At 60.3% G+C, this 57,671-nt stretch carries 48 protein-coding genes and 1 pseudogene (1 of these 49 running past the window's edge); 27 read left to right on the top strand and 22 right to left on the bottom strand.

Going from position 1 to position 57,671, the window contains the following annotated elements:
• Positions 1-408, top strand: the 3' portion of a protein-coding gene (locus I5L79_RS06205) for a response regulator transcription factor (RefSeq protein ID WP_196954165.1). 240 nt of this gene lie to the left of the window's left edge; only the last 408 of its 648 coding nucleotides appear in the window; the start codon falls outside the window, past its left edge; its stop codon occupies positions 406-408.
• A gap of 16 nt (positions 409-424) precedes the next feature.
• On the opposite strand, the gene I5L79_RS06200 is transcribed toward I5L79_RS06205, so the two are convergent.
• Positions 425-1,429, bottom strand: coding sequence for a chemotaxis protein CheB (locus I5L79_RS06200; RefSeq protein WP_196954164.1), 1,005 nt, complete (start codon positions 1,427-1,429; stop codon positions 425-427).
• 206 nt (positions 1,430-1,635) lie between these two features.
• Between I5L79_RS06200 and I5L79_RS06195 the strand changes: the two genes are divergently transcribed.
• The 5 genes from I5L79_RS06195 (at position 1,636) to I5L79_RS06175 (ending at position 9,324) form a co-directional block, all read left to right on the top strand.
• A complete protein-coding gene (locus tag I5L79_RS06195; protein WP_196954163.1) occupies positions 1,636-4,665 on the top strand; it encodes a CheR family methyltransferase in 3,030 nt (1,009 codons plus the stop codon).
• Between the two features lie 84 nt (positions 4,666-4,749).
• Positions 4,750-7,461 (top strand): PAS domain S-box protein, encoded by a 2,712-nt coding sequence (locus I5L79_RS06190; protein WP_196954162.1) that lies wholly within the window; start codon positions 4,750-4,752, stop codon positions 7,459-7,461.
• A gap of 268 nt (positions 7,462-7,729) precedes the next feature.
• On the top strand, positions 7,730-8,233 hold the full coding sequence (locus I5L79_RS06185) for a hypothetical protein (protein ID WP_196954161.1): 504 nt from the start codon (positions 7,730-7,732) through the stop codon (positions 8,231-8,233).
• A 446-nt stretch (positions 8,234-8,679) separates the two neighbouring features.
• Positions 8,680-8,976: a hypothetical protein gene (locus I5L79_RS06180; protein WP_196954160.1), complete on the top strand. Its 297-nt coding sequence runs from the start codon at positions 8,680-8,682 to the stop codon at positions 8,974-8,976.
• 30 nt (positions 8,977-9,006) lie between these two features.
• Positions 9,007-9,324 (top strand): hypothetical protein, encoded by a 318-nt coding sequence (locus tag I5L79_RS06175; RefSeq protein ID WP_196954159.1) that lies wholly within the window; start codon positions 9,007-9,009, stop codon positions 9,322-9,324.
• 83 nt (positions 9,325-9,407) lie between these two features.
• Here I5L79_RS06175 and I5L79_RS06170 read toward each other — a convergent pair whose 3' ends face one another.
• Positions 9,408-10,979 (bottom strand): DHA2 family efflux MFS transporter permease subunit, encoded by a 1,572-nt coding sequence (locus tag I5L79_RS06170; protein WP_196954158.1) that lies wholly within the window; start codon positions 10,977-10,979, stop codon positions 9,408-9,410.
• Positions 10,980-11,055: 76 nt separating this feature from the next.
• Here I5L79_RS06170 and I5L79_RS06165 point away from each other — a divergent pair, with 76 nt between their 5' ends.
• Complete coding sequence (locus tag I5L79_RS06165) at positions 11,056-11,430, top strand: four helix bundle protein (protein WP_196954157.1); 375 nt, start codon at positions 11,056-11,058, stop codon at positions 11,428-11,430.
• 87 nt (positions 11,431-11,517) lie between these two features.
• Here the strand turns inward: I5L79_RS06165 and I5L79_RS06160 are convergent, their stop codons facing one another.
• From I5L79_RS06160 to I5L79_RS06150, 3 genes are all read right to left on the bottom strand, one after another.
• On the bottom strand, positions 11,518-12,633 hold the full coding sequence (locus I5L79_RS06160; protein ID WP_196954156.1) for an HlyD family secretion protein: 1,116 nt from the start codon (positions 12,631-12,633) through the stop codon (positions 11,518-11,520).
• A gap of 126 nt (positions 12,634-12,759) precedes the next feature.
• Positions 12,760-13,200, bottom strand: coding sequence for a universal stress protein (locus I5L79_RS06155; protein WP_196954155.1), 441 nt, complete (start codon positions 13,198-13,200; stop codon positions 12,760-12,762).
• A gap of 89 nt (positions 13,201-13,289) precedes the next feature.
• Positions 13,290-14,615, bottom strand: coding sequence for a TolC family protein (locus tag I5L79_RS06150; protein ID WP_196954154.1), 1,326 nt, complete (start codon positions 14,613-14,615; stop codon positions 13,290-13,292).
• Between the two features lie 211 nt (positions 14,616-14,826).
• Between I5L79_RS06150 and I5L79_RS06145 the strand changes: the two genes are divergently transcribed.
• Positions 14,827-16,926, top strand: coding sequence for a sigma-54-dependent Fis family transcriptional regulator (locus tag I5L79_RS06145; RefSeq protein ID WP_196954153.1), 2,100 nt, complete (start codon positions 14,827-14,829; stop codon positions 16,924-16,926).
• Between the two features lie 107 nt (positions 16,927-17,033).
• Positions 17,034-17,177: a hypothetical protein gene (locus tag I5L79_RS06140; protein WP_196954152.1), complete on the top strand. Its 144-nt coding sequence runs from the start codon at positions 17,034-17,036 to the stop codon at positions 17,175-17,177.
• A 75-nt stretch (positions 17,178-17,252) separates the two neighbouring features.
• Here I5L79_RS06140 and I5L79_RS06135 read toward each other — a convergent pair whose 3' ends face one another.
• Entirely contained in the window at positions 17,253-19,739 is a 2,487-nt protein-coding gene (locus I5L79_RS06135) for a M1 family aminopeptidase (protein WP_196954151.1), read from the bottom strand.
• A gap of 303 nt (positions 19,740-20,042) precedes the next feature.
• On the opposite strand from I5L79_RS06135, the gene I5L79_RS06130 reads away from it, so the two are divergent.
• Both I5L79_RS06130 and I5L79_RS06125 read left to right on the top strand, forming a co-directional pair.
• Complete coding sequence (locus I5L79_RS06130) at positions 20,043-21,323, top strand: AAA family ATPase (protein WP_196954150.1); 1,281 nt, start codon at positions 20,043-20,045, stop codon at positions 21,321-21,323.
• A gap of 88 nt (positions 21,324-21,411) precedes the next feature.
• On the top strand, positions 21,412-22,443 hold the full coding sequence (locus tag I5L79_RS06125; protein WP_196954149.1) for a 5-methylcytosine restriction system specificity protein McrC: 1,032 nt from the start codon (positions 21,412-21,414) through the stop codon (positions 22,441-22,443).
• Here the strand turns inward: I5L79_RS06125 and I5L79_RS06120 are convergent.
• Positions 22,409-24,997, bottom strand: coding sequence for an erythromycin esterase family protein (locus tag I5L79_RS06120; protein WP_196954148.1), 2,589 nt, complete (start codon positions 24,995-24,997; stop codon positions 22,409-22,411). The genes I5L79_RS06125 and I5L79_RS06120 overlap by 35 nt on opposite strands.
• A 146-nt stretch (positions 24,998-25,143) precedes the next feature.
• Between I5L79_RS06120 and I5L79_RS06115 the strand changes: the two genes are divergently transcribed.
• Together I5L79_RS06115 and I5L79_RS06110 are read left to right on the top strand one after the other, a co-directional pair.
• Positions 25,144-26,790, top strand: a complete 1,647-nt coding sequence (locus tag I5L79_RS06115; RefSeq protein ID WP_196954147.1) for a TldD/PmbA family protein — start codon at positions 25,144-25,146, stop codon at positions 26,788-26,790.
• Between the two features lie 118 nt (positions 26,791-26,908).
• Positions 26,909-28,243, top strand: a complete 1,335-nt coding sequence (locus I5L79_RS06110; RefSeq protein WP_196954146.1) for a TldD/PmbA family protein — start codon at positions 26,909-26,911, stop codon at positions 28,241-28,243.
• 80 nt (positions 28,244-28,323) lie between these two features.
• On the opposite strand, the gene I5L79_RS06105 is transcribed toward I5L79_RS06110, so the two are convergent.
• A complete protein-coding gene (locus I5L79_RS06105) occupies positions 28,324-28,629 on the bottom strand; it encodes a GIY-YIG nuclease family protein (RefSeq protein WP_196954145.1) in 306 nt (101 codons plus the stop codon).
• Positions 28,630-28,777: 148 nt separating this feature from the next.
• Here I5L79_RS06105 and I5L79_RS06100 point away from each other — a divergent pair, with 148 nt between their 5' ends.
• The 3 genes from I5L79_RS06100 (at position 28,778) to I5L79_RS06090 (ending at position 32,740) form a co-directional block, all read left to right on the top strand.
• The gene (locus I5L79_RS06100) at positions 28,778-30,424 is read left to right on the top strand and encodes a TldD/PmbA family protein (protein WP_196954144.1); all 1,647 of its coding nucleotides are present in this window, start codon (positions 28,778-28,780) and stop codon (positions 30,422-30,424) included.
• A gap of 73 nt (positions 30,425-30,497) precedes the next feature.
• On the top strand, positions 30,498-31,823 hold the full coding sequence (locus I5L79_RS06095; protein WP_196954143.1) for a TldD/PmbA family protein: 1,326 nt from the start codon (positions 30,498-30,500) through the stop codon (positions 31,821-31,823).
• Positions 31,824-32,068: 245 nt separating this feature from the next.
• On the top strand, positions 32,069-32,740 hold the full coding sequence (locus tag I5L79_RS06090) for a hypothetical protein (RefSeq protein WP_196954142.1): 672 nt from the start codon (positions 32,069-32,071) through the stop codon (positions 32,738-32,740).
• A gap of 173 nt (positions 32,741-32,913) precedes the next feature.
• Here the strand turns inward: I5L79_RS06090 and I5L79_RS06085 are convergent, their stop codons facing one another.
• Together I5L79_RS06085 and I5L79_RS06080 are read right to left on the bottom strand one after the other, a co-directional pair.
• Positions 32,914-33,477, bottom strand: a complete 564-nt coding sequence (locus I5L79_RS06085) for a porin family protein (protein ID WP_394368789.1) — start codon at positions 33,475-33,477, stop codon at positions 32,914-32,916.
• Positions 33,478-33,588: 111 nt separating this feature from the next.
• Positions 33,589-34,227, bottom strand: coding sequence for a porin family protein (locus tag I5L79_RS06080; protein WP_196954140.1), 639 nt, complete (start codon positions 34,225-34,227; stop codon positions 33,589-33,591).
• 202 nt (positions 34,228-34,429) lie between these two features.
• Between I5L79_RS06080 and I5L79_RS06075 the strand changes: the two genes are divergently transcribed.
• Positions 34,430-35,056, top strand: coding sequence for a DUF4159 domain-containing protein (locus tag I5L79_RS06075; RefSeq protein WP_196954139.1), 627 nt, complete (start codon positions 34,430-34,432; stop codon positions 35,054-35,056).
• A 6-nt stretch (positions 35,057-35,062) separates the two neighbouring features.
• Here the strand turns inward: I5L79_RS06075 and I5L79_RS06070 are convergent, their stop codons facing one another.
• Entirely contained in the window at positions 35,063-35,599 is a 537-nt protein-coding gene (locus tag I5L79_RS06070; protein ID WP_196954138.1) for a hypothetical protein, read from the bottom strand.
• Between the two features lie 307 nt (positions 35,600-35,906).
• Here I5L79_RS06070 and I5L79_RS06065 point away from each other — a divergent pair, with 307 nt between their 5' ends.
• The 5 genes from I5L79_RS06065 to I5L79_RS06045 all read left to right on the top strand — a co-directional run bounded on the left by I5L79_RS06065 (position 35,907) and on the right by I5L79_RS06045 (position 43,467).
• A complete protein-coding gene (locus tag I5L79_RS06065) occupies positions 35,907-36,884 on the top strand; it encodes an AAA family ATPase (protein ID WP_196954137.1) in 978 nt (325 codons plus the stop codon).
• Between the two features lie 86 nt (positions 36,885-36,970).
• Positions 36,971-37,846 (top strand): DUF58 domain-containing protein, encoded by an 876-nt coding sequence (locus I5L79_RS06060; protein ID WP_196954136.1) that lies wholly within the window; start codon positions 36,971-36,973, stop codon positions 37,844-37,846.
• Between the two features lie 52 nt (positions 37,847-37,898).
• On the top strand, positions 37,899-39,437 hold the full coding sequence (locus I5L79_RS06055) for a BatA domain-containing protein (RefSeq protein ID WP_196954135.1): 1,539 nt from the start codon (positions 37,899-37,901) through the stop codon (positions 39,435-39,437).
• The gene (locus I5L79_RS06050; RefSeq protein WP_196954134.1) at positions 39,434-41,662 is read left to right on the top strand and encodes a DUF4175 family protein; all 2,229 of its coding nucleotides are present in this window, start codon (positions 39,434-39,436) and stop codon (positions 41,660-41,662) included. The genes I5L79_RS06055 and I5L79_RS06050 overlap by 4 nt, the downstream gene beginning before the upstream one ends.
• A gap of 11 nt (positions 41,663-41,673) precedes the next feature.
• A complete protein-coding gene (locus I5L79_RS06045) occupies positions 41,674-43,467 on the top strand; it encodes a hypothetical protein (RefSeq protein ID WP_196954133.1) in 1,794 nt (597 codons plus the stop codon).
• A gap of 129 nt (positions 43,468-43,596) precedes the next feature.
• Here I5L79_RS06045 and I5L79_RS06040 read toward each other — a convergent pair whose 3' ends face one another.
• Entirely contained in the window at positions 43,597-43,830 is a 234-nt protein-coding gene (locus I5L79_RS06040; protein ID WP_196954132.1) for a hypothetical protein, read from the bottom strand.
• A gap of 136 nt (positions 43,831-43,966) precedes the next feature.
• Between I5L79_RS06040 and I5L79_RS06035 the strand changes: the two genes are divergently transcribed.
• From I5L79_RS06035 to I5L79_RS06020, 4 genes are all read left to right on the top strand, one after another.
• On the top strand, positions 43,967-44,554 hold the full coding sequence (locus tag I5L79_RS06035; protein ID WP_196954131.1) for an RNA polymerase sigma factor: 588 nt from the start codon (positions 43,967-43,969) through the stop codon (positions 44,552-44,554).
• Positions 44,555-44,604: 50 nt separating this feature from the next.
• Positions 44,605-45,756, top strand: coding sequence for a S1 family peptidase (locus tag I5L79_RS06030; RefSeq protein ID WP_196954130.1), 1,152 nt, complete (start codon positions 44,605-44,607; stop codon positions 45,754-45,756).
• A gap of 151 nt (positions 45,757-45,907) precedes the next feature.
• Positions 45,908-46,186, top strand: a complete 279-nt coding sequence (locus tag I5L79_RS06025) for a hypothetical protein (RefSeq protein ID WP_196954129.1) — start codon at positions 45,908-45,910, stop codon at positions 46,184-46,186.
• Between the two features lie 344 nt (positions 46,187-46,530).
• Complete coding sequence (locus I5L79_RS06020; RefSeq protein WP_196954128.1) at positions 46,531-46,755, top strand: hypothetical protein; 225 nt, start codon at positions 46,531-46,533, stop codon at positions 46,753-46,755.
• A 222-nt stretch (positions 46,756-46,977) separates the two neighbouring features.
• On the opposite strand, the gene I5L79_RS06015 is transcribed toward I5L79_RS06020, so the two are convergent.
• Both I5L79_RS06015 and I5L79_RS06010 read right to left on the bottom strand, forming a co-directional pair.
• A complete protein-coding gene (locus I5L79_RS06015; protein ID WP_196954127.1) occupies positions 46,978-48,408 on the bottom strand; it encodes a CehA/McbA family metallohydrolase in 1,431 nt (476 codons plus the stop codon).
• Positions 48,409-48,659: 251 nt separating this feature from the next.
• A complete protein-coding gene (locus I5L79_RS06010; protein ID WP_196954126.1) occupies positions 48,660-49,076 on the bottom strand; it encodes a carboxypeptidase regulatory-like domain-containing protein in 417 nt (138 codons plus the stop codon).
• Between the two features lie 423 nt (positions 49,077-49,499).
• Here I5L79_RS06010 and I5L79_RS23865 point away from each other — a divergent pair, with 423 nt between their 5' ends.
• Entirely contained in the window at positions 49,500-49,799 is a 300-nt protein-coding gene (locus tag I5L79_RS23865) for a hypothetical protein (RefSeq protein ID WP_196954125.1), read from the top strand.
• 510 nt (positions 49,800-50,309) lie between these two features.
• On the opposite strand, the gene I5L79_RS06000 is transcribed toward I5L79_RS23865, so the two are convergent.
• From I5L79_RS06000 to I5L79_RS23730, 8 genes and pseudogenes are all read right to left on the bottom strand, one after another.
• Complete coding sequence (locus tag I5L79_RS06000) at positions 50,310-50,447, bottom strand: hypothetical protein (protein WP_196954124.1); 138 nt, start codon at positions 50,445-50,447, stop codon at positions 50,310-50,312.
• A 433-nt stretch (positions 50,448-50,880) separates the two neighbouring features.
• Positions 50,881-51,627 carry an OmpH family outer membrane protein gene (locus I5L79_RS05995; protein ID WP_196954123.1) on the bottom strand — a complete coding sequence of 249 codons (747 nt, stop codon included), beginning with the start codon at positions 51,625-51,627 and terminating at the stop codon, positions 50,881-50,883.
• An 11-nt stretch (positions 51,628-51,638) separates the two neighbouring features.
• On the bottom strand, positions 51,639-52,583 hold the full coding sequence (locus I5L79_RS05990; protein ID WP_231402871.1) for a hypothetical protein: 945 nt from the start codon (positions 52,581-52,583) through the stop codon (positions 51,639-51,641).
• A gap of 164 nt (positions 52,584-52,747) precedes the next feature.
• Positions 52,748-54,301, bottom strand: coding sequence for a helix-hairpin-helix domain-containing protein (locus I5L79_RS05985; RefSeq protein WP_196954121.1), 1,554 nt, complete (start codon positions 54,299-54,301; stop codon positions 52,748-52,750).
• A 69-nt stretch (positions 54,302-54,370) separates the two neighbouring features.
• Positions 54,371-55,756, bottom strand: coding sequence for a PP2C family serine/threonine-protein phosphatase (locus I5L79_RS05980; protein WP_196954120.1), 1,386 nt, complete (start codon positions 55,754-55,756; stop codon positions 54,371-54,373).
• A gap of 217 nt (positions 55,757-55,973) precedes the next feature.
• Entirely contained in the window at positions 55,974-56,612 is a 639-nt protein-coding gene (locus I5L79_RS05975; protein ID WP_196954119.1) for a vWA domain-containing protein, read from the bottom strand.
• A gap of 342 nt (positions 56,613-56,954) precedes the next feature.
• Positions 56,955-57,296 (bottom strand): integrase core domain-containing protein, encoded by a 342-nt coding sequence (locus I5L79_RS23735; protein ID WP_394368788.1) that lies wholly within the window; start codon positions 57,294-57,296, stop codon positions 56,955-56,957.
• 61 nt (positions 57,297-57,357) lie between these two features.
• Positions 57,358-57,552, bottom strand: a pseudogene (locus I5L79_RS23730) (transposase); the annotation flags it as partial.
• Positions 57,553-57,671: the final 119 nt, after the last annotated feature.

The following is a 57,671-nucleotide window of genomic DNA, read 5'->3' as shown; positions in this document are numbered from 1 at the left end:
CTTTCTATGCTGGACCACCCCGAGTACGTGCACAACATGATGGCGGCCGGTGCCACGGGCTACGTGCTCAAGAATGCGGGCAAGGATGAAATTACGTTTGCCATCCGCTCGGTGGCGGCGGGGCGGCAGTTCCTGTGCTCGGAGCTGGGGTTTATTATGCTGCACAAGGTGCTGGCCTTTGTGTCGGAGCCCGAGGCCAGCCCCGCGGCCAAGCCCGGCGGGTTTTCGCGCCGGGAAATAGAAGTGCTTAAGCTGCTGGCCGAGGGCCTGACTACGAACGAAATTGCCGACAAGCTTTTCACCAGCCGCCGCACCATCGAAACGCACCGCCAGAACATCATCGAAAAGGCCCAGGTGAAGAATACCGCTTCGCTGATCCGGTACGCCGCGCTGCAGGGGCTGCTCTAGCCGCCGGCCCCTTCTGTCAGGAGGCGGGAGCCGGGCCGCCATCCTGCCCGTTGAGCAGGAACTCGCGCAGGCGGTTGATGTGCACCTTGATTTCCTCAAGCCGCTCTTCCTGCTGCACGCTCCAGAGCCCCTCGCCGCGGCTGGCCATGCTGCTGAGCAGGTTTTTGCGCTCCTCCATCATGCGCAGGGCCACCCACAGGGTTTCCTCCAAGGAGTGCCGGGAGCTTTCCATCAAAGACTCCGCCGTAAAGGCATGGCCTGTATGGCAGCGGTAGCGTAGCACCGAGCCCTCATTGAGTTCCCACAGGTTGCCGCCGCAGTCGGGGCAGGTGAGGGGCGCCAAGTGGCCCAGCTGGTTTACTTCTTCGGTAGTTCCCACAACGCGTTCGGCAATAGAGGCTTCCAGTAGCAAATCAGGAGGAATAGCGCCCGGCCCCGCAGCGGGGCGGGGCTTGCCGGCCAAGTCCTGCAGCACCGCACTCAACTCAGTCAGCGGCAGTACGTAGTCGACCACGCCGGCGCGCAGGGCGCTTTCCGGCATACTAGGGAATTCGGCCTCGGCCGGGTCCTGCACCAGGGTGGTGCCGCCGCAGCGCTTGATGAACTCCAGGCCGGCGGTACCATCGTGGAGCATGCCCGTGAGCACCACGCCCAGCACGTTGGGCCCGTAGGCTACGGCAGCCGAGCGAAACAGGGCATCGGCGGCGGGACGATAGTTGTTTTCGCGGGGGCCTTTGGTTACCAGCAGGTGGCCATCCTTCACCAGCAGGTGCCGGTCGGGCGGGGCCAGGTACAGCGCACCGGCTTCAATATGCGTCTGGTTCACAGCCAGCTGGCAGTGCAGCCCCGTGTGCTGGCTAAGGCGCTTGACGAGCGGTGCCCCGGTGCTATCGGGCGCCAGGTGCTGCACCACCAGCACGGCAGCCGGCAGCGTGGGCGGCAGCTGGGCTACCAGCCGAATGAGCGCGGGCATTCCGCCCGCCGAGGTACCAATGACGATGAGAACAGAAGGTGCAGGCACGCGGGTAGCGGGTAAAGGTCCAGAATAGAGCTGCAGCTCAATAATATTGTACGGGCATATCGGCCCCGGTGGTCGTACCGGCGAAAAAAGAGGCCCACAAGGCAACACTCACGGTATTTGGGTAGATTTGAGTGGTGAACCGGCACAGCTCGACAGCTACGGCACTCGGCGGCGCTTCACCCTCTTTTGCTTTCGTTGCCTGCCCCATGTTGCCAGACTCTTCTCCGGCGCCGGAAAACGCCGGTGCGTCGCTGCCTCCTGCCGCCGCTGCCCCCACGGCCGCTGCCAGGCCTGCCCACCCCTACCCGGCCGAGTCCGATAAATTTCCGGTGGTGCTGCTGGGTGGGTCGGCCGGCTGCATCGAAGCGCTGGAGCTGTTTTTCCGGCACCTCACGCCCCGCTCCGGCATGGCCTACGTGGTGGTGATGCACCTGCTGCCTTCCCGCGAAAGTGAGCTGCCGGAGGTGCTGCAGCGCTTCACGCCCCTGCCCGTACAAACGGCCGCCGATGGCCAGAAGGTGCGGCCCAACCACGTCTACGTTATTCCGCCCGACCGCGACCTGAGCATCCTGCACGGCAGCCTGTATCTGCTGAAGCCCACCCAGGTGCCCAGCCGCCGCATGCCCATCGACTTCTTTCTGCAGAGCCTGGCCAAGGATGCCCGGGAGCGGGCCGTATGCGTGCTGTTCTCGGGCCTGGGCTCCGACGGCAGCGTGGGTTTGAAGCTGGTGATGGAAAACTTTGGGATGGTGATGGTGCAGGACCCGGCTACCGCCGCCTTCGACGCCCTGCCCCGGGCGGCCCTGGCCACCGAGTTTGTGGACTTTGTGCTGGCCCCGGAGCTGATGCCGGCCAAGCTGCTGGAGTACGTGGGACGCCCACTGCTGACCCGGGCCGCACGCGAAAAGGCCGAGGAATCGGACTCCAAGCCGGCGCACGCCCTGCAGAAAATCTTTGTGCTCATCCGCACCCAAACCGGCCACGACTTCAGCCACTACAAGCGCAACACAGTATTCCGGCGCATTGAGCGGCGCATGAACTCCCACCAGATCAAGGAGTTTACGCATTACGTACGCTACCTGCAGGAAAACCCCCACGAAGTAGAGCAGCTGTTCAGGGAGCTGCTGATTGGCGTCACCAAGTTTTTTCGCGACGCGGAGGCCTTCGAGAGCCTGCGCCAGCACATGCGGCCCCTGCTGGCCCAGAAAGAGCCCAGCAGCACCGTGCGGGTGTGGGCCCCGGGCTGCTCTACCGGCGAGGAGGCCTACTCGCTCACCATCCTGCTGCAGGAGTGCATTGAGGAAGTAGCCCCGGGGCGCTACCTCAAGATTCAGCTGTTCGCTACCGATATTTCGGCCGAGGGCGTGGAGTTTGCGCGGGCCGGCCTCTACCCCGAGAACATTACGGCCGACGTAAGCCCGGAGCGCCTGCAGCGCTTTTTCATCAAAACCGACGGCCACTACCAGATTCGCAAGGAAGTGCGCGACTCGGTGGTGTTTGCCCTGCACAACATCAACAAGGACGCGCCCTTCACCAAGCTGGACCTGCTCTGCTGCCGCAACCTGCTGATTTACCTGAGCTCCGACCTGCAGAAAAACCTGCTGCCGGTTTTTCACTACGCCCTCAACCCCGGCGGCCTGCTGTTTCTGGGGCCAAGCGAGAATATCACCGGCTTTCAGGAGCTGTTTCAGCCCCTGGATGTGAAGTGGAAGATTTCGCGCCGCACCGAAACGGCCACCTCCCTGCCCCGGCTGCTCAACTTTCCCTTTGCCCTTTCCCGTCAATCTACCGCTGCTCCTCACCCTTCTGCTAGTATGGCCACTGCTGTTTCGTCCCGCCGCGAAGGTGGCCCCTTTGCTTCCCTGGTGCAAAAAGTCCTGCTAAGCACCTACTCGCCCCCGGCCGTGGTAATCAACGCCAAGGGCGAAATCCTGTACGTGAACGGGCGCACCGGCAAGTACCTGGAGCCCGCCCCCGGCCTGGGCAGTATGAACATCTTCGACATGGCCCGCGAGGAGCTCAGCTACGAAATCAGCGGGGCCGTGCACCGCGCCCTGCAAACGCGCCAGGAAGTGAAAGTGGACGGTGTGCGGGTGAAAACCGAAGCCGGCCAGCAGCTGCTGCGCCTCACGGTGAAGTACCTGGAAGAGCCCGAGGAGCTGACGGGGCTGCTGCTGGTGGTGTTTGAAGACCAGCCTACCCCGCGCCGGGTGCGCCTGGCCAAGGGCAGCGCGTCCGACCTGAGCCGCGACGACGTGGTAAGTGCCATGGAAAAGGAGCTGCAGTACACCAAGCACCGCCTCCAGACCACCATCGAGGAAATGGAAAGCTCCCTGGAAGAGCTCAAAAGCACCAACGAAGAGCTGCAGAGCGCCAACGAGGAGCTGCAAAGCACCAACGAGGAGGCCATGACCAACAAGGAGGAAATGCAGAGCCTGAACGAGGAGCTGATGACCCTGAACATGCAGTACCAGGCCAAAACCGAGGAACTCTCGCAGGCGGCCAACGACATGAAAAACCTGCTGGACTCCACCGAAATTGCCATCATCTTCCTCGATAACGACGCCACCATCAAGCGGTTTACCTCGCCGGTGGCGCGCATCGTCAATTTGCTGCCTACCGACGTGGGGCGCCCGCTCAGCCACTTTGCCTCCAACCTGCGCTACGAGCAACTGGCCCAGGACGTGCAGCAGGTGCTGGACCGGCTCATCACCATCGAAACCAACATTCAGACGGTGGCCGGCGAGTGGTATACCATGCGCATCCTGCCCTACCGCACCCTCGACAACTACATCAGCGGGGCCGTCATCACCTTCACGGACGTGACGGACCTGAAAAACCTGGAAAGTCAGCTCCAGGACAATGCCCGCTTTGCGGCCAGCATGCAGGAAACCGTGCTGGAGCCCGTGGTAGCCCTGGACGGCGGTCTGCGCGTTTACTTCAGCAACCGCTCGTTTGCGCACCTGGTGGGCATTGAGGCCACTGAGCTGGCCGGACAAACGCTGGCGGAGCTGGCCGGGGGCAGCTTCAACCAGCCTCCGCTGCTGGAGCGCCTGCAGCACCTGCTCGATGCCGGCACCGACGCCTACGAGTTCAGCAACCTGAAGCTGGACGTGGCCCTGCCGGGGCAGCCCAGGTGCCGCCTCTCGCTCTACGGGCGCCGGCTGCTGCACCAGGGCCAGACGACGGGCCGGGTGCTGCTGGGCATCGACTCCCTGGAGCCCCTGGCCGGATAAGGGCCGGCCTTGGCCGTTTGGTTGCTTCTTCTCGTATCGGGTGGCAGGACCTCGCGTATGCTTTTCTTCTGAACTCATTTTGCCATGAGCGAACCTGACAGCCCGCCGTTTCCCGGTTTTGATGCGCACCCTGCACTGCAGGAGCTGCGCCTGCGGGCCGAGCGGCGGCGGCTCTCGGCCGCGAGCCTGCCGCCCAACGTGCCCGACGATGTGCAGCGCCTGGTGCAGGAGCTGCAGGTGCACCAGATTGAGCTGGAAATGCAGTACGAGGAGCTGCTGCTGGCCCAAACGGAAGCCGAAACCAGCCGTGCCCGCTACGTCGACCTCTACGAGTTTGCGCCCATCGGCTACTGCACTGTGGCGCCCGATGGCACCCTGCTGCAGCTGAACCTGCGGGCCTGCGAGCTGCTGGGTTCCGTACGCCAGCAACTCCTGGGCCGCCGCCTTACGCTGTTTGTGGCCCCGGCCGGCCGTAATGCCTTTGCGGATTTTCTAACCCAGGTGCAGCAGCAGCCAACCCGCCGCACCATAACGCTGGAAATGCGCCGCGACGACAGGCAGACTATCTACGCCCGCCTGGAAGGCGTAGCCGCCACCGACGGCCATGGCCACCCCAGCATCCGGCTGGCGCTGGCAGATGTCACGGAGCAGTACCAGGCCCGGCAGGCTCTGGAGCTCAGCGAGCGGCGCTTCCGCCTCCTGTTCGACCAAAACCAGGATGGCATGCTGCTCATGCGCGACAACCGCTTTGTGGACTGCAACGCCGCCGCCCTGCGGTTGCTGGGCCTCACCAGCAAAGAGCAACTGCTGGGTCAGTCGGGCGCGGCCTTCTCGCCGCAGCGGCAGCCAAGCGGGCAGCGCTCCGACGTGCTGGCTTGGCACTACTGGGAAGAAACCCTGCGCTGGGGCTTTTGCCGCTTTGAGTGGTGCCGGCTCCGGCCCTCGGGCGAAGAGTTCTGGAAAGATATTCTGCTCACGGCCGTGCCCGAAGCACAGGGCACCATTGTGCACGCGGCCTGGCGCGACATCACGGCCGAGAAACAAGCCACAGCCCGGGTGCGCGAAAGCGAGGAGCGCCTCAACATGGCCCTGGAAGCGTCGGAAACCGGCATCTGGAGCGTCGATGTCCACACGCGCCAGCTTTACTGGGATGTGCGCGCCCAGCAGATTTTTGGCCTTGCGCCCGCCCCACAGCCGGTGCCCCTGCGCGTGCTGCAGAACGCACTGCACCCCGACGACCGGGCCCGCGTGGAGCAGGCCCTGGAGCAGGCCCTGCAGAAGCGCACCCCGCTTGACTTGGAGCACCGCATTGTGCGGCCCGACGGCACTATCCGCCATATCTCGGCCCTGGGCCAGCTGCTCCACGACGAGCAGCGGCATAGTTTCCGGTTTGTGGGGCTGGTGCGCGACATCACGGCCCGGCAGCAGGAGCAGGAAGAGCTAACTTATAAAAACCGGCTGCTGGAGCACATTCTGGCGCATTTGCCCGCCATCCTGATTCGGCTGGCTCCCACGGGCGAGTACCTGGAAATGGTGGGCAGCGGCCTACGGGCCCTGCAGCTGCAGGACAACGAGCTGGTGGGCAGCAGCGTGTTTGATGCGTATCCGCACCTGGCAAACCCCGTGCGGCGGCTGCTGGCCCGCGAGTCGATGCTGTTCACGGGTGTTGCCGAAATGCCCTCGGGCCCGGTTTATTTCCAGAACTACGGCTTCTTTGACGAGCAGCGCCAGCAGGGCATCATTTTTTCCCTGGATAGTACAGCGGCCGAAGAAAGCCGCCGGCAGCTGCAGCGGGAAAAGGAGTTTACCCAGAACCTGCTCAACAACACCGTAGATGCCGTGGTAGCCCTAGATCTGGAGCTGCGCGTGACGGCCTGGAACGCTAGAATAGCCGCCCTGCTAAGCCGCCCCGAGGCCGACGCCCTGGGCCGCACGATGGAAGAAGCCCTGCCCGGCTTTGCCCGCGACCCGCAGATTCTGGCCCTGCTACAGCGCACCCTCGCGGGCGAGGCCACCCAGCACCTCAACTGGCAGGGCCACCAGCAACCGCAGATCTTCCTCGACCTCAACTTTGTGCCGCTGCTTACCCAGGGAGCCATTACCGGGGTGCTCCTCGTAGCCCGCGACGTGACGGAGCGCAACGCCCTGCTGGCCGAAACCAACCGCCTGAAGCTGCGCCAGCAGCAGGAAGTGCTTTCGGCCATTCTTACCACCCAGGAAGAAGAGCGGCGGCGCATTGCCGAGGGCCTGCACAACGGCGTGGGCCAGCTGCTGTACGCCACCAAGCTGCACCTCGACAACCTGCCGCCCTCCGAGCCGGGCCAGGCCAGCCAGAAGCTGCTAAGCGAAGCCATACGGGCCACGCGCACCATTTCCTTCGAGCTCACGCCCAGTATTCTGGAGGACTTCGGCCTGAAAATGGCCCTGCGGGAGCTGGTAAAGCGTATTCCCGCCCACACCCTAGACGTAGATTTGAACCTCTCGGGCCTGGATAAGGCGCTGCCGCCGCTGCTGGATATTGCCATCTACCGCATTATGCAGGAGCTGCTCAGCAACGTGATGAAGCATGCCAAGGCCCACGAGGTATTTGTGCAGGTGGCCCGCGCCGATGACCACCTGCACCTGAGCGTGGAAGACGACGGCGTAGGCTTCGATGCAGGCCAGCTGAAAAAGGCAAAGGGCATCGGGCTGCCCGGCATCCGCACCCGGGTAGAGCTGCTGGGCGGCACGTTCACGCTGCGCACCCACCCCGGCAAGGGCTCCACCGTCACCATTCAGCTGCCGCTGACCCCTTAAGCCCGGCAGTTGGGACTGTCTTAGCTGACTGAGATAGTGCGCTTTTAGATTGAGCGGAGTAGGTCACGAACCTACTGCGGTAGGGTGGCGGCCTTTCCGGCTAAGTATTTTCAGGTAGTTTTCTCCGGTTTTTCCCCGAAAAAATCCGGGTTTATTCCTTATGTATCAAGCAGCCAGCAGCAAGAGGAGAGCGTAAAAAGAGCCCATCAGATCCCGGCCTGCCTTAGCCCGGGGCACTTTCAGTTTCTCCACCTCTTCTTTCTTTCCTATGAAAAAGACTGCTGTTTTCTTAACCGCCGCGCTCTTTAGCGCCCTGCTTTCTACCACCAGCTTCGCCCAGACTACCACGTCTGGTACCACCTCCGGCACCACGTCTGGCACCACAGCCGGCACGACCAGGGGCACCACGGCAGGAACCACTGCTGGTCAAACTACTACCGGCACCACGGCAGGAACCACTGCCGGCCAAACTACTACCGGCACCACCTCGGGCACGATGACATCGGGAACGGCAACTACCTCAGGAGCCAGTACGTCAGGGGCTAGCACGTCAGGTGTTACCACTTCGGGCCGCCGTACAACCAGCGGCACTACGTCGGGTACCACGTCCGGCACGCTTACCAACCGCCAGAAGTCCCCGGGCACGCAAAGTGGAACCACCTCCGGCAGCACCACTTCGGGCCGCCGCACTGGCACTGCCAGCGGTACTACCTCGGGCAGCAGCAGCAGTGGCACTACGTCGGGTAGCACCAGCGGCAGCACAACCCACTAAGCTCCCAAGCTTATTTCTTGCCTTTTGGTCCCTTCTCCCCAGCATACCTTTCGTAAGGCGTGCCAGGGAGAAGGGACCTGTGTTTTACCCGCAATTTTATAGTGGCTACCTGCTGGCTGTTCCGGTAGCTGCTGGCGCCTCCAGGTCAAACACCTTAGCCTCCCTGATACTGGCCAAACCCCGGGGCGGCGGCAGGCTGATCTTTTACAGCTTGTTATTTTCTGCAGGCTTCAACCACGCGCAGTGAGCAGACCACCCATTTTACACTAGAGTTGGCAAGGCCAACCGGGATTTTTCGCTTTAGCAAAATACCGGATTCTACCCACTGCAAACCCGTGATTATCCGGGAGCCAAACAGCAGGCCGCACCGTTTCCTTTGGCAGTGAAGCACCTATGCGTATTTCGCTGCTGTCCTGCCTGTCTACTGTACCAAACGCCATGAAAGTATGTTACCCTTCACCGCTTTGACGGCCCTCTACCTGGTGCCCGCCGGCCATCGACTTGATTTTCCTACGCCACCCGGCTACTACGCCGATGTGTACCGACAACTAGGCGCCCAAACGTGGGAATGCATTGCGCACCACGCCTGCAGCCCATTTCTCGACCGCACTGCCCTGGGCTCTAATCCCAGCTACTACGTGCAGTACCGCGACAAACTCGGCGCATTAGCAGGGCGCACAGCACTCGTACGGACTGCTCCCGAGGCTTTGCCCAGCAACCCATGCTGGCTGCGTTTGTCCTGAGTGTTCCTTCTACACGTTTATGGTGCCTGCATGTCTTCTCTTTACCTCGAAAGTTCATCGGCCCAGGCAGTAGCGGCCTATCTCTCTGCCGTTGACCTAGATACGGTGGATGCGCTGCAGGTTGCCCGCACCCTGCGCAAGAACCCCTCCGTAGTGCAGCCCCAGCTAGTGGTAGACTGCGGCCGGCTGCAGTGCCTGCGCACGCTGGGCGTAGGCCACGTAGTATCCCAACTGTTAGTGCTACGCCAGGCAGGTGCAACTATCTGGCTATGCAACGCGGACTCCACCCTGCGTCGCTGCCTGGACGTACTTAAGCTGCAGCGCGTTTTCCTGACCATTGATGACTGACCTGGCACAGCCAGTCCCAACAACAAACCCCCTTGCCACGGCAGTAGCAAGGGGGTTTGTTGTTGGGTGCGCCGGCTACGTTATTAGTGTGCCGCGTTCAGGTCGATGGCCTCACCGCGCCGGGCCCGCTTGATAAGCAGCACCAGCGGCAGACACACCACGAAAAACAAGCCAATCATGGAAAACACCTGGGAGTAGGTGATGATGGATACCTGCTTCATCAGAATGCCTTCCAAGGCGGCGTAGGCCTGTTTCTGGGCCTGCTCGAAGGAGAAGCCGCGGGCCATGAAGTTGGCCGTGAAAGCCTGGATGCGCTGCACCGTGTTGGTATCGTAGAGCGAAATGTGCGCCAGCGGACTGATGCGGTTCTGGGCAATGCTTCGCTCCAAGTACGTACCCACAATGGCCACTCCAAACGAGCCCCCAAGCTGGCGGATCATGCCGGTGAGGCCGGCCGCCTGCCCCGCGTCCTTTCCCTTCAGCCCGGCCAGACTCATGGTGGTAATGGGCAGAAATATCAGGCCCATGCCTAGGCCACGCACCATCAGGGGCCAGAAGAAGTCGTCTTCGCCGGCCGTGGGTGAAATAATCTGGGCCATCCAGAAGGTGAAGACGAAGAAGATGCCGAAGCCCACCGGAATCATGAATTTCTGGGGGACGCCGGCCTGCAGCATCCGCCCGATAATGGGCATCATCAGGCCCGAAGCCAGGGCGCCGGGCAGCAGAATTTCGCCGGTCTGGGCCGCCGAGAAGCCCAGGATGCGCTGGGTGAAGATAGGGAAGATGAACACCGAGGCAAACATGCCGAAGCCCAGCACAAACGACAGCACCGCGCCCACGGCCAGGTTGCGACTTTTGCCCAGCACCCGCAGGTCCACAATGGGCTGGCGGGCCGTCAGCTCGCGCCACACAAAGCCCACGAGGCCAATAGCGGCCAGCGCAGTAAAGCTGTTGATGTAGGCGCTTTCAAACCAGTCTTCCGACTCGCCCTGCTCCAGCACCAGCTGCAGGGAGCCCACGCCCAGAATCAGCAGGAAGATACCGGCCCAGTCGATTTCGCGCAGGGGCCGCGGAATGGCGTTTTTGATGCGCTCCGGGTCCCGGATAAACAGGATAGTGAAGATGCTGGCCAGGATGCCCACGGGCACGTTCACGTAGAAAATCCAGGGCCAGTCGTAGTTGTCCACAATGTAGCCGCCCAGCGTGGGTCCGATGGTGGGGCCGATGATGACGCCCATACCAAACAAAGCCTGCCCGAGTGGCAGCTGCTTGGGCGGAAAGGTGTCGATGAGAATAGCCTGCGACGTAGCCATAAGCGCCCCGCCGCCGATGCCCTGCACAAAGCGGAAGGCCACCAGCTCCCAGATATTGGTGCTTTGCCCGCAGGCTACGGAGGCCAGCGTGAAGAGAATCACCGACACGAGGTAATAGTTTTTGCGGCCAAACTGCTCGGCCAGAAAGCCCGTCATCGGAATCACGATAACGTTGGCAATGCCGTAGGAGGCAATTACCCAGGTCACCTCCTGCTGGGTGGCCGAGAGGTTGCCCATCATCTGCGTCAGGGCCACGTTCACGATGCTGGTATCAATCAGCTCCAGCAGGCAGCACATGACTACCGTGACGACGATAATCCACTTGGTAAATCCGGTTTCCATGTGTGAGATGGTGAAATGGTGAAATGGTGAGTTTGATGTTCTTACTTGCAGAAGATCAACCTTACTTATTCACTTTATGGAAGAGGAAATCGTACCCAGTATTCCCTTCAACGAAACGTATCGGAGGCGTACCAAAGAAGCTGCACTACGGGTGATTCGACTATTTCAGCAGCTGCCGCGCACTGGCGAATCTTCTACTCTGGGTAAGCAATTATTGCGGTCAGCCACATCAGTCGCCGCCAATTTTCGGGCAGCCTGCCGGGGCCGCTCCGGCGCCGAGTGGTATGCCAAGCTGTGCATCTGCGTGGAAGAAGCCGACGAAACCCTTTTCTGGCTGGAACTGCTCGGCGACGCAGGCATCACTCCCGTGGCTCGCTTGGCGGACCTCCAACAGGAGTACCGCGAGATTCTGGCTGTGCTGGCCACGGCCCGTAAAAAGGCAAGGAAGTAAGCTGAGGAAATGGTGAGTTGCTATTCTGATTGCGCCGCTTGCGCCATCTACACCGCCAGAATATCAACTCACCATTTCACCATCTCACTATTTCACCTTTACCGTCGCCGTCACGCTCATGCCGGCGCGCAGGGGGTGGTCGGGGTCTACTTTATCCAGCGCAATCTTAACGGGCACGCGCTGGGTTACTTTCACGAAGTTGCCGCTGGCGTTATCGGGGGGCAGCAAGGCAAACCGGGCCCCCGTAGCGGCCGACAGGCTCTCGATGTGGCCGCTGAATTCCTCATTCGGGTAGGCATCCACTTCCACTTCCACGGGCTGGCCCACTTTCATGTTTTCGAGCTGGGTTTCCTTGAAGTTAGCCACCACCCAGGTGCGGTTGCTGGCTACGAGCCCAATCAGCTGCTGGCCGGGAGCCACTACCTGGCCGGGCTGCACGTTCTTTTTGCTCACTACGCCATTCACGGGTGCTTTGAGCGTGGTATAGCTCAGCTGCAGCTCGGCGTTGTCGAGGTCGGCCTGGCGCTGCTTTACCACGGCCTGGGCCACGGCTACCTGTTGCTCGGCGGCTACTACCTGCTGACGGGCCACGCCTACCTGGTCGGCGGCGGTGGCGCGCTGGGCGCTGGTGGCGCGCAGGTTGGCCTGCACGGCATCGTACTCACTCTGCGGGATGATGTCCTCCTTGCGCAGGAAGGCACTGCGTTTCAGGTCTTTTTCGAGGCGGGAGCGGTTGGCGTCACTCACCCCAATAGACGACTGGGCCGAGCGCACGTTGGCCTGGGCGGTGCCCACGGCGGCGCGGGCAGCTACCACGTTGGCCTGGGCGGCGGCCAAAGCCGCCTGGGCCGCATTCACGCGCTGCTGGTAGTCGGCCGGGTCCAGGGTTACGAGTACGTCGCCCTTTTTTACGGCCTGGTTGTCTTCTACTTTCACTTCCAGCACCGGGCCGGCTACGCGGGGCAGCACGGGGTATACGTCGCCTTCAACCTGAGCGTCGTCGGTTTCTTCGTGCGTCTGGCCAAACTGGTAACGCTGCCAGCCGAAGTAGCCGCCCACCAGCAGCACCAGCGCCAGCACAATGAAAAGGAAAGGCCGTTTGGAGCGGGCCGCAGGCTCGTCGTAAGCGGTATCAGCGGCGGGCTGGGCCGGGCCGCCAGGCTGCGAAATTTGGCGTTCTACCACCGGTTCTTGCGTTGCCATCTGTGAAGTTGTGAGTTGTGAAATGGTGAAATGGTGAGTGTTGCACGGCGAGATAGTGAATTAGCCAGACAGGCATCCGGGCATCCGGAACGTCACTTACTAATTCACTATCTCGCCATTCCGCCGCTAGGCCGACTGCCGCAATGCCGCAGTGCCCTGGGGCTTGACGAGCAGCGTGGCGCAGGGCGCGTGGCGTACCACATGCTCGGCGGTGTTGCCCATCAGAAAGCGGGTGAGGCCCGTCTGGCCGTGGGAGCCGATGATGATAAGGTCGGTACCGCTGGTCTGCGCCGCCCGCACAATTTCGCGGTCGGCGTCGCCCTGGCGCAGCTGGGTAGTTACGCGGCCGGCGCCGGCTTGTTGGGCCAGCAGCTGGTAGCGGGCCAGCTCCGTGGCGGCATCAGGCACCTGGCCCGGCGCATGGCCACTGAGGGCCAGCTGCGCTTCCTGCACGTGCAGCAAACACAGCTCGGCTCCAGTAGCGCTGGCCAGCGTGGCCGCATACGCCACCACCGCCGCCGCCGCTACCGAGAAATCCAGCGGACAAAGAATCTTGGACAGGTGCATGGGAAAAGGTGAAATTGTAAAGTGGTGAGAAGTGAAATGAGCGAATTGTAAAAGAGAGCTTTACAACTTCACCTTTCACAACTTCACTGCTACCATATCTGCTCGCCGGTGGCACGCTTGAGCTGGTACTGGCCGAGGGTGTAGTTGTAGATGGCCTGCAGGCGCGAGAGGCGGGCCTGGGCCAGCTGGGTTTCGGCATCCAGCACGTCGAGGTTGGTGCCTACGTCGTAGCGGTAGCGGGCCTTGGCGCGGGTGAGGGCATCCGTAGCCTGATTGATCTGCGTGACGGCGTTATCGTAGCGGGCGGCGCTGGACTGCAGGTTGTTGGCGGCCTGGTGCACATCGGCGCGCACCTGCTCCTGCGTGTCCAGAATGCGGGCCTGGGAGCCGCGGATGTTGGCCTGGGCCTCTACCCGCTGGTTTTTGTTTTTGCCCCCGTCGTAAATCGGCACCGACAGCTGGGCCACCAGCGTGGAGTTGGGCCTGAACTTATCGAGGTTGGGCTGGTAGCCGTTTTTGCCGCCCAGCTGCGCGCCCACGCCCAGCAACGGCAGGTTGCTTTTCTCAATAAGCCGCAGGTTGGCGCTGGCCGTGGCCTCGGCATCACGGGCCAGCTTCACTTCGGGCCGGTTTTCCAGGGCCCGCGCCAGGGCAGCCTGCACGTCCAGCGGCTGGGGCTGGTAGGTGAACGTGCCGCGCACCGGCACTTCGTTGTACTCGGGCTTGTGCAGGTAGCGGGCCAGCTGCACCTGCTGGTTGCGCAGCTGGTTTTCGAGGTCGATGCGGGTGTTCTGGGCCTGGGTGATGCGCACCTGCGTGGTCGTCACGTCGAACCTGGTGCTTACGCCGCCTTCCACGCGCTTTTCCATCTCGCGCTGGTGCTGCCGAAGCGAGGCAATCTGCTCGTCCTGCACCTTGATGCTTTCGCGCACAAACAGGATGTTGTAGTACACCTGCACAGCCGAGTAAGCCAGGTCGCGGCGCGTCACGTTGATCTGGTCAACGGCCGTCACGCGGCGGCTTTCTGCCAGTTTGTACGTGGCATCCTTCTTACCAAAGTCCAGCAGGCCGTACTGAATGGTGATGTGCGTATCGTAGTTGTTGTTGGGCGCAAACTGGAAGGGAGGACTATCCGGCGACAACTGCAGCTTTACTACCGGGTCGATGCGGGTATAAGTGGCCGTGCCGGTAACCTGGGGCAGAAAGCCACCGCGGGTCTGCGTCACGCGGCTGGTAGCCGCGTTTACTTCTTCTTCCAGCGTGGTAATGGCCGGGTTGGCATCCAGTACCGAGCGGATGGTGCCATCCAGCGTCAGGGAGTCCGAAAGCACGGAACCCTGCTGAGCGTAGGCGGCGCTGCCGCTCAACAGCCCCAGGGACAGCAGCGGCGCGGCAAGAGTTGATCGAGAAAGCATAGACAAGGACTGATGAAGGTCGCTCCCCTATTACCCAAGCCCATGCCAGGCAGTTACACAGATTAAAAAAAATTGAAAACCCTTCTTAAAAGCCTAAAAACGCATAAATTTTTTAATATAGCTCGATAAACTGTAACCGCCACACAGATTAATATTCCTTATATTTGAGAAATTCCCGATTTGTACCTCCTGTTATTTAAGGAAACACAAGATGCCTGACCAGGACGATTCGCTGCTGCTGTACCTGAACGATGCCATTGCCATCACCCGGGACAAGGAAACACTCTTTCGCACCGTCACGGAAAAGCTGCGGCTGATTTTTCCCTTTGATGCCATTACCATCCTCACTTTCGACGCCGAGCACCAGTACCGCCGCGTGTTTCTGCGCGACTACCTCGGCGAGCTGCTGCTGCCCGACCAGGCGGCGGGCGCCAAGCCCAGCCGGGCCCCCATCGAAGGCACGCCCATTGAGGAGTTTGTGCGCCATGCCCACCTGCGCCAGTACGATCTGGAGGAGCTGCTGACTTCTTACCCCGCATACCAGCCGTTTTGCGCCCTGCTCGATAAAGGCATGCGTTACTTTGTGGTGGTGCCGCTGCGCACCGGCGGGCACCTTATCGGCCTGCTGTCGTTGGTGGCGCGGCGCCGGCCCGCGTTTGCGCCTACCGACGAAGACCTGCTCGAAAAAATCGGCAGTCTGGTAGCCGTGGCTGTTACCAACACGCTGGCCTTCGAGGACATTGCCCGCCGCGAACAGGAAAAAACGATGCAGCTGGCCCTCAACAACGCCCTGCTCAGTATCAAGGACCGGGGCGAGCTGTTTCGCACCATTGCCACCGAAATCAACCAGGTGGTGCCCTGCGACTTTTTCGGGGTGCGCCTGCACCTGCCTGGCTCACCTATCCGTGCTTTTGCCGAGCTGGTGAAGCAGCCCGATGGCACCTTTGCCGCCCTCGACGAAAACCGCCGGGACGAGCTGCCCGAATTCGAGGAAGCCAAGCAGGATGCCGTTGAGCTGTTTATGCGGCCCGGCGTATACGTAGGGGCCGATTTTGACTCCCTAGCGGAGCGCTATACCATGCTGCGTTACATTCGGGAAAATCATGGCACCCAGTCTTTGCTTTGCACGCCCCTGGACCTGGGCGACGAGCAAACAGCATCCCTTATTATGGCCAGCCATCAGCCCCTGGCCTTCACGGCGGAAATGCTGGAGCTGATTCTGACGCTGGTGCCGCAGATTCGCCTGGCTATGCAGAACGTGCTGGCCTTTGAGCAGATTGAAGCCCTGCGCACCCAGTTGGAGCGGGAGCGAACCTACCTTATCGACGAAATCAACACCACGGCCGCTGCCCGCTTCGGCGACTTTGTGGGCGGCAGCCCCAGCATGCAGCAGGTGTTCCGGCGCGTGGAGCAGGTGGCCCCCACCGACAGCACCGTACTCATCACCGGCGAAACCGGCACGGGCAAGGAGCTGGTGGCGCGGGCCCTGCACAACTTTTCCCCGCGCAAGGAGCGGGCCCTGGTGAAAATCAACTGCGCGGCCCTGCCGGCCCAGCTAATTGAAAGTGAGCTGTTCGGGCACGAGAAAGGCGCCTTCACCGGAGCCCACGACCGGCGCATTGGGAAGTTTGAGCTAGCCGATGGCGGCACCATTTTCCTGGATGAAATTGGGGAGTTGCCCCTGGATTTGCAGGCCAAGCTGTTGCGGGTGCTGCAGGAAAAAGAGTTTGAGCGCATTGGCGGGCGGCGCGTCATTCATACCAACGTGCGGGTGCTGGCCGCCACCAACCGCGTGCTGGAAGAGGAAGTAGCCGCCGGCCGCTTCCGCGCCGACCTGTACTACCGCCTCGACGTATTTCCGATTCACCTGCCCGCCCTGCGGGAGCGTCCCGAGGATGTGGAGCCGCTGGTGCGCCACTTCCTTGAGCGCTTCACCAAGAAGCTGGGCAAGCCCGTGCGCACGCTCCGCCCCCGCGACCTGAAAGCCCTGCAGCGCTACCCCTGGCCGGGCAACATCCGGGAGCTGGAGCACGTGGTGGAGCGGGCCGTTATTGCCTCCACAGGTCCGGCCCTGGAGTTTGCGGGCTTTTCGGCCACGGCCGCCGCCGCAGCGCCGGTGGCAGCATCCGCGCCAGGCCCCTTGAAAACGCTGCGGGAACAGGAGCGGGACCATATCCTGGCTGCTCTGCATCAAACGGGCGGCCGCGTGAGCGGCCCCCAAGGCGCGGCGGTTCTGCTCGACATCAACGCCAAAACGCTGGAAGCCCGCATGAAAAAGCTGGGTATCCGGCGGGCACACACGGTGGAGTAGCCTACGTACTATGCGCCGACGCGCGTGCATCATTTTGAGCAGCCTGCCCATGGCCGCCCGGGCTGCGTACCAGTGCGTATGGTTTCACTTCGTAACTGACTACGACCATGACTGCTACCAACGTTCCTAAAGCTCCTGCACACGATGATCCAACCCACAAAAAGCAGGAAGATCAGCACCCCAATACCAACCAGGACACCAACAAGGGCAAAACCATAACGCCCGATAAAGCCCACGACCCACAGCGGTAACCGCACCGTACTCAAAATCAGAACGGCCCCGCATTCTAAGGAATGCGGGGCCGTTCTGTTTGCTTTCAGGTCAAGCTATTTCGCGGCCTGAATGTCGGCAATGGCCTTTTCGGCTACCGGCTTGTTGGTAGCGGCATTGGGCTTGCCTTCCTGGGCTTTGATGGCGGCCTGCAACATCCCGATGATGGGCTCATCGGCGCCGTATTGCTTGTACTTCACGCCCAGGCCGCGGAGACGCTCCACGTCTTCGGCAAAGGCTTTCGGCTCGCTGAGGCGGGTGAGCATAGCGCCCATGCCTTCGAAGTAGCCAAACCGCTCCTGCTCACTGGCGGCATCAAAGCGGGTCCGCACGAAGTCCCACTGGGCGTCGCCGCCGTGCTGGCTATATACGCCGGCCACCGCCTGGCTGATGCTGGCTTCGTCGCTGGCTTCCAACTCCTTGGCTTTCGCCAGGGCCGCTTTCGTGTTTACGCCACCCAAGCCTTTCAGCGCGGCCGCCTGCACCCCGTACGACTGGGCCTTGAGCTGTTGCGTGAACACCTTTTCATCCTTCTTGTCCTGGAGCTTGGCCAGCGACGTGAGCAGAGAAGCCGTGGCTACCGGGTCTTTTTCCACGCTTAGGCGCTTGCGCAGGGCCGGGGCTGCCAGCTTGGCTACCTCCTTGTTGTCGAGCTTGAGGCGCTCGGCCGCTACCATTCGGAGGTTGTTGAACTTGTCGTTGAGGCCGGAGACCAGCAGCTTGCGGGCGGCTGCGTCGGTGGTTTGCTTTGACTCGGCCGCCAGCAAAGCTTCGCGGCGCGCTACGTAGAGCGGGGCGTGCTCATACTGGTAGGCAAACTCCGCCAGGGGCTTGTTGTCGGTCTGCTGCCACACCAGGGTCTTCTCGGCGTCCACATCCACTAGGTCGGGCTTGGCCGCGAGGGGCATGGTGAAGGTCTGGCTGGCCTGGGTCATCATCACGCGCTGGCGCTGGGGCTTGCCGTTCACCCAGTAATCAATAGCCATGGGCAGCTGAAACACCTGGCCGGGCTGATTTTGCTTGATCGTGACGGACTGCACTTTCTTGGTCGCGTCCCAGTTGTAGTCGATGCTCACCACGGGGTGACCGGTGCCGAAGTACCACTGGTTGAAAAACCAGTTCAGGTCCTGGCCCGACACGGCTTCCAGCGCCAGGCGCAGCTGGTGGGCCTCGCCGTTGCCAAACTTATTGTCCTGCAAATACTTCTGCAGGCCCGCAAAGAATACGTCGTCGCCGAGGTAGGTGCGCAACATGTCCAGAATGGCCCCGCCCTTCTGGTAGCTCACCAGGTCAAACATGTCCTCCTTGTCGTCGTAGTGGAAGCGCACGAGGTGCTTCTGGGCGTCTTTGGGGCTGCGCAGGTAGTTGCGCAGGTTGCGGTGGTTGTGCGAGTCGGCGGCATCGGCCCCGTACTTGTGCTCGGCGTACAGGCCTTCGGAGAAGTCGGCGAAGCTTTCGTTTACCGTCAGGTTGCTCCAGCTTTCGGCCGTCACGTAGTCGCCAAACCACTGGTGAAACAGCTCGTGGGCAATAACCGACTCCGTCTGGTATTCGCGGTCCAGGAGCTGCCGGTCAGTTTTCTGCAGGAAGTCCCCGTGCAGGGTGGCCGAGGTGTTTTCCATGGCCCCGCTCACGTAGTCGCGCACCACAATCTGGGCGTACTTGTTCCAGGGGTACTCCACGCCCAGCCGGGTCGAGAAAAACTCCAGCATGTCGGTGGTGTTGCCAAAAATCTGCTTGGCGAAGGGTGCGTACTTGGGCTCAAGGTAATACGTCACGTCTTTGCCGCGCCAGGTGTCCTTCGTGATGCGGAAGTCCCCCACCGCCATCATAAACAGGTAGGGCGCGTGGGGCAGGTCCATCTTCCAGGTGTCGGTGCGCAGGCCCGCGCCGGCGGGTTTCTGGCTTACCAGCGCCCCGTTGCTCAGCGTCACATACTTGCTGGGCACCGTCATGCTGATTTCGGACGTGGTTTTCTGGTTCGGCCGGTCGATGGTGGGGAACCACACCGAGGAAGCTTCCGTCTCGCCCTGGGTCCAGATCTGCACGGGCTTGCCGGCCACGGCGCTGTCGGGGTTGATGAAGTACAGGCCCTTGGCGTCATTGATGGCCGCGCTGCCTTTGGTTTTCAGCTCGTCGGGCTTGGCCGTGTACTCAATGTACACGGTGTAGGCTTTGCCCGGTGTCATCGTTTTTCCCAGGTTGATGCGCAGGTTCTGCTTATCGGAGTAGTCGTATTTCAGGGGTTGCTGCTGGTTGCCGTTCACCAGGGCTACCGTTTTGATGTCCATGCCTTTGGCGTCCAGCCGCAGAGAATCGGTAGCGTAGGCGTGGGGCTTGAGCGTAAGCCAGGCTTTGCCGTTGAGGTAGCGCTTGGCGTAGTCGAAGCCCACGTCCAGCTTGGTGTGCACCAGGCTGTTCACTTTCATAGCCGAAGCTCGGTAGGGGCCCTCCTGCGCCGGAGCGGCGGGTGCGGTGGCGGGGGTTTGAGCCAGGCCCAGGGTGCTTAAAAAGCAGGCGAAGGCGGTAAGGGTTGTTTTCATAGAATGGGGAAGAGGGGAAAACGTCGGGCAAAGAAAGCAGAAAAGGTGGCAAGCACAGGCTAGTGGTCATTACTCCAACCTTGTGGCTGCTTTCGGATCAGCTTCCTGGTCGTGCATAAAGCAAAGATATGGTTTGCTATTATGCAATACAAGGTACTGTATAAAACAAAATAACAATAGTTTCTAAATGCCCTACTGCTGACGATAAAGTGACAGGCGCAAAGGCAGGCTACCAGCAAAACGGAGGCATAGCCAAGGCCACTTATTTGGCCGCAGTGGTGTTTTGCCCGTACTTTCCTGCCAATGTCCTCGTCTACCTCGTCTCCCCTACTCACCCGGCAGCACGTTCTGCGCGCCCTGCGGCAGCTGGAGCGCGACGACCAGCCCCTCGCGGCCAGCACCGTCTACGACCTGGTGTACCGGGGCCGGCGCTACCCGCCGCGGGCCGTAGCGCAGCTGGCGTACCGGCTGGCCAACGACGATGCCGCAGCTACGTGGCCGCTGGGCAGCGGGGCGCCCACCAACCGCCTGCTCGAAAAGCTGGACTTCACCATTGCCACCAAGCGCCCTACGCTGGCCAACTCGTCTCTGGACGGGGACGTGGCCGAGCAGGACAAACTCACGGACCTCTACACCGGCCGCCCAAGCCGGCAGCCGATGCGGGCTCTCAAGGTAACTGCGGCGGCCGAGCCCGTGGCAGCCTATGTTTCCGGCCCCGCCTACGACCGGGCTCAGGCCGAGCAGGAAGTATTCATCGGCCCCGAGAAGCTGGATGCGGCCCTGGCCGGACTGCGGCGGCGCAAGAACCTGCTGCTCCAGGGCCCGCCCGGCACCGGCAAAACGTTTCTGGCCCGACGCCTCGCCTGGCTGGAGCTGGGCGCCCAGGATGCGGCCCGCACCGAGCTGGTGCAGTTTCACCCGAGCTACAGCTACGAGGATTTCGTGCAGGGCTTCCGGCCCGATGCGGGCGGCAAGTTCCGGCTGACGGATGGGTTACTGGTGCAGCTTTGCCGCCGGGCCGCCCAGGACCCAGCGCGGCCGTATTTTCTGCTGATTGACGAGCTAAACCGGGGCAACGTGAGCCGCATCTTCGGGGAGCTGCTGCTACTGCTGGAAGCCGATAAGCGCGGCCCGGCCCACGCCGTTGCCTTGCCCTACGCTCCGGCCGGCACGCACTTTTTCGTACCCGAAAACCTGTACGTCATCGGCACCATGAACACCGCCGACCGCTCCCTCACGCCCCTGGATTATGCCCTGCGGCGGCGCTTTGCTTTCGTGGAGCTGGAGCCGGAGTTTGGGCCCGCGTTTCAGGACTTCCTGCGCCAGCAGGGCGTGGGGACTGAAATCATAGAGCAAACAGTCAGCCGCCTGACGGAGCTCAACCAAACCATAGCCGACGACCCCGACCTGGGCCCGGACTTCCGCATCGGCCACAGCTACTTCTGCCAGCCGCCGACACAGCCGGAAGAAATTGTGGGGTGGCTCCGGCTGATTCTGGAGCAGGAAATTGCGCCATTGCTCACGGAATACTGGCTCGATGAACCCGCCAAAGCAGCGGCTGCCAAGCGCCGCTTGCTGGCCTGATTTACCTCAAGTGCTGCCGGCGGGGCGGGGTTGGCCCACCTAACTCCGTCCACAAAATCCGTGTAATCCGACTAATCCGCGCGAATCCGTGGTCCCGATACAGAACCTGTACTACCTGCTGAGCTACGCCTGGAACCGGCTGCCAGCGCGCCATGAGTTGCTAACGGCGGAAGGGCAGGCCTTTGAGCGGCCGGTGGAGCTGCTGGCTCATTTGCTGCTGCTGCATTTGCGGCGGTATTTGCGTTCAGGTTTGCCACCGACGTACCGGGAGCGAGAAGCCGAGCTGCCGGAGCTGCGCGGGCGGGTGCTGCTGGCGCCCAGCCTCACGCGCAACCTGCTGCCCCGGGGCCGCGCCGTCTGCCGCTTCGATGAGCTGGGCTATGACGCGCCCTTACACGGGTTGTTGCTGGGCACGGTGCGGGAGCTGGGCCGCACAACCAAGTTGCCCGCTGGCTTACGGCAGGAGTTGCGCCGGGTGCAGCGGCAGTTCCCGGCTGATATTGCCCCGCTGCAGCTAACCAACGATACGCTACGGCTGGCCCGGCGGCAGCGGCCTGTGGGTATCGGGACCATGCTGCTCAACATCTGCGAGCTGCTGCACTTGAGTCAGCTGCCCGAGCCCACGGCCGGTGGCCGCCCCCGTTTCCGGGACTTCCGGCGCGACGAGACCGTGATGGCGCGGCTGTTTGAGCAGTTCGTGCGCAACTTCTACCGGCTGGAGCAGCGCCACTTTCGGGTGCAGAGTGAAACCATTGCCTGGCAGGCCGCCGCTGAGCACGCGGCCGACCTGAATTTGCTGCCCAGCATGATTACTGATATCTCCCTGGAAGCACCCAAACGCAAAATCATTCTCGACACCAAGTACTACTCAGCGGCTCTGCGCACCCGCTACGACCGGCAGCGGCTGATTGCGCCCCACCTCTACCAGCTCTACGCCTACCTCCAGAACCAGCAGCCGCTGCCGGGCCAGCAACTGGAGGGCGTACTGCTGTATCCGGCCGCTACGCAGGAGGTGGATGTTCGCTACACCCTGGGTGGGCACCCGGTGCGCATCGTCACCATCAACCTGGCCCAGCCCTGGCCCGCTATTGCGGCCGATCTGCTGGCGCTGGTGAGGTGAGGCCGAGGCCGCTCGTGGACTTTTCCGCTTCCGGCAACACCACCTGGTAGGTTTCCCAAAACTCGGGGCGGTAGGGTACATTGAGCACATCCGTCATGCTGCTGCGGAGCACAGCGGGGTTTTTCAGCTCCAAGCCCGTGACGAGCAGCTGGTAATTTTCGGTGTGGCGCTGCCGGGCCTGCGTGGCCAATATCACGTAATCCTGCTGAAACTCTATCTGACTGTATTTGAGATAGTAGCGGCCATTTACTTCTTCGTACTGGTACACGTCGTGGGCTTGGCTGATATACTGCGCGGGGCCGGGCAAACCCAAGCGCTTTAGCACTTTAACCTTGGTGACGGTAGCCGGCTCCCGCGTCATGCGCACATCGTACTTCACCACCGCAAAGTTGTCGGCGTCGATGTAGATAGTACCCTCAAAGGTTTCGGGCGAAGGATAGCCGTAGGGCGTGGTGAAGGTGTTGGGCTTGTTGCAGCGGAAGGCTATTGCGTGCACCGCGCGGCCTTTGTACTGCGTGGGCTCGCGCAGGGTGAGCTGGTAGTGCGAAGCCGGCCCCTCACTCAGTAGGTTGCGGGTGGTCAGGATGGGGTCGTGCCCCCACATCTGCTGCAGATAGGAGAAAGGCTGGTTGCGCAGGGCCGGCACGGTTTGGCGGCGCAGCTGCCGCACGTGGGTGAGCTTACTTTCGCCAGCCCGCTCCCAGCTGCCCCGGCGGTAGCCTTCAGCATCATAAAAATCCACGGCCGCTTCCTCTTTCAGTAGGAGCGAGTCGGCCTGGTGGCGCTGGTAGCGGTAGAAAAACTGCGCGCTGTGGGGCTGCTGCGGGTAGTTGTCGGCCAGATGCTCGCGGGTTTTGGCCAGAATGGCCGCCGCGCTCAAGGGGGCCTTCACCAGCACCTCACCCAGCAAATGCTCCTGGGGCACCAGCCGCACCTGCAGGGGCTGCCCGGGTTGCAGGCGGGCCAGCTGCAGCCGCGCCGACGCGTAGCCGATAGAGGAAATCTGTACCGTGTCGCGGGCGTGGCTGGCGGGAACGAACAAAGAAAACGCCCCTTCCAGGTTGCTCACGGTGCCCAGAGTAGTACCACGGAGCCCCACGCTGACGAAGGATACAGGGGCGCCGGTTTTGGCATCAAGCACTAGGCCGGGCAGCTGCCGGCCCGGCGCCAGCGGCGCGCCTGGGGTTTCCTGGTCGGCACTGTAGGGCGTGGTGGGGCGCATATCTCGCGTGAAGAGCATACCATCGAACACCTGCTTCCAGCGGCCCAGCAGCGGCAGGTAGCCCAGCGGCGAGGCGTAGAACGCAGCATCGGCAGAGGCGCGCAAATCCACGAAGCCCAGCAAACAACCCCGGTCCTCGAAAGCCTGCTCCAGGCTACCCTTGGGCGGCGTGAGCACCGCCGACAGCGAATTCGGCATGGCCTGGTTGCCGTAGGTGCCCCCATAGGCCGTAAAACCGATGGAGTACACCGCCCCGCCCAGCTGCGCTTTCAGGGCCTGCCCCATCGGCACGAAACCGGCCAGCGTTTCCCGCAGTGAGGGAGCATCTTCCTCGCTACCCGGCTCCGGCGGGTGTTGGGCGCGCATCCGCCGGGCATATTCCTCCGAGAGGCTGGTAGGCTCACTAAGGGCGGCGTAGCTGTTGGCAATGTGCGAGGAAGCGGCCCAAACAATGATTTTCTCGCCGGGGAACTGCCGAGTCAGGAACAGCAGGTTGTCGGCCATCAGCGCGTCGCGGTAATCTTTGGGCGGCCGGTGCCCCCGGAAGGCTTCCTTATCGGCTTCCATGGCGGCCCCAATGCTCTTGAGCCACTGCCGCCAGAAAGCGGCTTGCGGAGCCTGGGCGGGCTGATTTTTCGCAATACTGGTGAGCGACTTGCGGGCTTTATGAAACCAGCGGGCCAGGTGCACGGAGTCGGCGGGATGGGTGCGCAGCTGCTTGAAGTCGCCGCCGTTCAGTAGCTCGCCCAGCACTTCGGCTATGGGGTAAAACTCGGCTTCCGGCCACGGCGTGCGGCGGTCCTGGCGCAGAAACTCCCGCAGCTCGGGCACGGCCAGGTACTCGGTATACTCGCTTTGCAGGTTGCTGTCGAAACCCGTCACGTGCAGGCCACGATGCGCATCCAGGTAAGCCCCCAGGGGCTGAAACTCGGCCGTGCCCGACCAGATACGCTTGTTGTAGAGGCAGGCCTGCAGGGCTGGTAGCGCCGGCTGCCCCGCCTGAATATTGCGCCCGGCTTTATCTACCCCGTACATATCGGCTTCAAACGCCAGCACCGTGAAGCCCAGCGAATCGTGGAGGTAGCGCACCAAGTCCACCTTCAGGGCCAGCGTGGTGCCATCCTCGTGCATCTGTTCCCCCAGGGCAACTACCCGCGCCGTGCCAATAGCTTTGCGCAGGGCCGCAAACCGGTCAGGTGCCACTTCATTGAGGCAGGTGAGGTTGGTAGGCACAGTCGGGGTAGCTGGCTGCGCCAGCGCGGGGCTGCTTAGCATCATCAACAGCAGCAGAAGCCAACTGAGGTGCAGGAATCGACAGAAGAGGATAAGCATAAATGAGTCTGGAATAAGGCGACAAGATGAGACTTTTCAGAGAGGAATATCGTGCGGCTGCATCCGATGCATCCAGCCCTCCTCATCCGCGTCCTTTTCTTACATTCACTCATTCTTCGGCCTATTCCCCTTAAACTTTTACCTGCTTGAAACGACGCGACTTTGTGGGGCTGACCGGTCTGGCGACCGGGGCTCTGTTCCTGCCCGGCTTCCCCAGCCTGGGCGGCACCCTGGTACACCCCGAGCGGCTGCTCGAAACCGTGGACCCCGCCGTAAAAAAACGCCTGGCCGACTCGGCCCTGAACGCGGCTAAATCGGCGGGAGCTTCCTACGCCGACGTGCGCATCGGGCGTTACCTCAACCAAAGCATCTTCACCCGTGAAAAGCAGGTACAGAACATTGCCAGCGGGGAAAGTTTCGGGGCTGGGGTACGCGTCATTGCCAACGGAACCTGGGGCTTCGCAGCCACCAACACGGTGACGGAAGCCGGCCTGGCTAAGGCCGCGCAGCTGGCCGTAGCCATTGCCAAGGCCAATGCTAAAGTGCAGAAAGAACAAGTGAAGCTGGCCCCGCAGAAAGGCTACGGCGAAGTAAGCTGGAAAACGCCCATCGTGCAGAGTGCCTTTGAAGTGCCTATTGCCCAAAAAGTTGATCTGCTACTCTCGGCCAACGGCCGGGCCCTGGAAAACGGCGCTTCCTTCGTGAATTCGGCCTTGTTCCAAGTGAATGAACAGAAGTATTTTGCCAGCACCGACGGCTCGTACATCGACCAGGATGTGCACCGCATCTGGCCCACGTTCAGCGTGACGGCCGTGGACCGGGCCAGTGGCAAGTTCCGCACCCGGGAGGCGCTTAGCTCGCCCATGGGCCTGGGCTACGAGTACATGGTGCCAAAAGCCCAGGACAAAATTGCGGGTCCCGCCGGCTCGGGCCTCACCGGGTATAAAAACAGTTACGACATCCTAGAAGACGCCGCCCTGGCCGCCAAGCAGGCCAAGGAAAAGCTGACGGCCAAGAGCGTGACGCCCGGCAAATACGATTTGGTGCTCGACCCCAACCACCTCGGCCTCACCATCCACGAAAGCATAGGCCACGCCACCGAACTGGACCGCGTGCTGGGCTACGAAGCCAACTACGCCGGCACTTCCTTCGCTACCCTGGAATGGAAAAAGCAGGGCAAGCCCTACGGTTCCAAAATCGTGAACATTGTGGCCGACAAAATCCAGCCCGGCTCCCTGGGCGCAGTGGGCTACGACGACGAAGGCGTGAAAACGGGCCAGTGGGACATCATCAAGGAGGGCCAACTGGTAGACTACCAGAAGATTCGGGACCAGGCCGCCATGGTGGGCCAGGACCACTCCGATGGGTGCTGCTACGCGCAGTCGTGGCAGGATGTGCAGTTCCAGCGCATGGCCAACATCAGCCTGCAGCCCGGCAAGCAGAAAATGAGCGTGGACGACATGATCAAGAACGTGGACAAGGGCATCTACATTGCCGGCCGCGGCTCGTTCTCCATCGACCAGCAGCGCTACAACTTCCAGTTTGGAGGTACCACGTTCCACGCCATCGAGAAGGGCAAAATCGCGGGCATGCTGGAGGATGTGGCTTACCAGGCCAACACCCAGGAGTTCTGGAACTCGTGTGCAGCCATCTGCGACCAGTCAGACTACCGCATGTTTGGTTCCTTCTTCGACGGCAAGGGCCAGCCCAGCCAGGTGTCGGCTGTGAGCCACGGCTCCAGCACCACCCGCTTCAACGGCGTGAACGTCATCAACACCGCCCGGAAAATTTAATGTGCTAATGTGGCCGGATGTGCTGAGGTGCTAATGAAAGAACGACCATCAGCACCTCAGCATATTACCCACATTAGCGAAGCGGAGCACATTCCACCACATCAGCACATTCCAAGAAATGGCTATTCTCTCCAAGGACGAAGCCCAGAACATACTTAAAAAGGTCCTCAGCTTTAGCACCGCCGACGAGTGCGAGGTGACGCTGAACGGGACCACCGGCGGCAACGTACGCTCGGCCCGCAACGCCATCAGCACCAGCGGCGCCCTCGACAACGTGTCGCTGGCCGTGGAGTCGCGGTTTGGCAAGCGTAGCGGGGTGGCTACCTGCAACGAGTTCGATGACGCCACCCTGCGCCGCTGTGTGCAGCGGGCCGAGGAAATTGCCCGTCTGGCCCCCGAAAACCCCGACTACGTGCCCCTGCTGGGCCCCCAGCAGTATCTAGCGTCGCCGCTGTCGTTTGCCCAAAGCACGGCTGGCATCACGCCCGACTACCGTGCCCAGCAAATGGCGGCCACCTTGCAGCTGTGCGAGCTGCGCAAGCTGTCTTCGGCCGCCTTCCTCGAAGACTCGGCCGGCTTTGTAGCCAAGCGCAACAACAAAGGACTGGAAGCTTACCAGCAAGCTACCGACCTCACGTTCAGCATTACGGTGCGCACGCCCGACGGCACGGGCTCCGGCTACGCCACGGCCGACTACAACGACGCCAGCAAGTTCGACGCCGCCCGCCTGGCCAAAACAGCAGCTGATAAAGCCGCCATGTCGCGGCAGGCCAAGGCGCTGGAGCCGGGCAAGTACACCGTCATTCTGGAGCCCGCGGCGCTGGTCGCCAACTCCGACGCCTCGCTGCTGGGCGCCATGATGGGCGCCATGGATGCCCGCTCCGCCGACGAGGGCCGCTCGTTCCTGAGCAAGAAAGGCGGCGGCAACAAGAAAGGCGAAAAGCTCTTCGACGAGCGGGTAACCATCTACTCCGACCCCACCTACCCCGAAATTGCGGACCTCACCTTTGCCGGCGACGGACGGCCCCGCCAGAAAACTACCTGGGTGGAAAAAGGCGTGGTCAAAAACCTGTACTCTTCGCGCTTCTGGGCCCAAAAGCAAGGCATTCCGGACCTCCCGCCTCCTGGCGGCTTCATCATGGAGGGCGGCACGCAGAGCCTGGAGGAGATGATCAAGGGCACCGCGAAAGGCATCCTGGTTACGCGCCTCTGGTACATCCGCCCCGTAGACCCGCAAACCCTGCTGTACACCGGCCTGACGCGAGACGGGACGTTTTACATCGAGAATGGGAAGATCAAGCACCCAATCAAGAACTTCCGCTTCAACGAGTCACCCATTATCATGCTCAACAACCTGGAGGCGTTGGGCAAGCCCCAGCGCGTTGCGGGCAACCTGGTGCCCCCAATGAAGATTCGGGACTTCACCTTCACCAGCCTCTCCGACGCGGTATAGTTGTCATTCCGAACGCAGTGAGGAATCTGGCTTAGCCTCTTATTGGTATCGCCAGATTCCTCGCTTCGCTCGGAATGACACTAATCCTCCGTTATTTCTGCGGTTAAGTCGCGCCATTCGGGATTGACTGCGTTAATCAGCGCCTCCTTCTTTTCCCGGCGCCAACCCTTGATTTCCTTTTCGCGGGCTATGGCCTGCTGCACATCCTGGAAGGCCTCCCAATGCATGAGCAGGTTGCAGAAATAGCGACCGGCAAACGTAGATGGGCGGCCTTCCTGGGCTATGTGCTCATCGAGCCTCCGCGTCAGGTCATTTGTAATGCCGGTATAGAGTACCGTGCGCTTAGGATTGGTCACCAGATAGACAAAATATTGATGATGACGCATCTGCTCAGTCCCTAGGATATGTACTGAAAATATAGCGTTTTTGTCATTCCGAACACCGTGAGGAATCTGGGTTAGTCTCTAATCGGTAGCCCCAGATTCCTCACTGCGTTCGGAATGACACTTTCTCCTTCCCTAATCCCCTACCACTTTGAAAAGACGAGATTTTGTTGGCCTCACTGGTTTAGCTACCGGGGCGCTGTTCTTACCCAGCCTGCCCGGCATGGGCGGCGTGCTGGTAGACCCCGAGCAACTGCTCGAAACTATCGACCCGGCCCTGAAAAAGCGCCTGGCCGACGCAGCGCTGAACGCGGCTAAATCGGCGGGGGCCTCCTACGCCGACGTGCGCATCGGGCGCTACCTCAACCAGTACGTGTTTACCCGCGAAAAACAGGTGCAGAACATTACCAGCACCGAGAGCTTCGGGGTGGGCGTGCGGGCCCTGGTGAACGGAGCCTGGGGCTTTGCGTCTACCAACCTTGTCACCGAAGCCGGCATTGTGCAGGCCGCCAAAAATGCCGCCGCCATTGCCAAAGCCAATCAGCGCGTGCAGAAGGAGCCAGTGAAATTGGCTGCCCAGAAAGGCTACGGGGAAGTGAGCTGGAAAACGCCGATTGAGCGCAACGCCTTCGAAGTGCCGGTGAAGGAAAAGGTAGACCTGCTCCTGGCTGCCAATGCCAAAGCCCTGGACAACGGCGCGAGCTACGTCAACTCCGCGCTGTTCCAGGTAAACGAGCAGAAGTACTTCGCCAGCACCGACGGCTCCTACATCGACCAGGACGTGCACCGCATCTGGCCCACGTTCAACGTCACGGTGATTGACCGCGCCACCGGTAAGTTCCGCTCCCGCGACGCCATGGCCTCGCCCATGGGCCTGGGCTACGAGTACCTCACACCCCGCGCCAGCGACAAGCTAATGGGTCCGCAGGGAACCGGCGTCATCGGCTACAAGCAGCGCTACGACATGCTCGAAGACGCCGCCCTGGCCGCCAAGCAGGCCAAGGAAAAGCTCACGGCCAAGAGCGTAACGCCCGGCAAGTACGACCTCGTGCTGGACCCCAGCCACCTGGGCCTCACCATCCACGAATCGGTAGGGCACCCTACGGAGCTGGACCGGGTGCTGGGCTACGAAGCCAACTACGCCGGCACGTCCTTCGCGACGCTCGACTGGAAAGCCAAAGGCCAGCCCTATGGCTCCAAGCTGGTGAACATTGTGGCCGACAAGCTGCAGCCCGGCACCCTGGGCGCGGTGGGCTACGACGACGAAGGTGTGAAAACCAAGGAGTGGGACATCATCAAGGACGGGAAGCTGGTGAACTACCAGAAAATCCGCGACCAGGCGCACGTGATGGGCCAGCAGGAATCGGATGGGTGCTGCTACGCCGACTCCTGGAGCAGCGTGCAGTTTCAGCGCATGCCCAACATCAGCCTGCGCCCCGGCACCGCCAAGCTGAGCGTGGACGACATGATCAAGAATGTGGACAAGGGCATCTACATTGCCGGGGAAGGCTCCTACTCCATCGACCAGCAGCGCTACAACTTCCAGTTCGGCGGCAAGGTGTTCTACGCCATTGAGAAGGGCAAAATTGCCGGCATGATTGAAGACGTGGCCTACCAAGCCAACACTCAGGAGTTCTGGGGCAGTTGCGCGGCCATCTGCGACCAGTCCGACTACCGGTTCCTGGGCACCTTCTTCGATGGCAAGGGCCAGCCCGGCCAGGTGTCGGCCGTGAGCCACGGCTCTAGTACCACCCGCTTCAACGGCGTGAACGTCATCAACACCGCCCGGAAAATTTAATGTGCTCGTGTAGCCTCTTGCTACCCCGCCACGTGCCAGCACATTCTGTTCCCTCATTAGCAGACTAACTTCTATGCCCATACTTTCCCAAGACGAAGCTCAGGCTATCCTGAAAAAGGTGCTGAGCTATTCGCAGGCCGATGAGTGCGCCGCTACCCTGCGCGGGCGCACCAGCGGCAACATCCGCTACGCCCGCAACACAGTAAGCACCGCCGGCCAGTCCGACAACGTGTCGCTGGCCGTAGAATCGCGGTTTGGCAAGCGCAGCGGCACGGCCACCTGCAACCAGTTCGACGATGCCACCCTGCGCCGCTGCGTGCAGCGGGCCGAGGAAATTGCCCGCCTCGCCCCCGAAGACCCCGAGTACGTAGCCATGCTAGGCCCGCAGCAATACCTGGTACCTAAGGCTTATGCAGCCAGCACCGCCGCCATCACGCCCGACGTGCGCGCCCAGGCCGCCGCCGACAGCATCACAATGTGCGAGGCACGCAAGCTCACGGCGGCGGGCTTCCTGGAAGACGGGGCAAGCTTCACGGCTCTGCGCAACAGCAAAGGCCTCGAAGCCTACGAGCAAAGCACGAACGTCGATTTTTCGGTAACGGTGCGCACACCCGACGGCACCGGCTCGGGCTACGCCGTGGCCGACTTTACTGATGTCAAGAGCTTTGATGCCAAAGCCCTGACCAAGCGCGCCGCCGATAAGGCTGCGGGCTCGGTGAATGCCAAGGCCCTGGAGCCGGGCAAGTACACCGTGATTTTAGAGCCGGCTGCGCTGGTATCGGACGAAGGCCTGCTCAACAGGCTAGTGTATGCCCTCGATGCCCGCGAGGCCGACGAGGGCCGCTCGTTTCTGAGTAAGAAAGGCGGTGGCACCAAGAAAGGCGAAAAGCTCTTCGACTCGCGCGTCACCATCTACTCCGACCCACTCAATGACCAGGCTCCTGGCAGCGTGTTCGATGGGGAAGGGCTGCCCGTCAAGCGCATGCCCTGGATTGAGAAAGGTGTGGTGAGGAACCTGTACTACTCCCGCTATTGGGCCGAGAAAAGCAAGGCCGAGGCCACGGCCTTTTCCGGCAACTTCATCATGGAAGGCGGCACGCAAAGCCTGGAGGAGATGATCAAGGGCACGGCCAAAGGCATCTTGGTCACCCGCCTCTGGTACATCCGCGACGTAGACCCGCAAACCCTACTGGTGACCGGCCTGACGCGGGACGGCACGTTCTACATCGAGAACGGGAAGATCAAGCACCCGATCAAGAACTTCCGCTTCAACGAGTCGCCCATCATCATGCTCAACAACATTGAAGCCATGGGCAAGCCCCAGCGCCTCGGCGGCAACCTAGTGCCTCCGCTGAAGATTCGGGACTTCACGTTTACCAGTTTGTCGGACGCGGTATAGCTGTCATTCCGAGCGAAGCGAGGAATCTGAGTTAGCCCCGCGTGGGTAAACCTAGATTCCTCGCTTTGCTCGGAATGACAAGTGCTCTACTAGTCTCGCTCCTGAGGATTCGGGACCTCACCTTCATCAGCCTTTCCGGTGCAGTGCAGATGTTGTCCCGTTATATCTTTTAGCTTTAGGGCCGGTCTTCCTTACAGCTTACAGCAAGGAACGCTGGCCCTTTTACTTACCACCATCTTGATTGTATGTATCGATTATTGTACGTGCTGGCTTTACTGGCGCTACCTGACTTTGTACAGGCGCAAACCCCAGTTGCGCCAGATACCAGCGTCTGGCGCGACACGGGGCCCAAAACACCTCATGGGCTGGCGATGCTGAAAATGGCCGATGGCCGGGCGGCGCGGGCTTATTTCCCGGTAAACCGGCTTGGCTTCGAAAAGGCCATTGACTACTTCCCTACTAACCCCAAGGTGCGGCCTTTTCCCAAGATTAAATACCTGGATGTAGACCAGTTGGCTTCGGCTACTATCCGCGGCTATTACTACGAGAATATGCGGGCAGCCGGGGAGCCGGACGTGCTGGCGGTACGTCTGATAGAGGGACCTGTTGAGCTTTTTGCGTTGCGTGGCACTGCTGCTTCTAAAGTACCTGTGTTACTTTCTCCCGTTTCTGCGCTTGCTTCCGTGGCCGCCCTGGGGCTGATGGCGGTAGATAATAACCGGTGGTTCCTGCGCCGCAACGGGCAGCTGGTGGCCATTACACACGGCAAATTTCGGCCGTTTATGACTGAATATACCGCCGATTGTCCCGCTCTTAGCGAGCAGGTACGAACGGGTATCAAAGGGTTTCAGCACAACGATATGCCCGAAATTATCCGGCTCTACAATGAGTTTCTGCTTAGCTCAGCCGGCAAATAGAATAGTCGTTTCTCCATAAGTAAGCCGAACGGATAGCCAGCAACCTGGTGCCGCCACTGAAGCTTCGGGACCTCACCTTCATCAGCCTTTCCGACGCGGTATAAAAGAATTCGAATACAGAAAAGCCGATACCCGCAGCAGGTACCGGCTTTTTATTGTCGTGGTTGAGCTGCTTACTTTTTCCCGAACAGGTAGCCTACTGAGAACTGCGCTACCCGATTGTACAAGCCTCCAAACCCGAGCTGCCTACGAATACTCTGCGTCTGAGGGTCGTTATCGATGTCCAGCAGACCGTAGTTCAGCCTGGCGTCGAATACGAACCCATTGGCAGCTTCGAAGCCCAGGCCCCCGACGACGCTTATATCGGTAGATTTAAGCGGTGACTTGGAGGAGCCCGTACGCAGCCCCAGTTGCGGGCCTACATTCACGTAAAGCGGCCCTCTGATATACTGTCGCAGCAACACGGGCACGTTGAAATAAAACGGGTCCCGCTCTTCGCGCTGTCCGTCGTCGTACTCGATGTTTGCTCCTTGCTTTTGCATGTTCAGCTCAGCTTGCACGCTGAATAGCTGCTTACTAGGCTTGAACCGCACCAGTGTGCCTACCATCAAACTACCACGCATATGCGCCTCACTATTGATGGTGCCGCTCAGAGTAGACAATGATGCGCCCAGCTTGATGCCTACCCGGGTTCCTCCAGGAGTTTGGGCCGAAGCGGCATAATTCATTCCGAGCATAATGCCTGCTATCAGGCCTGCCAGTAAAAATTTCTTCATTGATAAAATAAAAAGGCGTGACTTGTACGGGTACAAATCACGCCTTTTTATCCAGTTCTGCGCTACACGCCCTTACTTCCCCAGCTGAAATGCAGCGTAGGCCTGGATAACGCGGTTCTTGAGACGCGCATCATTGGCACTGCTGATGTCCTTGTAGTCGGCAATATCGGTGAGGCCGGCGTTGAAGCGGCCGCCGATGCGCAGGCCCGCCGCCAGCTCCAGCTCCAGGCCGGCGCAGAGGCTGAAGTCCTTGCTGTTGTACTTGTCTTTCACCTGCCCGCTCACATTGCCGTAGCTGGTTGGTGTGGGCGGCGAGGTCGAGAAATCGTAGCCCGTCACCACCGTACCTACTTCCTTGGCCGTGAGCAGCAAACCGAACTGCGGGCCGGCCTGCAGGTGCAGCTTGCTGAGCTTGAGGTCGAACAGGATGGGCAGGTTCACATACTGCAGCTTGGTTTCGTAGTCTGCTTTGCCCTGCTTGAACTCCGAGCCCTGCACCGAGTACAGCAGCTCCGGCCGGATGGAAAGCGGCCCTACTACGTTGTAGACGTAGAACAGCCCCGCGTGGTAGGAGAGCTGATAATCGGTTTTCTGGTTGATGTCCTGCCCGTCGAGCACGGCCGCGTTGACGCCGCCTTTGATGCCGATCTGCGCCTGGGCTGCGCTGCAAGCCAGCAGGGCGCCCAGCAGGGTAAACAGTAGTTTTTTCATAGCCGAAAAAAGAGAAAGTAGAAAAGTAAAGGTAGGCGGCCGATAGGGCAGAGTCAACAGGCCGGCTGCGGCCGGGCTGCCGCCTTCAACGCCGCGCGGCCGGCGGCAGTGTGGTCCGACTCGATTTTTTGGCCCATTTTGCGCGCCGCCGTGCCACCTCCGCCGGGCTTTGGCGTCTTTGCCGCACCGCGCTTTTTCCTGTATGCCCGCTACCCCGTTCACCTTCGTGCGCCTTCGCTACCGCTCCGGCGACTGGGACGCCGTGGACGAGCGGATGCCCACTAACCTGCTGCACTCTCTTATTCAATACACCAAAGTGCCCGTGAACCAGCGGGAAAAAGTCGTGTCCCTGGATTCGCCGGAGCTGTTCAACTACCCGTTCTGCTACCTCTCGGGCCACCGGCTGGTGCAGTTCTCAAGTCAGGAAAAAAAGAACTTCGAGCAGTACGTGCGGGCTGGCGGCTTCGTGTTTGTGGATGACTGCAACCACGACATTGATGGGCTGTTTGCGCGCTCCTTCGAGGAGCAGATGCGCCAGTGCTTTGGGGCCGGGGCCCTGAAGAAGCTGCCCAAAACCCACGCCCTCTACTCCCAGTTCTTCAAGTTCCCGGAAGGACCGCCCCCCACCGGCTTCGAGCTCAATGGCTGGGGCGACGACCTGGTGCACGACTATCTAAAAGGTATCGAGTTTAACGGCCGCCTGGGCGTGCTCTATTCCAACAAGGACTACGGCTGCGAGTGGGACTACGACTTCCGCAACAAACGCTTTCTGGCCGAAGACAACACCAAGTTCGGCGTCAATATTCTGCTGTATGCGCTGACGGCGTGATATGCCTCAGAACTGATAACCTATTCCTCCACGCGCTTCGGGACGGATACCTGGCTTCAGCATTCCGAAGCTGACGCCGTTATTTCCCGGGTTAGATGCCCGGTCGTTTCCCAATACAGCCCAATACGTAGCACCGGCCGCAAAATCAAGCATAATGCGCGGTGTACCCCGGCTCAACCGATGCTGCCACCCTATCAATACGCCAGATTTGAGGCGTTTCGCATGAATAACGAGTAGCGGCGGCTCGTCAGTCAGCCGAAGGGCCAAAAAGCCCACTCCCGGAGCCAGGTAGAAACTAGCCAGAGAAGAGGGCGTTTTTTTCGGCGGGCGCACGTAGTAGCGGGCTGATAAACTGCCGCCATAACGCCGTGCTTCTGGCTCCCCGCCATTCAGGGCTATTTCGGTATTCACGCTCCACCGTTCTGCCACAGCCCGCTCATATGATAGAATAACGGGAAAGAGTAGTTGCCGATCAGCGAGCAGGTTGTAGCCAAGGTTGAGCCCCAGCGGCGTCAGCAAATCGAGGCGCAGGGTGTTGCGCAAACCAGGTTGGGGCTTCACTATCGGCGCGGGCTCCGATTGCGCCTGAGTAAGCCAGGGACTTAGCAAAGCCCCCAGCAAAAACAGGAAAGCAGCGCGGCGAGATGAGCTAAGACGGTGGGAGTGGTTGCGTATCATGGCCTGAAGTAGATAGATTGGCCCCCGCGTAGCAAACTATTCGCGGGCCGGATCAGACCTTAGCCAAAGCAGAAATCCCGCATAATGACCACCCGGGAAGCATCCTTTTGCTTTTTTTCGCGGACTTTGCCTCGCCTTCACCCCTCCCTTTCTCTGACTTCCTACAACTGCAGTGACCGAACAAGACGTAACCCGCCTGCTGGCTAAGCTGCCCGTACTCCGCCAGGAAATTGCCAAGGTGATTGTGGGCCAGCAAGCCGTGCTGGATGAAGTGCTGGTGGCATTGCTGGCTGGCGGCCACGCTCTGCTGGAAGGCGTGCCCGGCCTAGCCAAAACCCTGCTGGTGCGCACGCTAGCTCAGGCCACCGACTTGCCCTTCCGCCGCATCCAGTTCACGCCCGACCTGATGCCTACTGACATCCTGGGCACTGAAGTGTTGGAGGAAGACCACGGTACCGGCCGCCGCACCTTCACCTTCCAGCCCGGCCCCATCTTCGCCAGTCTGGTACTGGCCGACGAAATCAACCGCACCCCACCCAAAACCCAGGCGGCGCTGCTGGAGGCTATGCAGGAAGGCCACGTTACCTACGCCGGTCAGGAGCACGCCCTGCCCAAGCCGTTTTTTTTGCTGGCCACCCAGAACCCCATCGAGCAAAGCGGCACGTATCCGCTGCCCGAGGCTCAGCTTGACCGGTTTCTGCTTTACATCCGCATTGGCTACCCCACCGAGCAGGAAGAGCTGGCGGTACTGAGCGGCACTACCGGCACGACCCGCGCCGAGGTGCGGCCGGTGCTGAGCGGCGAGGACGTGCGGCAGCTGCAGCAGCTGGTGCGGCAGGTGAGCATCAGCCCGGAACTGCTGGGCTTTGTGAACCGGCTGGTGCGGGCCACGCGCCCGGCTACTTCCACCGTGAAGTTCATTCAGGACTACGGCCGCTGGGGTGCGGGCCCCCGCGCCGGTCAGGCCCTGATTTTGTGCGCCAAGGCCCGGGCCCTGCTGCAGGGTCGCTTTGCCGCCACCCTCGACGACTTGCACGCTCTGGCTCCCGCCGTGCTCCGCCACCGCGTACTGCTCAACTTCAATGCTGAAGCCGACAGCCTCACCCCCGATGACGCCGTAGCTGCCCTGCTGAAAGCGGTAGCAGTGTAGCTATCCGTTGCTCGTTGTCGGTTGTTAGGTCATTTTGCCTTGACCTATCGAACGAACAACCGACAACGAACAATCAACAACTAAAAATGCTGACCCCTGAACTCCTGCATGCGCTGCGCAACCTGCCGCTGGCCGCCCGCCAAGCGGCGGAGGGCTTTCTGCACGGGCAGCACTACAGCCGGCAGCGCGGGGCAGGCCTGGAGTTCAGCCAGTACCGCCCCTACCAACCCGGCGACGACCTCCGCCGCCTCGACTGGCGCCTAGCCGCCCGCTCCGACCGATATTATTTGCGCGAGTCGGAGGTAGAAGCCAGCCTCACGGTGCATTTACTGCTGGACGCCACCGCCAGCATGAACCACCAGGACGACAATGGCCTCACCAAGCTCGACTACGCCCGCCTGCTACTGGCCGCTTTGGCTTACCTGGCCCGCCGGCAGGGCGACGCCGTGGCCCTCACAGTGCTGCACCCCGCCGGCCGCCAGCACGTGCCGCCTAGGGCCGATGCCCGCCAGCTGCCCCGCCTGTTTCACGCGCTGGAGCAAATCACCGCCGCCGGCCGCTTTCCGGCTGCTGCCGAGCTAACCACGCTCACGGCCCGTGCCCAGCGCCGCCTAGTGGTATGTGTGAGCGACCTGTACGAGGAAGACGCCGAAATCCGGCAGCTGCTTTCCCGCCTGCGCGCTGCCGGGGCCGAAGTACTGTTGCTGCACCTGCTGGCCGGCAACGAGTTGCGCTTCACCTACCGCGGGGCCCTCACGTTTGAGGACCTGGAAACCGGCCGCACGGTGCAGCTGAACGCCGATCAGCAGCGGGCCGGCTGGCTCCGGCGCCAGCAGGAGTGGCTGCGCGAAACAGCCTCCGCGGCCCGCCGCCAGGGCTTCGACTACCATTTGCTGGATACCGCCGAGCCACTTGATAAGGCCCTGCGCGTATTTCTGCAGCGCCGGCAGGCCACGCTGTAAGCAGCTTTTCTGTTGATTTGGCATCCCTCGTCTGCTTTCCTCTTTTGCTTCTATGCTTTCTTTTTCGTCGCCGGTTGGGTTGGTAGCTTTGCTGGGCTTGCTGGTGCCCCTGGCTATCTACCTCTGGAACCGGCGGCCGGGGCGCACCGTGGCGGTGGGCAGCCTGCGCTGGCTGGAAGCTGGCGCCAACCAACGACTCCGCAGCCTGAAGCCGGAGCAACTGCTCCTGTTTCTGCTGCGCGGGGCGCTGCTGACCCTGCTGGCGCTGGCCGTGGCGGGCCTGCGCTGGCAGCAGCCGGCCCCACCTGTACGCGGTCAGGTGTTCATCAGCCCGGAACTGCTGGCATCTCCGACCCTGACCGCCGTGCGCCCAACTCTAGACTCTCTGCGCCGAAGCGGCTACGAAACCCGTGCCTTGCGCGCTGGTTTCCCGGCTATTCCTACGACTGCCTGGGCCCGCCTCGACTCTGGCCTGACGGTGCTGCCAGCGCAGCCCCGTCAGCCCGAAAACACCTGGGTACGCGTGCAGCAGGCAGCCGACTCATTTCCCGGCCGCCCGATTCATGTGTTTAGTTCCGCTTCCCTCGCTCAGTTCCGGGGACGCCGCCCGCTGCTGCCGGCCCAGGTACACTGGCACCTCATTCCTGTCCCCTATTCCACCCAGTGGCTGCACTCCGCTTACCAACCGCAACCGGACAACCTACGTCTGGTAATTGGCCGCAGCACGGAAGAGCAGGTAACGTTTAGACCGCTGAATCTGGCGGTGCCAGCTGATGGGCAGGTGCGCGTGCCGGGCCTGGGCGTGTGGCACTACCAGCCCGGCCCGGATAGTGCTCGGCTGCTTTCGGCTGCCGATACTGTGGCAGTGCGTCGGCAACCGTTCCATGTGTGGCTGCGGGCTGATGCGGCGTTTGCCGAGGACGCGCGCTACCTGCGGGCAGCGTTGCGGGCCGCCGCGCTGGGCTTGGCTGCTCCCTTGCAGCTCACCGTGTCTCGTCAGAATCCACCCGCCGGTCGTCCATTCGACGCGTTATTCTGGCTAAGTGCGGCTCCACTGCACGCTTTCACTTCACAGCAACTGAGCTCAGGAATGCAGGTTTGGCAATTCCCTACTGATGCGGGGCGGGTAGTTGACAGCCGTTTCGCGCCTAGTGCCGAGGGTCCGATAATAAGCCTTAGCCGCCTGAGTACAGCCAAGCCCACCGCTCGCCAGCAGGTGTTGTGGGCCGATGAACTGGGCCGACCGGTGCTCACCACTCAACCGCTGGGTCAGGTCCGAAAGTATCAGTTCTATACCCGCCTGCACCCAACCTGGAACACCCTGGGTGCCACCCCCGAGCTGCCAGAGCTGTTGCTGCCGCTGTTGCAGCCCGCCACCGAGGTTCCTGCCCGCTACGACCGGCGCGTGCTTCCTGTGTCGCAAATCAGCCTAATGGATTCAGTCAGTACTGCCTCTGGCTTCCGCCCAGCCAGCCCGAATTTCCGTGCTTTACGGCCCTGGCTCGTAGCGTTGGCGGGCCTGCTGTTCGGCCTGGAACGGCTGCTGGCGCGGCGGCAGACGACGGTTTCTAACCCAGCAGCAACAGTATGAGCGCATCACTCACCCGTACCGCAACCGCGCAGCTTGCGCCCACCGGTTTGTTGCGGGCGGGGTGGCAGCGCCGTTTTCGGCGGCAGTTGCTGACATTGCTGCCACCGCTGATAGGCATTGGAGTACTAGCAGGCGTGGCTTTTTCCGCGTTGCCTTCGCCGCTGGCTTGGAGTGGCTTGGTGCTGGCACTACTGCTGTTGGTGGGCTATGTCTGGCTCCTCAGCCGCCCCAACCTGCCTTTACTGGCCCGTCAACTCGACCGGCAATATCCTGCCCTGGAAGACAGCACAGGACTGCTGCTGCGCCCGGCATCTGAGTTGCAGTTCCTGGAACACCTGCAGCAGCAGCGCACCAGTGAGGTTCTGCGCCAGCTGCTGGCCGAACCGGGGCCTTTGCTGCCCGTTTCCTGGCGGGCTCCGCTGTGGCTTACGGCGGGTTTGCTAACCGTGGCGGCTGGCACCTGGGCTTTAAGTCATCGAAGCGCCACTCCTATTCCTACTGCGGATACCGCGCCCCTGCATTTCCCCGCCGTTGCTGAAAAGGGCAAGCCACTAGTCGCCCGCATTACTTCCACTTCTATTACGGTTGCACCGCCGGCTTATACTCGGCAGCCTGGTTTCACGACGGCGCAGCCTTCTTTCCGTTGCCCGGCGGGCTCCCGGGTGCGGTGGCTTGTACGCGTGAACGAACTCAATCAACCCGCTCCGCAACTCGAAATTGGTCGGCGACACATGGCGTTTCGGCCTGTGGCGGGCCGACAGGGCACCTATGCGGTGGAGCTGGTTGTTTCTCAATCTATGCTGTACCGGGTGCGCTACGCGGGGCAGGTTTCCGATGATTATGCCATCGAGGCCGTGTCCGACCGCGCCCCCGTTTTGCAGGTGCAGACGCCCAAACCGTATACCCTTATCGAGTTTGGCACCCGCCCGCAGGTGCCAGTGCGCGTAGCTGTGCACGACGATTACGGGCTGACGCGGGCCCGTCTGGTGGCCACGGTAGCCCAGGGCCAGGGTGAGGGCGTGAAGTTCCGGGAAGTGGTGCAGGACCTGACGAGCCAGCTGCCCGGCCAGCCCACGCGGGCCACGCTGAGCCACGTGCTGCGCCTGCCCGCGCTGGGCCTCACCTACGGCGACGAGGTGTACTTCTACGTGCAGCTCTGGGATACGCACCAGCAGATGAGCCGCTCCGACAGCTACCTCGTGCAATGGGAAGACACGACGGTAGACGACTCCAATCTGGATGTGTCGCTGGGCGTGACGACGGTGCCGGCCTACTTCCGCAGCCAGCGCCAGATCATCATCGACACGGAAAAGCTGCTGACGGAAAAGGCTGCTCTTACCACTGACCAGTTCGTGGCGCGCGGCAACGAAATCGGCCACGACCAGAAAATCCTGCGCCTTCGCTATGGCAAGTTCATGGGTGAAGAGTTTTCCGAATCAATTGGGGAAACCGCCAGCGCGGAACCTGAAGCCGGCTACGACGAACATGTTGGCGAAGAGCCCGGGCACGACGAGCACCAGCACGCCCCACCCTCGGGCGCGGCCTCGGCAGCGGCCAACACCGCCGAAACCGCTGCCCTGATGGAAGCCTACGTGCACAGCCACGACGATGCCGAAACAGCCGACTTTCTAGAGCCCGCTGTGAAAGCCAAGCTCAGCATCGTGCTCAGCCAGATGTGGGAAGCCGAGCTGCGCCTGCGCACCGGCCGCCCCCGCGAGGCACTACCTTTCGAGTACAAGGCCCTGCGCCTGCTCAAGCAGGTGCAACAGCAAACCCGGCTGTACGTGAAGAAGTCGGGATTTGAAGCTCCGCCGCTGCCCGAAGCTACCCTGCGCCTGAGCGGCGACTTGGCCGGGGCCGCTACGGTGTCACGCCGCAGCCAGCAAACTGCACCGCCGGCCCAGCCCGCAGTGCGGGCCGCTTTGCGCGTAATAAGCGAGTTGCAAACCGGCCGCGCCGTGCGCCCCACCGATGCCGCGACCTTGGAAGCCGGTGGCCAGGCGCTGGCGCAGGCAGCGCAACGGCAGCCGGGCACGTACCTGGCCGCCTTGCGCCAACTGCGCCAGCTAGGCACCGAGCTACGAAACCGGCAGGTGCGTTGTACCTCCTGTCTGGCGGGTGTGGAGCAGGCTTTCACGCGGCTGCTACCGGCGCCGCCTACCGCCCCCGCCCGTCCCGTCGGCACCACCCGTCTCACTCAACGGTATTTGCAAGAGTTGCGCTGAGCTGCTGTATAATGACTTTTCCTACTGGTTTTGCGCTACTATTTCTGCTTGGCTGCCTGCTGTTGGCGGCTTTCCTCACCGTGGCCGCCTGGCAGCGGGTTAGTCGTCGGTTGCGCCTGCTGCGGGTGCTGGCGGGCTGGGCAGCGGTAGCGGGCCTTTGGTGGCTGGTTTATCCGCCTGCCCGATTAGTGGAGCAAAACCCCGGCGCAGCTATTCTGCTCACGCCCGGTTATCGGCTTGATTCCCTCCGGGCCCTCCAGCGCCGCTTGCATCTGGCACGCACCCCGGCCCTGTTCTCCGTCTCCCGCTCTACTGCTCTTGCCGATACGCCCATCGTGCACAATGTAGCGGCATGGCTACAGCAGTATCCGGCTCCGGCCCAGCTACATGTGCTGGGTCGGGGCTTGTCGGCTGAGGAACTCACGGACGTACAAACCAGCCGCCTGCAGCTATATGCCCCGCCGGCCGTCAGTGGTTTCACGGCTGCGCAGTGGGAGCCGCGCCTGGAGTTGGGCCAAACCCTGCACGTGTCGGGCCGGTTTGCCGCGCCTGCTGGTCAGCCCGCTACCTGGGTGGTGCTGCACGCCGCCGGTGCCCCCCGCGACTCCGTGCGCTTAGCACCAGCCGGCACTTTTCAGTTGCGCTACGTGCCAAAGGCAGCCGGAGCGGCCGTGTACACGGTGCAGGCCCGCATTGGTGGGAGGGTAGTAGCGTCAGAGCCGGTTCCGGTTGAAGTGCTGCCCACCCGCCCGCTGCGTGTGCTGCTTTTGAGCTGCAGCCCATCCTTTGAGTTTCGATTCCTTAAAAACCAACTGGCCGCCCGCCAGCACGCGGTGGCGGCCCGCACGGGCATCAGCCAGCAGATAGCCCAGACGGATTTCCTCAACCAGTCCCCGCATACCCTCTCTTCCCTCACGCCCCCGGTGTTGCGCCGCTACGATGTAGTGGTGGTAGATGGCAGCAGCATGGTCAGCCTAACGGGCACCGAACAGCAAGCCCTGAGGCGTGCGACGCAGCAGGAAGGCGTGGGCCTGGTGGTGCTGGCCGATAATAGCGTTTTGCCCGCGACGGTGCCTGCCCGGGCGGACTTCGGCCTCGCACCAGCCAGTACTGGCAAAACTGAGCAGCCTCTCCAGTGGCCCGATAGGGTCCAGCCCTTGCGCGCGGTGCTGGCGGCCCGGCTGCGTCCGGCTGCGGGCACCCAGGCTCTGATTACTGCTAGTCGTCGGCAAGTGGTGGCGGCCAGCCAACGCTTTGGGGCCGGACAGGTGGTGGTAGCCACCGCCACCGATACCTACCGCTGGCTGCTGCAGGGCGCGCAAGGCAGCTACGATGCTTACTGGAGCCGCCTACTCACGGCTGCAGCGCGCCCACAACCCGTAGTGGCCCGCTGGCAGCTGCTAACTGATTTCCCGCGCCCCCACACTCCCGTCACGCTTCGCCTGACCACAACTGCGGCGTTGAAGAATACTCCGACGATAAAACTGCCCGACGGTAGTTCCACAGCCCTACCGCTGCAACAGGACGCCGCCCTGCCCGAGTGGCAAACCGGCCGGTTCTGGCCCGCGCAAAGCGGCTGGCACGAGGCCCAGCTGCCTGGCCAACCAGCGCACAGGTTTTACGTGTACCCGCCGGATGTATGGCAAGGCCCAGTGCAGCTTGCCTGGCAGCAGTACGTGGCCGCGCACTCCAACCGGTCAGCTGCCGGATTAGCGGCCAAGAAACCGGAGGACTGGCCCTTAGGCTGGTTTTTAGGCTTATTCCTGCTGGGGGCGAGCTTTTTGTGGCTGGAGGAGAAGCTCTGAGAGTTGGAAGCACAACAGTAGAGGGCTCCACCCGTACATCCTCAAACGCAAACCGCCCGGACTCCAGCAAAGGGAATCCGGGCGGTTATTTTCTCAGGGTGCCGAAGCAGCTACCCGAGGCAGGACTGACTACTGAGCAGGAGCGGTAGTAGTGGTCGTCGACTCGGTGGTAGTAGCCGGAGCAGCAGCAGCAGCCGTAGTGTCGGCGGGAGCCGTGGTGGTTTCTGTGGTCACGGTCGTGTCGGTAGCAGCAGGAGCTTCTACGTTGGTGGTTTCGGTGTTCTCAGTGGTTTTCTGCTCGCAGGAAGCGAGGCCAGCAGCGAACAGAACGGCAACAGCAGAAACTTTCAGCAGATTCTTCATTTTGGTGTAGGTTTGGAAAAGTAAAAAAGTCTGAAAAACGCCCTTCATACCTACAGTAGCGAAAGGTAACCCTGAAAAGAAAAACTTTTTTTCGCGGGTTACCCCACCGGGCGCAACGTATTAACAAGCAAAGCGAATGGGCAAGGGTCAACCTTCCTATACCGATGAAGAGTTCGTGGCGGCCATCCGCCATGGCGACGACCGGGCGCTGGCGCAACTCTACCGCCTGCACCTTCCGATGGTTCTTCACCTGGTGCAGCAGAACAGCGGCACCGAGGATGAGGCCAAGGATGTGTACCAGGAGGGCGTGATGGTGTTCTATGAAAAGGTGCGCGACGGTTCCCTGGAACTAAGCTGCCAGATCAAGACGTACCTCTATGCCGTGTGCCGCCGCCTGTGGTTGAAGCGTCTGGCCGAGAAAGGCCGCTACGGCGGCCGCCTCGACGACCACGAACCCTACCTCGTAACCGGAGCCGAGGCCGACCTGGCCCTGGCCGAGCAGCGCGACCAGCAGTTTGCCCTCATGGAGCAGGCGCTGAGCCAGCTGGGAGAGCCATGCCGCTCGCTTTTGGAAGGATACTACCTGCTCGATAAATCGATGCAGCAGCTCACCGCCGAGTTTGGCTACACTAATGCCGACAACGCTAAAAATCAAAAGTATAAGTGTCTGGTGCGGCTTAAAAAGCTGTTTTTCACCCACTATCAGGAGGAAGAACAGTTCTAGCGCCGCCCGGTCGCGCCGATGGCGGACCTCACCCACCCGCCTTAGCAGCTATGAAAACGGAAGCCGACTACTACGAGTTATTTGAAGCCTACCAGCGCGGCGAGCTACCCGAGCCCACCCGGACGGAACTGGCCAGCCGGCTGGCCGCCGACCCCGTGCTGGCCCGCCGCTACGCCGACTTCGACGCCCTCACGGGGGCCCTGCATACCTATGGGCAGCGCCGCCTGGTACGGGGCAAGCTGACAGCCCTTCAGACCGAAATTGACGCGGAAGCTGCCCGGGAGGAAACGCTGGAAACCGGCGTGCCTACCATGCCTTCGCTGCATATTTCGCCGGTAGAGCGTCGTCTGCGTGAATTCTGGGGGGGCCACCGCGCCACTATTGCCGTAGCGGCCTCCGTGGCCGTGCTGGCCGTGTTTGCCACGCTGCTGGGCATTGAGTGGTGGCGGGCCGTGCAGAAGCCTAACTCCTACGGCTACACGGTGCTGCGTCGTGAAATGGACCGCATCAAGCGTAACCAGCGCGCCATCAACCGCACCCTCAACCAGATTGATGGGGTGAAGACACCAGAGGAGCTAAACCCCGGCAAGTTTGGCGGTACCGGCTTTGCCCTCACCACCGATGGCTACCTCATTACCAGCTACCACGTTATTCAAGGGGCCGACTCGCTGCTGATTGAAAGCCGTGACCGGCAGCGATACCGCGCCGAGCCGGTGTTTTCCGACGTAGCCCACGACCTGGCCATTCTGCGCATCAACGATAAGGATTTCAAAGGCTTCGGCCGGCTGCCTTACTCTTTTAAGCGGGGCTCAGCCGACTTGGGGGAGCGGGTTTATACCCTAGGCTACCCGCGCGAAGATGTAGTTTTTGGGGAAGGCTCCCTGAGTGCGCGCTCCGGCTTCGAAGGCGACACGGCCTTCTACCAGATCAGCATTCCGGTGAACCCCGGCAACAGCGGCGGCCCACTGCTCGACGACCGAGGCAACCTGATCGGCGTAATCAGCGGGCGGCAGATGGACGTGCAGAGCGCGGCTTTTGCCACCAAGTCCTCCTACCTCATGCGCCTCGTCGACTCGCTGTCGGCCGCCGCGCCGGGAGCCTTGGCCAATGTGCCGCGCACCAGCCAGCTGACCGGCAGCACGCGGGCCCAGCAGGTGCGCAAGCTGCAGGACTTTGTGTTTGTGGTGAAAGTGTACGAGTAAGCAAGCTCTACGGTAGTGAAAAGGCTTATCCACCCGGGTAAGCCTTTTTTTATGCCCGGGGCAGCCAAGCCGCAGGCAGCTTCGTACACAGCCTCGCAACCAGCCGTTGCAAGACCCGTATTTCCGTACTCTTTCCTCAACCTACGCCACTATGAGCACCGAACTAACCCAAGAAGACCTCGAGAAAATTCTTCCCGAAGACATTGCCCGCACGTTTGAGAGTGCCTACCACGTTTTTCAGGGAAACACCGAACACGTAGAAGACCTGCTGAAGCACGGCGCCGTGCTGCTGCGCAAAGCCAGCCAGCGCTTTTCATCAACCCAGGTAATTCTGGGTGTTGCCGTACTGGCTATTGGTGCCGTGCTGCTGACCAAGCGCGCAGCCGACGCTATTCAGGAGCATTCCGATCAGGAGCATTCCGAAGCATAGCCAGCCCTACAGCCAAAGGCCAGCCGCCAGCCGATTCGTCGACTGGCGGCTGCTTTGTTTTATGAGTATTCAACTTTGAGTTAGCCTCAAGAAGTATATATCTACTTCAGCCTCACATCTACCGCATTCTTTCCCAGCTGCAGGCCCCCGAAGTTCTTTCAGCTTAATAAGTGCCATTAGAAGAGCAAGCACTATGCTCTAAGCGCATATTTGTATTGACATTCAATAATTTATGGAATAAAACCGGTTTATCACATAATCATGTGGTATTACTTTCTTGGACTTAACTTACATTATTTCTACAATTGTATATACAAAGTTTTACTTAAAATAACTTAAGTGCCATGAAAAACTTTTCTGCGTTTTTACTCATCGGGGCGTTTGTCGTATCGCTGCCGCTTGAAGCATCCTGCGAAACAGTAGGCACACCCGAAGCCGCCAAACCCATGGCGCAGCTGCGGACTGAGCTGCATCCCGGCAAGCTGTTTACTTCCTGGAGCAAGCGCAAAAAGCAAAACAAGCGCCGCCGGGCCTCGCAACGCCGCAGCCGGTGGGCGGTTAATGGCTGATCCACTGTTACCTCATCCGGTTACTTCCGACTGCAACAGCTTAACGGTCCCGCTTCGTGGTGGAAAAGCGCAACCAGTATAAGGCGCTTTCCTACCAGCCCAATCGTAACCAAATAAAACAAGCGTCACCCGGGCAGACTACTGCCGGGGCGACGCTTGTTCAACATTTTACCCTGCCCAGTAAGGTAGAATCGGGTGGAGCGGTATCAGAAAATGATGCTACTAGCGGGCTATTAGCAGGCGGCGGTAGCTGCTGGCCCCGTTCTGCACCAGCCGCACAATGTAAAGGCCATTTTCCAGCGGAGTCTCGTCGGTGCCTAGCTGCAGGGTATGCGGGCCGGCGCTTTGGCGCTCATCGGAAGCCAGACGGTAAACCGGCCGGCCCACGGCATCCAGCACTTCCAGGGTTACAGCGGCCGGCGTGGCCAGGAAATAAGAGACGGAAACCGGCCCTGCTCCCGGGTTCGGGTACACATCCAGCTGAGCGGCTACTGCTTGCGGAGCATGGCCGGCTGTTGCCAGCATGCGCGTATACCAGATAGGGGAAGTTACTATCCGGTCGCCGTCGGCCTGGGTGATGACGGCGTAATAGTAAGCCGTTTCACCGGGCTGCACGGTGGTTTCGGTGTAGCTGAGCGTGCTGCCCAGGCCGGGGGCCGTGGCTACTACCGTGGCCAGCTGCCCACTGCCCGGCGTACCGCGCAGCAGTGTGAGCGACTTCAGTGCCTCCCCGTCACTATCGGTTACCGAGACGCTGATGGCCGCCGCCTGCTCCCCTTGCACGATGTTGCCCATGGGCTGCTCATTCAGCTGGAAGCGCACTTCGGCGTTCCAGTCGTCGGAGGCGTAGAAGCGGCGGGCGCGCACGGCTTCCAGCAGGCTGGCTTTGGTAAGCTCGGGCGCCAGCACCACTAGGCGGCCGGGCGTGTTGCGCCCGAAGGTGGTGTAGTGGTTGTCGTGGTCGAGGGAGATGCCTACGTGGTAGCCCTTGGCCAGCAGCTTCTGAAACGTGGACTCGTAGCTGCTGCGGGAGGGGTCGAGGTAGCTGATGTTGGTGGACATAGCCGGTCCGGAGCGCATCACGGTACCTACTACGGCGCTGTCGGCGCGGGCGCTGAAGGGGGCGCTGCCGGCCAGGTTGCCGTAGTCGCCGGAACTGGGGTGCGCCAGGGTGGCAAACGCGCCGGGGCGCTTGTTGATCTGTCGAAACAGGGCCTGGTAGTCGTTCTTGGGCACGTACACGTCGTAGTTGCCGCTTTCCCAGTTCAGCAGCTGGTCCACGCCATATACCAGCAGATGGCCGCCGCCGGAAATGGTGCCCCACTCCATGCCATACAGCGCCACAAACTTGCCGTCGACCGTTACGCTGTCGGCCTGGCGCAGGCCCTTGGCGTAGTTGGCGCGGGCCATGCCGGCCGTGGCGTGGTTGTGCTCCGAGATGCCCAGGAAGTCGAAGTGCTGGGAGGCTGAGGCAAAGCCAAAGTTCTGGCCCGGCGTACGGAAGTGGTTTTTGCTTTCATCCTTGTTGCCGTCGGAGTAGGCAGAGTGCGCGTGCAGGTTACCGTAGTAGTAGTTCAGCGTTTGCGGCGCCTGCGCGCGCGCTACGCCAGCCCAGCAGCAAGCTGCCAGCAACAGAGTAGAGGTTTTTTTCACGAAGAAGCAATAGGTACAAGCGGAGACAAAGAGCAGTCTACAAAGCTACTGGTTCTGGTCCAATTTCTCTCCGAAAGTTGCGCACGCCACCCAAAGCCCCATTCCCCGCTCTCCGCTGCTTATATAGGCAAAACGCGGTTGCTGACCAAGGTATGAAGGCAGCTGGCTGAAGGCGTTTAATGCAAAAAGCCTGACGGCCGCCGTGTACAAACACAGCAACCGTCAGGCTTTTTGATGCGGCAGGAAAGCGCTTACCAGATCTTACCGGTAGAGGTGGTCTTTTTGATGCGGCCGTCGCGCTTGAAGCGGGTGCCGGGCAGGACTCGCAATGACACGTTGCCCGGCTCACAGCTGGTCAGAACCAGCTCCTGGGCTTCGTAGCCGCCGGCGCTTACTTTCAGCCGCGTATTTTTTTGCAGCGGGGCCTTGGTCATGATCATGTAGTGCCCCTCAGAGTTCGTAATGAAGGCATCCATCAGGCCGGGCACCTGCACGGTGGCTCCAGTGAGCGGGTTGTTGTCTTCATCGGTAACGGTGCCCGTGACGATGGGGCAGCCCACCGCCTGGGAAGAAGCCGCCACAGGCTCGGGGGCTGATTGCTGCGCCAGAAGCGTACCGGGCGCCAGCAGCAGGCCAAGCCCAAGGAAGAGAATAGAAGCGCGGTGCATAAGCAGGAAAACAGGAAAGCAAGCTACACTATTTATCCCAACCGCTGTGCAGCACAGCCAGTTGGGCAGCCGGTGTTGGCAAACACTGTACCAAGAACCCGCCGGGTTGAAAGGCTGGTCGGGCTGGGGCAGCGCGTGGCCGGCGCAGTGAGTACAGGCTCGCCCGCCAAATAGTTCGAGGCTGCCCTTAAACGGCCTCCGGAATGCTGGCAGCAGCTTTCCCGGTGCTTTGCCCCGCAGTTCCGGGAAACCGCTCAGGTTGAAATTCCCGGCTGCGGAACGAGTGTAGAGATGCCTACCTGCTTCTCCTTAACCGCACTATTGCAACGCTGTATAGTCCCAGGGTGTGATGGTGTATTTTCCGGGCTGGAATTTCGCACGATGTTATGGGACAAGTACTCCACGGCAGCGCCCGCTTGAGCGGTGGCAGTACGGCGCGCTAGCCAACACAGCCAGCAAAGCCTACAAAGCCTGGCCACGCGCGTGGGGGCGGCCGAATTTCTGCGGCGCGTGCTCGACAAACTGCCCTACCGGGTGCATACGGGGCTGGCCGACAACGCGTCCAGTTCCCCCAGCCGCATCCATTCCTGCCGGGCGGGCACCGCTTTGCCCGCTTCTGCCGCGAATATGGCGTGGAGCACCGTCTCACCAAGCCAGCCCATCCCTTGGACCAATGGTCAGATCGGGCGCCTGAACCGCACCATTAAAGAAGCCAGCGTGTAGCGCTTTTACTACCAGACCACAGCCAAGTTAAACGAGCACCGGCAAGCCTTTTTGCTGGCTTACAATCACGCCAAGCATTTGAAGACCTTGCGCGGGCTAACCCCACACGAATTTGCTTGCGCCCAGTGGCAAAAGAACCCGACTATCTTTACCAGGGACTCGACCCACCCCACGCTGGGACTATACACTTAGAGCGGGTTACTTTACGCTCATTCCTTAGCGTGTAAATCCGCCCCGTTGGAAGAAAGGACGCTAACAGCAGTCACCAGGGCAATGCAACAGTTGACCTAAATTTTTAATTAAGGTCATAATTCGAGCGTGTCGAGAAGGGTATGGCCACTCGTGAGAGAGCTGCTAAAGATTGTTTGGGGACTAAGACAGGCATGGCTTGCTTGATCAAGCCAGGAAGCAGTATGCTGATACTTACCCATCATTTTTGATGCTCTCCTAATAGAAAAGCTCCTTCTACGCGGGTAGAAGGAGCTTTTTTGCGGCGAAGTTCGGCGGGAACTAGGGATTCACGTGCTTGAGCTTCCGGCGGCGACGCTCTTGGGTCTGCTTTACGCGGCGGTGCAAGGCCTCACGGGCGGTTTCAGTCTGCTCAGTAGCGGCCGGGGTGGTTTCGGCCTGGATGGTCTTGGTCGACATATAAAAAAAAGTTAAGTTCTGCTCAAAGATACCCTTATCCGGCACATAGCGGCGCATCCTCCTTCCTCAAACTATTTTCTACCTCAGCCAATAGCTCTTTTTGACGTGCTGGCCCAGGTCTTCGGAGTAAAGCCAGACTGGGTTGGAATCCGCGGCGTAGCCTAGGCCCTGTTGGTCGCGGAATTGAGACGAAGCGCAGTGGCTGTTTGCCCGTCAGTTAGCAGCGAGCAGGCCACAATGGGACCTAGCAGATTGCCGTTCAAGGCCACTTTCACAAAGTGGCGGTGGCATAAAGTGAGGCGATGCGCTCAAATCGACAGAATGCAAAAAACGGCTTCTTAATCGACCTGAAGAAGTTTTCGACACTGCTTAAGCAGCTTTAATCACCTGCCTTTATACCACCGCCAATTATTTTATTGGATGGAATTAAACATTAAAAATATTGAGTTATTTTCTGTAGTTCCGTTTGAATTTCCTTTTGCTTGTTTTCACCGGCCAGTAAAAAGGAATTTTTAGCGGTATTCATTTTGTCTTTCGCAAGAGTAATTTCCTGGGATATCTGGTTGATTTCAGCTTTTAGGGTAGTTAAGCGTTGGGTAAGAGTTTGCAGTTCCTGCGCCTTCTTCTGGATCAGTTCTTCCTTGGGCCGCACCTCTTTCTGGTACTGCTGCGCGTGGGCGCTCTGAAAGGCATTTAAATCCCGGCCAATCAGGTTTAAATATTCCTGTCCGGTGGAGAGAAGCTTTTCTTTGGTGAGGCCGGTGCTTTTTAAAACGTTATAAGCGGTCTGGTACTTGATAGCTTCGTCCTGAATGTCATCTATATCCAGTTTGCTGTCCACGAACTCTTTGAAATCAGTTCCCTGAAACAAGGGGTTGCGGGCATTCGCCTCATCAATCAACCGTTCAAAATACTGTTCGTGCTCTGGCAAAGGTTCCGTGATGGTGCCACCGGCAGAATAGGTAGGAACATGGTCCGGAATAGTGATGGGGGTGGCGGGGCCATTGATCAACGGGTGCCGGGCGTCTTCTGGGGCAGCCGGTACCGGCGGGGGTAGAAAAGTAGGCGTGGCCGGCGCCGCAGCCGGAGTGGGGCCCGATGGATTCGGTGTTGCCGCTGCTTGCTTGGAATCATTTTCAAACTCCACAAACGGCGTCAGCAACTGCTTTAAAAAACTCATAGGAAGCGAGCTTATTGCTTGAGGCTCAGCAGGAACCCGATAGTAAAGTTGGCATCCCAGTCAAAAACAAAGGTGTCAGTGCCGGTCGTCTCGGCCAGGCCTTTGTAGATATTTAAGCCAGCGGCCATTTTCTTGTCGGCGGCCTTGTAGGCTTCCGGAGCCTTTAATACGGTATATCTTTCTTCTCCTTTGCGGTGTTGCTTGGCCAGGGTAAAGGGCACCCCACCCAGGATGAAGCCTACATTCCGCTTGCTTGCCGGTATCTTAGCCGCCAGCGTTTTCACCTGGCTGTACACCTGCTCATCGGTGGTTCCTTTTTCGTAGTACTTGGCGCCGGGCAGCTCAATGGACTGCAGGCGGCCATTCTCCTGCCAGGATATCTTGGTATTACCCGATCCAATGTCCACCAGGAAAGAGTTATCGGCGAAGGCGGGCGGAACGGTGGCATTGAAGCCAAGTTTGCCTTCCTGCTCGGCGGTGACGTTGTTTACCACATACCCCATCTTCTTCAACTCATTGCTAATGACGGCGGTTTTGGGTTCTTTCTGGGCGCCGGAGGAAATCACAAAGTGCATGTTCTTGTTCGCCACGCCTTTGTCAAACATGGCTGACAGGTATTTTTTGAGACCGGCTCTGATGTCTTCGGTGGTGGCCAGGCCTTCGTAGGCCAGGGACTCGCCAAAATCTTTGGAGACAATCTCCCAGCGTTTCTGGCGGTCCATGTTGATGACGAAGGAGTTAAAGCCTGTGGCCCCTACTTCCACTACCCCTCGTAGCGTGCCATTTTCCGGCTTCTCGGGCGTGTAGCTGAATTCCCGGGTTTCCTCGGCAGGGCCGGCAGCAGGGGTAGTTGCTGCCGCCGGTACTTCCGTAGGATTGTCCGTGGTCCGGTTGCTGCCGGGTATGGTGGGCGAGGTAGTAGCAGAGGTACTATAGTCGCTATTTCCCCCTGTCAAGCGAGGACTGAGGGCGAAATAGGCCAGTACCCCCATAATCAAAAGGACAACAATAATTCCTAGTGGCTTGATTTTCATCCTGGTAGGTGTTTGTGCGTTTTAAGGTTCTTTTTCCTCTCAATTCTCAGTTTCTTCTTGTCTTTTGAGACGAGTCGATAGCGGCTCTACTTATTGGCCATGGTAATCACCACCACCCGGCCGCCTTCTTCACTGGATAGCAAGAGTTTCTTACCGTCGGTGATGTCTACCATGGTGTTCACGGGTATCTCTTTGTCTTCGGTGAGGTCTTTCAATGAGGTGAGCTTCTGATTTACCAATACCCACTTATTCTGGTGGAAGGTGAAATACCCCACCGGTATCTTCTGCTCGGCCGTAAGTTTTTCATTTCTGACCACGTGCCGGTTCACGTGCCACTGAAACAGGTACTGGTTGTGGTAAACCATCAGGCGGTGATTCTCGGGCCGCCAGACGGTGGGTTTAAATTCAAAGTACAGGTCCAGCACGGGCAGGGTACCTTTCACCGGCGTGCCGCAAAACGGGCACCTGGGCGAAGCAGTGTTATCAAACACAAACCATTTCTGCTGGCAGTTAGGGTTGCTGCAGGGCTGCATCAGATCGGTGGTTTTGAGCAGGGCCTGCTCCCATTGGTCAGCATTAGGCCGCTGGTTAGGGTCGTGCAGTCCGGTTACAAAGGCCTGATCGAATAACGCCTTCAGGTACGGACCCGTGATGGTGTAGGGCAGCTTGGAAACATCCGCCCAGGGCAGCGTCCACTTGGACACCTGATCCAGTTTAGGCCGGTTCGAGTGGTCTGTCGGGTGCTCGATGAACAGAGCCTTCTCCCCCATCGACAGCAGGTCGTCCTGTTCCGTATCCAGGGAGTTAACCTTTCCTCCTTTCAGCGGATGCCGGTAGAGCAGATACAGATAAATCATGACCGGCAGGGCATGCAGGTCGGTGGTGCGGTTGGCGTGCTTGCGCTTGGGGTCGCGCAGTTCCAGGTGTTTAGTGGCCAGCACCTCGGGGGCAATAAAATCGGCGGTGCCGATGACATCCGGGGGGTACAAACCGGGTACGACCAGCCCGTCAATGTCAATGATGGTGGCTGATTTACTGACCGGATCAATCAGGACGTTTTTATAGGACAAATCTGAATGAGACAGACCGGCGGCGTGCAGGCGTTTCACCCCCCGGGCAATTTTCACGCAGATCTGGAAATAGCTGAGCCAGTTGCCTAACTCGCTTTCATCCAGCCGCAAAGTGAACTGCGGGTTCCGGAACTTGGCCGAGGCAAACCACAAGCCCTGTTTCTCTTTTCCCTTGATGCCTTCGCTGGTGGCGTAGCCTTTCTTGAAAAAGAAGTTTTTGTTATACGTGGGCACCACCAAACCCACTTTCCCGTCGGTGGTTTCCACCATGTCGGTAGGCCAACAATACAGCTCTTTGTAGTATTCTCCGCCTTCCCGGTTAAAGAAGCTGTCGTAATACTGCGTCACCAGTTTTTTGAGCCGCTCCCGGGAGTTATAATCCTGCTTGTCGCGGTAAAAAGCAATTACGTACGATTTATCAGGCCCGAAATAAACGTCTTTCATGCCGCCACGCATGGGCTCGCCGTTATCTACGTACGGGTAGGTCTTACCAGGCGTGATGATGGACGGCACCGACTTTACGTTTTGACCGGGCTCATTGAAAAATGTGATGGAACTGCTTTGGCTCACAGGTTCAATTCTATAAAGGAGTTGGTACTCTTTTTCAGGTGGAATTTCTGGTAGTTTTCCCTCAACGAGCTAGAAAACAATGGCCAATGTTCGGTCGTCATGGTTGCCGGGGCTCCAGAAATCCATCCATTTGGAGAGCTGCGCTTCAATGTCGGGATTCTTGGTACTCAGTTCTACCGTGGTCTTATCCTCGTTCTGCCCCTGTAAGTCAGCCAGAAATTCCTGCCACTTGGCAATGTCAGGCAGGCTGGCCTCCACCACGAACTTAGGGTCATAGATGCCATCAGACATCATGATCAGGTACGAGAAGTCGTCCAGCAGTTTAAACCCAAAACGGGTAGAGAACTTTTCATTCTGGAAAATCTCGGGCATGGTGATAAACCGGGTACCGCCCCCGAATTCGCCTACGTCAATCCAATTTAGGAGCGTCACTTCGGTCACGTCTTTGTTCAGGACGGCAATAGGGCAGTCGCCTACGCCAAAGGAAAGCAAGGCGTACCCCACGTCATACTTCTTGAACAAGGTGAAGATGAGCGTACTGCTCAACTCTTTCAACGGGACCTCCTGCGCCTTGGCGAAGCTTTCCAGTTGTTTGTGCACCTGAAAAGCCGCTTTGCCCAGGGTGTTGTACACGAAACGGTTCAGGTTTTTCTGGGTGTCCTCCCCGGTCTGGCTCGCGTGCTGTTGCACCAGGCTGTCAAACTCGGCCATGCTTTCGACGGAGGCGGGGTCCAGGAAATAGCTGACCACGCCGGCACAGGCCAGCGCGGATCCTTTTCGGGAAAGTTTCGCACTCCCGGCTCCGTCAGACACTACCACCACGTTCCAGCCATTGGGCAGCTCCTTGAACGCAAAGTCATCTTCCCGGAACGAGCCCACCGTGGCGTGGGAGCGGCCGCGTTTGGAGGAAACCAGCAGGTGCCGGTCGCCCAGGGGAGCGAACAAGGTGACCTCGTCTTCCTTCCAGTAGGGGTCGTTCCTGTCGCTCGCCAGGTTTTTCCAGAGGCCTTTCGGATCGGGGTTGATGATGAGCAGAATCTCTTTTTGGTGGAAGGGAGCTTCCTCCGGTTGGCCTTCCACTTTGAAGAAAACCGAAAATTTCAGGTCGCCGCTTTGGGTAGGAACCCCGGTAATCTGGTTGTTTTCGGCGCTGTAGGTCAGCCCCAGAGCTTCAAGACCTTCTATCCGGAAGGCCACAAGGTCGTTCCAGCCATATTTCTCGAAGTCAAAGGGAGCCGCATAGGGCTTCCCCACGGTAGCATTTGGAATACGAATGGGCTGCTGCACAATCTCAGCTATTCTATCTTCGGTTTTCCAATTGGCCATGAGCTGTTCCTGGTTTTTTCTGAGCTGGTGGAGAATGGCAAGGTTCTGTTCTTCCTGCAAAAAGTGGTCGAACAACTTCATCCGGTGCTCTGGAATGATGATGCCGTTGCTTTTGAAAAGATCAGTCACCAGTTGTTTTGCCTCGGCCATTCCTGCTGTTGGGCTTACTGTTTTCAACGCTTTTTGTGGGTGCTCACGCTTGGGCTACCTTTTGCCGTTTATTAGGCTACAGGGTAGTTAGCGGCCTGATCGTCTTTTGTCGCTGGGCCTGCTGCTTAAGAAAACAAGGAAGAGGCTGATGAAGATCTTCTCCAGCCTCTTCCTTGTCTGGGGAGGAGCTACTCGCTTACGTGACGATATTCAACTCAGCAGGAGGCGGGGGCAGTTCACCCATACCGGTTACTTCCTGGCCGCCATCCTCTACTTTGGTAGAAGAAACGCCAATGGAGGCACTCACCCAGGTAAAGAACTTGGCAATGCTTTGGCTGTCGGCGGTATCCAGGGTTACGACATTTTCCGTGATCTGCTTTAACAGCGAAGAATCGGCGGCGCTGCCTGCGGCGCAGGCCACGGTAAAGGCCGTTTTCCGTTTTCTGAACTCTTCCAGGCCAAGCTGCCAGTCATCGGTGGGAATACCATCCGTCATGATGAACACCAGGGGTTTCCAGTCGCCTTTTTGCTCCGCCGTGGTTTTGGTCACCTCATTGTCCATGCAGGTAGAAACCAACTTAAGCGCCTCGCCCAGGCTGGTCGTGCCGGTAGCTCGGATGTCCACCATCTGAAACGAAGCCAGATCGGTTAACGGCACCACTTGCTTTGCCTCACTATCAAAGGTGATGATGCTGATAAAGGCAGTCTCAATAGCCTGCGGATTCTGCCGCAACGAGCTGATCATGACCTGAACGCCATTTTTAACTGCTTCAATGGGCTCTCCGGTCATGGAACCAGATGTGTCCAGTAATAAATAGACGGGTAGTCTTCTCATGGTTTTCAGGTTTTGAAATGTTTTTGATAAACGCTGCAATTGTAGCCTTACGCAAGACAGAAACGCAAGCCAATTTTTCTTGAGAAAAAGTCTTTTAGGCTTCGGGCTTTATTCAAAGCGCCATTTTTGAAAAACAGCTGTAAAATCCTATTCTCAGGAAATTGGCGGCTGACCGGTTTAACGCAGGCCTCTGGGCAAGGGTTGGCAACTGCCCAGGCTCACGGACGAGTTGGCCAAGCCTCCATTCGCAAGCACCTGACTACTCGTCCGGGCTTAGAGTAGCAATGGATGCTTGCCTGGGTCCAGGTTTCCTCAGCTAAGCTGCAATTTGAGGTGGTCTAGCTAAGCCGGACAGAGTTGGGACGTTGTTTGAAGATGAGTTTCGAAGTGGTATGGGGCAAGGTAGCCGAGCGCAGAATGCCGCCGCTCGGCGTTGTAGTAGGCGATGTGGTGGCTGATTCCGAGCTTGGCCTCGGCCAGGCCGGAGAAGTAGCCGCCGTCGAGCAGTTCGGCTTTGAAGCAGCTCCAAAACGATTCGGCGTGGGCGTTGTCGTAGCAGTTGCTTGAAGCGGGTGGCCGTGTACTGACTGCCCTGGGCGGAGTGCACGACGAGCCCGGCCGGCGGGCGGCGCACCACCAGGGCGCGGCGCAGGGCCTTGCTGACCAAGGCTTGTTTATAAACATCGAGCTCCTGCTCGGCCCGTTTGAGGCGGGACCGCAAGGCACGCACTTCCGGGGCACGGGCCACTTCTTCACTGCCCACTTCGGCCACGAGTTGGGCCTGCTGCCAGCGGTAAAGCAGCTTGGGGCTGATGCCCAGCTGCCGCGCGACCGCCTGCGTGCTGCGGCTCTCGCTGGCCAGGCGCAGGGCCTCGGCCTTGAACGCCTTGTCGTACTTGCGTTGTTTGTCGGGTGATATCCCGCTGAATATTGTTGCCATGACAGAAGAAATATACGTCCTTCTTCTGTCCGCCTTGCCTATGTGTATAGTCCCAGGGCGTGATGGTGTATTTTCCGGGCAGGACTTTCGCACTCAGTTATGGGACAAGTACTCCACGG

Origin of the sequence: Hymenobacter guriensis, assembly GCF_015773195.1 — a bacterium.
GTDB lineage: Bacteria > Bacteroidota > Bacteroidia > Cytophagales > Hymenobacteraceae > Hymenobacter > Hymenobacter guriensis.
Note: the sequence above shows the minus strand (reverse complement) of the source record. Positions and strands in the feature narration are given on the sequence as shown.

Excerpts from the sequence above, each read along its gene's own strand:
- I5L79_RS06195 (WP_196954163.1), top strand. The coding sequence starts at position 1,636 with ATGTTGCCAGACTCTTCTCCGGCGCCGGAAAACGCCGGTGCGTCGCTG.
- I5L79_RS06190 (WP_196954162.1), top strand. The coding sequence starts at position 4,750 with ATGAGCGAACCTGACAGCCCGCCGTTTCCCGGTTTTGATGCGCACCCT.
- I5L79_RS06185 (WP_196954161.1), top strand. The coding sequence starts at position 7,730 with ATGAAAAAGACTGCTGTTTTCTTAACCGCCGCGCTCTTTAGCGCCCTG.
- I5L79_RS06180 (WP_196954160.1), top strand. The coding sequence starts at position 8,680 with ATGTTACCCTTCACCGCTTTGACGGCCCTCTACCTGGTGCCCGCCGGC.
- I5L79_RS06175 (WP_196954159.1), top strand. The coding sequence starts at position 9,007 with ATGTCTTCTCTTTACCTCGAAAGTTCATCGGCCCAGGCAGTAGCGGCC.
- I5L79_RS06170 (WP_196954158.1), bottom strand. The coding sequence starts at position 10,979 with ATGGAAACCGGATTTACCAAGTGGATTATCGTCGTCACGGTAGTCATG.
- I5L79_RS06165 (WP_196954157.1), top strand. The coding sequence starts at position 11,056 with ATGGAAGAGGAAATCGTACCCAGTATTCCCTTCAACGAAACGTATCGG.
- I5L79_RS06160 (WP_196954156.1), bottom strand. The coding sequence starts at position 12,633 with ATGGCAACGCAAGAACCGGTGGTAGAACGCCAAATTTCGCAGCCTGGC.
- I5L79_RS06155 (WP_196954155.1), bottom strand. The coding sequence starts at position 13,200 with ATGCACCTGTCCAAGATTCTTTGTCCGCTGGATTTCTCGGTAGCGGCG.
- I5L79_RS06150 (WP_196954154.1), bottom strand. The coding sequence starts at position 14,615 with ATGCTTTCTCGATCAACTCTTGCCGCGCCGCTGCTGTCCCTGGGGCTG.
- I5L79_RS06145 (WP_196954153.1), top strand. The coding sequence starts at position 14,827 with ATGCCTGACCAGGACGATTCGCTGCTGCTGTACCTGAACGATGCCATT.
- I5L79_RS06140 (WP_196954152.1), top strand. The coding sequence starts at position 17,034 with ATGACTGCTACCAACGTTCCTAAAGCTCCTGCACACGATGATCCAACC.
- I5L79_RS06135 (WP_196954151.1), bottom strand. The coding sequence starts at position 19,739 with ATGAAAACAACCCTTACCGCCTTCGCCTGCTTTTTAAGCACCCTGGGC.
- I5L79_RS06130 (WP_196954150.1), top strand. The coding sequence starts at position 20,043 with ATGTCCTCGTCTACCTCGTCTCCCCTACTCACCCGGCAGCACGTTCTG.
- I5L79_RS06120 (WP_196954148.1), bottom strand. The coding sequence starts at position 24,997 with ATGCTTATCCTCTTCTGTCGATTCCTGCACCTCAGTTGGCTTCTGCTG.
- I5L79_RS06110 (WP_196954146.1), top strand. The coding sequence starts at position 26,909 with ATGGCTATTCTCTCCAAGGACGAAGCCCAGAACATACTTAAAAAGGTC.
- I5L79_RS06105 (WP_196954145.1), bottom strand. The coding sequence starts at position 28,629 with ATGCGTCATCATCAATATTTTGTCTATCTGGTGACCAATCCTAAGCGC.
- I5L79_RS06095 (WP_196954143.1), top strand. The coding sequence starts at position 30,498 with ATGCCCATACTTTCCCAAGACGAAGCTCAGGCTATCCTGAAAAAGGTG.
- I5L79_RS06090 (WP_196954142.1), top strand. The coding sequence starts at position 32,069 with ATGTATCGATTATTGTACGTGCTGGCTTTACTGGCGCTACCTGACTTT.
- I5L79_RS06085 (WP_394368789.1), bottom strand. The coding sequence starts at position 33,477 with ATGCTCGGAATGAATTATGCCGCTTCGGCCCAAACTCCTGGAGGAACC.
- I5L79_RS06080 (WP_196954140.1), bottom strand. The coding sequence starts at position 34,227 with ATGAAAAAACTACTGTTTACCCTGCTGGGCGCCCTGCTGGCTTGCAGC.
- I5L79_RS06075 (WP_196954139.1), top strand. The coding sequence starts at position 34,430 with ATGCCCGCTACCCCGTTCACCTTCGTGCGCCTTCGCTACCGCTCCGGC.
- I5L79_RS06060 (WP_196954136.1), top strand. The coding sequence starts at position 36,971 with ATGCTGACCCCTGAACTCCTGCATGCGCTGCGCAACCTGCCGCTGGCC.
- I5L79_RS06055 (WP_196954135.1), top strand. The coding sequence starts at position 37,899 with ATGCTTTCTTTTTCGTCGCCGGTTGGGTTGGTAGCTTTGCTGGGCTTG.
- I5L79_RS06050 (WP_196954134.1), top strand. The coding sequence starts at position 39,434 with ATGAGCGCATCACTCACCCGTACCGCAACCGCGCAGCTTGCGCCCACC.
- I5L79_RS06045 (WP_196954133.1), top strand. The coding sequence starts at position 41,674 with ATGACTTTTCCTACTGGTTTTGCGCTACTATTTCTGCTTGGCTGCCTG.
- I5L79_RS06040 (WP_196954132.1), bottom strand. The coding sequence starts at position 43,830 with ATGAAGAATCTGCTGAAAGTTTCTGCTGTTGCCGTTCTGTTCGCTGCT.
- I5L79_RS06035 (WP_196954131.1), top strand. The coding sequence starts at position 43,967 with ATGGGCAAGGGTCAACCTTCCTATACCGATGAAGAGTTCGTGGCGGCC.
- I5L79_RS06030 (WP_196954130.1), top strand. The coding sequence starts at position 44,605 with ATGAAAACGGAAGCCGACTACTACGAGTTATTTGAAGCCTACCAGCGC.
- I5L79_RS06025 (WP_196954129.1), top strand. The coding sequence starts at position 45,908 with ATGAGCACCGAACTAACCCAAGAAGACCTCGAGAAAATTCTTCCCGAA.
- I5L79_RS06020 (WP_196954128.1), top strand. The coding sequence starts at position 46,531 with ATGAAAAACTTTTCTGCGTTTTTACTCATCGGGGCGTTTGTCGTATCG.
- I5L79_RS06010 (WP_196954126.1), bottom strand. The coding sequence starts at position 49,076 with ATGCACCGCGCTTCTATTCTCTTCCTTGGGCTTGGCCTGCTGCTGGCG.
- I5L79_RS06000 (WP_196954124.1), bottom strand. The coding sequence starts at position 50,447 with ATGTCGACCAAGACCATCCAGGCCGAAACCACCCCGGCCGCTACTGAG.
- I5L79_RS05995 (WP_196954123.1), bottom strand. The coding sequence starts at position 51,627 with ATGAGTTTTTTAAAGCAGTTGCTGACGCCGTTTGTGGAGTTTGAAAAT.
- I5L79_RS05975 (WP_196954119.1), bottom strand. The coding sequence starts at position 56,612 with ATGAGAAGACTACCCGTCTATTTATTACTGGACACATCTGGTTCCATG.
- I5L79_RS23735 (WP_394368788.1), bottom strand. The coding sequence starts at position 57,296 with ATGTTTATAAACAAGCCTTGGTCAGCAAGGCCCTGCGCCGCGCCCTGG.